The organism is Streptomyces sp. RPA4-2, from assembly GCF_012273515.2.
Taxonomy (GTDB): domain Bacteria; phylum Actinomycetota; class Actinomycetes; order Streptomycetales; family Streptomycetaceae; genus Streptomyces; species Streptomyces kaempferi.
This window is the reverse complement of the sequence record NZ_CP050975.2, coordinates 5,957,494-6,013,805: the sequence shown is the minus strand read 5'-3', so window position 1 is coordinate 6,013,805 and position 56,312 is coordinate 5,957,494. Positions and strand designations below refer to the sequence as shown.

The 56,312-nt window shown below is 70.5% G+C and carries 52 protein-coding genes, 2 tRNA genes and 1 riboswitch (1 of these 55 running past the window's edge); of the genes, 22 read left to right on the top strand and 32 right to left on the bottom strand.

Annotated elements, in window-relative coordinates:
* The first annotated feature begins 244 nt into the window (after positions 1–244).
* From HEP85_RS26440 to HEP85_RS26405, 8 genes are all read left to right on the top strand, one after another.
* A complete protein-coding gene (locus HEP85_RS26440) occupies positions 245–1,009 on the top strand; it encodes a GntR family transcriptional regulator (protein WP_148010391.1) in 765 nt (254 codons plus the stop codon).
* A 308-nt stretch (positions 1,010–1,317) separates the two neighbouring features.
* A complete protein-coding gene (locus tag HEP85_RS26435) occupies positions 1,318–1,599 on the top strand; it encodes a DUF3311 domain-containing protein (RefSeq protein WP_168530154.1) in 282 nt (93 codons plus the stop codon).
* Entirely contained in the window at positions 1,596–3,206 is a 1,611-nt protein-coding gene (mctP, locus tag HEP85_RS26430; RefSeq protein WP_168530153.1) for a monocarboxylate uptake permease MctP, read from the top strand. Before HEP85_RS26435 ends, mctP begins: the two co-directional genes overlap by 4 nt.
* Positions 3,207–3,340: 134 nt before the next feature.
* Positions 3,341–3,859 (top strand): GNAT family N-acetyltransferase, encoded by a 519-nt coding sequence (locus tag HEP85_RS26425; RefSeq protein WP_168530152.1) that lies wholly within the window; start codon positions 3,341–3,343, stop codon positions 3,857–3,859.
* A gap of 32 nt (positions 3,860–3,891) precedes the next feature.
* Positions 3,892–4,047, top strand: a riboswitch (cobalamin riboswitch).
* Between the two features lie 178 nt (positions 4,048–4,225).
* Positions 4,226–6,592, top strand: a complete 2,367-nt coding sequence (locus HEP85_RS26420) for a ribonucleoside-diphosphate reductase subunit alpha (protein WP_168534039.1) — start codon at positions 4,226–4,228, stop codon at positions 6,590–6,592.
* Positions 6,592–7,605 carry a ribonucleotide-diphosphate reductase subunit beta gene (locus HEP85_RS26415; protein WP_168530151.1) on the top strand — a complete coding sequence of 338 codons (1,014 nt, stop codon included), beginning with the start codon at positions 6,592–6,594 and terminating at the stop codon, positions 7,603–7,605. The genes HEP85_RS26420 and HEP85_RS26415 overlap by 1 nt, the downstream gene beginning before the upstream one ends.
* Positions 7,606–7,976: 371 nt before the next feature.
* Positions 7,977–10,058 carry a putative Ig domain-containing protein gene (locus tag HEP85_RS26410; RefSeq protein WP_168530150.1) on the top strand — a complete coding sequence of 694 codons (2,082 nt, stop codon included), beginning with the start codon at positions 7,977–7,979 and terminating at the stop codon, positions 10,056–10,058.
* A 101-nt stretch (positions 10,059–10,159) separates the two neighbouring features.
* A complete protein-coding gene (locus tag HEP85_RS26405; protein WP_211118071.1) occupies positions 10,160–10,627 on the top strand; it encodes a hypothetical protein in 468 nt (155 codons plus the stop codon).
* Here HEP85_RS26405 and HEP85_RS26400 read toward each other — a convergent pair.
* Positions 10,602–10,742: a hypothetical protein gene (locus HEP85_RS26400; RefSeq protein ID WP_168530149.1), complete on the bottom strand. Its 141-nt coding sequence runs from the start codon at positions 10,740–10,742 to the stop codon at positions 10,602–10,604. The genes HEP85_RS26405 and HEP85_RS26400 overlap by 26 nt on opposite strands.
* A 94-nt stretch (positions 10,743–10,836) precedes the next feature.
* Here HEP85_RS26400 and HEP85_RS26395 point away from each other — a divergent pair, with 94 nt between their 5' ends.
* Positions 10,837–11,799, top strand: a complete 963-nt coding sequence (locus tag HEP85_RS26395) for a GlxA family transcriptional regulator (RefSeq protein ID WP_168530148.1) — start codon at positions 10,837–10,839, stop codon at positions 11,797–11,799.
* Positions 11,800–11,835: 36 nt separating this feature from the next.
* Here the strand turns inward: HEP85_RS26395 and HEP85_RS26390 are convergent, their stop codons facing one another.
* The 10 genes from HEP85_RS26390 to HEP85_RS26345 form a co-directional block, all read right to left on the bottom strand.
* Positions 11,836–13,206 (bottom strand): cytochrome P450, encoded by a 1,371-nt coding sequence (locus HEP85_RS26390; protein WP_168530147.1) that lies wholly within the window; start codon positions 13,204–13,206, stop codon positions 11,836–11,838.
* Positions 13,203–14,288, bottom strand: coding sequence for an epi-isozizaene synthase (gene cyc1 / locus HEP85_RS26385; protein ID WP_211118250.1), 1,086 nt, complete (start codon positions 14,286–14,288; stop codon positions 13,203–13,205). The genes HEP85_RS26390 and cyc1 overlap by 4 nt, the downstream gene beginning before the upstream one ends.
* A gap of 328 nt (positions 14,289–14,616) precedes the next feature.
* Positions 14,617–15,267, bottom strand: a complete 651-nt coding sequence (gene def, locus HEP85_RS26380) for a peptide deformylase (protein WP_168530146.1) — start codon at positions 15,265–15,267, stop codon at positions 14,617–14,619.
* Positions 15,268–15,368: 101 nt separating this feature from the next.
* Positions 15,369–16,349: a hypothetical protein gene (locus HEP85_RS26375; protein ID WP_329290299.1), complete on the bottom strand. Its 981-nt coding sequence runs from the start codon at positions 16,347–16,349 to the stop codon at positions 15,369–15,371.
* 153 nt (positions 16,350–16,502) lie between these two features.
* Positions 16,503–17,834 carry an HD domain-containing protein gene (locus tag HEP85_RS26370; RefSeq protein ID WP_329290297.1) on the bottom strand — a complete coding sequence of 444 codons (1,332 nt, stop codon included), beginning with the start codon at positions 17,832–17,834 and terminating at the stop codon, positions 16,503–16,505.
* A complete protein-coding gene (locus HEP85_RS26365; RefSeq protein ID WP_369657846.1) occupies positions 17,831–19,201 on the bottom strand; it encodes an HD-GYP domain-containing protein in 1,371 nt (456 codons plus the stop codon). The genes HEP85_RS26370 and HEP85_RS26365 overlap by 4 nt, the downstream gene beginning before the upstream one ends.
* Positions 19,202–19,424: 223 nt before the next feature.
* Positions 19,425–19,727, bottom strand: a complete 303-nt coding sequence (rsrA, locus tag HEP85_RS26360; RefSeq protein WP_148010381.1) for a mycothiol system anti-sigma-R factor — start codon at positions 19,725–19,727, stop codon at positions 19,425–19,427.
* Positions 19,724–20,407, bottom strand: coding sequence for an RNA polymerase sigma factor SigR (sigR, locus tag HEP85_RS26355; RefSeq protein ID WP_153288710.1), 684 nt, complete (start codon positions 20,405–20,407; stop codon positions 19,724–19,726). Before sigR ends, rsrA begins: the two co-directional genes overlap by 4 nt.
* A 307-nt stretch (positions 20,408–20,714) precedes the next feature.
* Positions 20,715–21,353, bottom strand: a complete 639-nt coding sequence (locus tag HEP85_RS26350) for an alpha/beta family hydrolase (RefSeq protein WP_329295045.1) — start codon at positions 21,351–21,353, stop codon at positions 20,715–20,717.
* A 52-nt stretch (positions 21,354–21,405) separates the two neighbouring features.
* The gene (locus tag HEP85_RS26345; protein ID WP_168530145.1) at positions 21,406–22,221 is read right to left on the bottom strand and encodes an SOS response-associated peptidase; all 816 of its coding nucleotides are present in this window, start codon (positions 22,219–22,221) and stop codon (positions 21,406–21,408) included.
* A gap of 50 nt (positions 22,222–22,271) precedes the next feature.
* Here HEP85_RS26345 and HEP85_RS26340 point away from each other — a divergent pair, with 50 nt between their 5' ends.
* The 4 genes from HEP85_RS26340 to HEP85_RS26325 all read left to right on the top strand — a co-directional run bounded on the left by HEP85_RS26340 (position 22,272) and on the right by HEP85_RS26325 (position 26,279).
* Positions 22,272–22,994 (top strand): M50 family metallopeptidase, encoded by a 723-nt coding sequence (locus HEP85_RS26340; protein ID WP_168530144.1) that lies wholly within the window; start codon positions 22,272–22,274, stop codon positions 22,992–22,994.
* A gap of 395 nt (positions 22,995–23,389) precedes the next feature.
* Positions 23,390–24,748, top strand: coding sequence for a 3-phosphoshikimate 1-carboxyvinyltransferase (aroA, locus tag HEP85_RS26335; protein ID WP_168530143.1), 1,359 nt, complete (start codon positions 23,390–23,392; stop codon positions 24,746–24,748).
* 16 nt (positions 24,749–24,764) lie between these two features.
* Positions 24,765–25,775 carry a ribosome small subunit-dependent GTPase A gene (gene rsgA / locus HEP85_RS26330; RefSeq protein WP_168530142.1) on the top strand — a complete coding sequence of 337 codons (1,011 nt, stop codon included), beginning with the start codon at positions 24,765–24,767 and terminating at the stop codon, positions 25,773–25,775.
* Positions 25,776–25,955: 180 nt separating this feature from the next.
* A complete protein-coding gene (locus tag HEP85_RS26325; protein ID WP_168530141.1) occupies positions 25,956–26,279 on the top strand; it encodes a multidrug efflux SMR transporter in 324 nt (107 codons plus the stop codon).
* Positions 26,280–26,345: 66 nt separating this feature from the next.
* On the opposite strand, the gene HEP85_RS26320 is transcribed toward HEP85_RS26325, so the two are convergent.
* Complete coding sequence (locus HEP85_RS26320; protein WP_329290290.1) at positions 26,346–26,954, bottom strand: TetR/AcrR family transcriptional regulator; 609 nt, start codon at positions 26,952–26,954, stop codon at positions 26,346–26,348.
* Between the two features lie 331 nt (positions 26,955–27,285).
* Here HEP85_RS26320 and hisN point away from each other — a divergent pair, with 331 nt between their 5' ends.
* Together hisN and HEP85_RS26310 are read left to right on the top strand one after the other, a co-directional pair.
* Positions 27,286–28,086 (top strand): histidinol-phosphatase, encoded by an 801-nt coding sequence (hisN, locus tag HEP85_RS26315; protein WP_168530140.1) that lies wholly within the window; start codon positions 27,286–27,288, stop codon positions 28,084–28,086.
* 250 nt (positions 28,087–28,336) lie between these two features.
* Entirely contained in the window at positions 28,337–28,729 is a 393-nt protein-coding gene (locus HEP85_RS26310) for a cyclic nucleotide-binding/CBS domain-containing protein (RefSeq protein ID WP_168530139.1), read from the top strand.
* 90 nt (positions 28,730–28,819) lie between these two features.
* On the opposite strand, the gene HEP85_RS26305 is transcribed toward HEP85_RS26310, so the two are convergent.
* Positions 28,820–30,292, bottom strand: coding sequence for a catalase (locus tag HEP85_RS26305; protein WP_168530138.1), 1,473 nt, complete (start codon positions 30,290–30,292; stop codon positions 28,820–28,822).
* Positions 30,293–30,418: 126 nt separating this feature from the next.
* Here HEP85_RS26305 and HEP85_RS26300 point away from each other — a divergent pair, with 126 nt between their 5' ends.
* Complete coding sequence (locus HEP85_RS26300; RefSeq protein WP_168530137.1) at positions 30,419–30,835, top strand: Fur family transcriptional regulator; 417 nt, start codon at positions 30,419–30,421, stop codon at positions 30,833–30,835.
* 122 nt (positions 30,836–30,957) lie between these two features.
* Here the strand turns inward: HEP85_RS26300 and HEP85_RS26295 are convergent.
* The 4 genes from HEP85_RS26295 to HEP85_RS26280 form a co-directional block, all read right to left on the bottom strand.
* A tRNA-Met gene (locus tag HEP85_RS26295) sits at positions 30,958–31,031 on the bottom strand.
* A gap of 229 nt (positions 31,032–31,260) precedes the next feature.
* Positions 31,261–33,093 carry a sel1 repeat family protein gene (locus tag HEP85_RS26290; protein WP_329290285.1) on the bottom strand — a complete coding sequence of 611 codons (1,833 nt, stop codon included), beginning with the start codon at positions 33,091–33,093 and terminating at the stop codon, positions 31,261–31,263.
* A gap of 293 nt (positions 33,094–33,386) precedes the next feature.
* Positions 33,387–33,460 (bottom strand) — tRNA-Met (locus HEP85_RS26285).
* Positions 33,461–33,502: 42 nt separating this feature from the next.
* The gene (locus tag HEP85_RS26280; RefSeq protein ID WP_168534029.1) at positions 33,503–36,466 is read right to left on the bottom strand and encodes a UPF0182 family protein; all 2,964 of its coding nucleotides are present in this window, start codon (positions 36,464–36,466) and stop codon (positions 33,503–33,505) included.
* Between the two features lie 163 nt (positions 36,467–36,629).
* On the opposite strand from HEP85_RS26280, the gene HEP85_RS26275 reads away from it, so the two are divergent.
* Entirely contained in the window at positions 36,630–37,172 is a 543-nt protein-coding gene (locus HEP85_RS26275; protein WP_168530136.1) for a PPA1309 family protein, read from the top strand.
* A gap of 34 nt (positions 37,173–37,206) precedes the next feature.
* On the opposite strand, the gene HEP85_RS26270 is transcribed toward HEP85_RS26275, so the two are convergent.
* The 4 genes from HEP85_RS26270 to HEP85_RS26255 all read right to left on the bottom strand — a co-directional run bounded on the left by HEP85_RS26270 (position 37,207) and on the right by HEP85_RS26255 (position 40,564).
* Complete coding sequence (locus HEP85_RS26270; RefSeq protein ID WP_168530135.1) at positions 37,207–38,301, bottom strand: PDZ domain-containing protein; 1,095 nt, start codon at positions 38,299–38,301, stop codon at positions 37,207–37,209.
* Between the two features lie 86 nt (positions 38,302–38,387).
* Positions 38,388–38,594 carry a hypothetical protein gene (locus HEP85_RS26265; RefSeq protein ID WP_168530134.1) on the bottom strand — a complete coding sequence of 69 codons (207 nt, stop codon included), beginning with the start codon at positions 38,592–38,594 and terminating at the stop codon, positions 38,388–38,390.
* Between the two features lie 173 nt (positions 38,595–38,767).
* A complete protein-coding gene (locus HEP85_RS26260) occupies positions 38,768–39,229 on the bottom strand; it encodes a molybdenum cofactor biosynthesis protein MoaE (RefSeq protein WP_168530133.1) in 462 nt (153 codons plus the stop codon).
* A gap of 219 nt (positions 39,230–39,448) precedes the next feature.
* The gene (locus tag HEP85_RS26255) at positions 39,449–40,564 is read right to left on the bottom strand and encodes an SDR family oxidoreductase (protein WP_168530132.1); all 1,116 of its coding nucleotides are present in this window, start codon (positions 40,562–40,564) and stop codon (positions 39,449–39,451) included.
* A gap of 192 nt (positions 40,565–40,756) precedes the next feature.
* Here HEP85_RS26255 and HEP85_RS26250 point away from each other — a divergent pair, with 192 nt between their 5' ends.
* On the top strand, positions 40,757–42,241 hold the full coding sequence (locus HEP85_RS26250) for a zinc-dependent metalloprotease (protein WP_168530131.1): 1,485 nt from the start codon (positions 40,757–40,759) through the stop codon (positions 42,239–42,241).
* Entirely contained in the window at positions 42,238–42,765 is a 528-nt protein-coding gene (locus tag HEP85_RS26245) for an NUDIX hydrolase (RefSeq protein ID WP_168530130.1), read from the top strand. Before HEP85_RS26250 ends, HEP85_RS26245 begins: the two co-directional genes overlap by 4 nt.
* Positions 42,766–42,851: 86 nt before the next feature.
* Here HEP85_RS26245 and HEP85_RS26240 read toward each other — a convergent pair whose 3' ends face one another.
* The 4 genes from HEP85_RS26240 to HEP85_RS26225 form a co-directional block, all read right to left on the bottom strand.
* On the bottom strand, positions 42,852–43,607 hold the full coding sequence (locus HEP85_RS26240) for an AIM24 family protein (RefSeq protein WP_168530129.1): 756 nt from the start codon (positions 43,605–43,607) through the stop codon (positions 42,852–42,854).
* 16 nt (positions 43,608–43,623) lie between these two features.
* On the bottom strand, positions 43,624–44,304 hold the full coding sequence (locus tag HEP85_RS26235) for an AIM24 family protein (RefSeq protein ID WP_153288730.1): 681 nt from the start codon (positions 44,302–44,304) through the stop codon (positions 43,624–43,626).
* Positions 44,305–44,315: 11 nt separating this feature from the next.
* Positions 44,316–45,944, bottom strand: a complete 1,629-nt coding sequence (locus tag HEP85_RS26230; protein ID WP_369657845.1) for a TerD family protein — start codon at positions 45,942–45,944, stop codon at positions 44,316–44,318.
* Positions 45,945–46,079: 135 nt separating this feature from the next.
* Entirely contained in the window at positions 46,080–46,676 is a 597-nt protein-coding gene (locus HEP85_RS26225; protein WP_168530127.1) for a M48 family metallopeptidase, read from the bottom strand.
* A gap of 217 nt (positions 46,677–46,893) precedes the next feature.
* On the opposite strand from HEP85_RS26225, the gene HEP85_RS26220 reads away from it, so the two are divergent.
* The gene (locus tag HEP85_RS26220) at positions 46,894–48,075 is read left to right on the top strand and encodes a TOMM precursor leader peptide-binding protein (RefSeq protein ID WP_369657844.1); all 1,182 of its coding nucleotides are present in this window, start codon (positions 46,894–46,896) and stop codon (positions 48,073–48,075) included.
* Positions 48,068–49,432, top strand: a complete 1,365-nt coding sequence (locus HEP85_RS26215) for an AarF/ABC1/UbiB kinase family protein (RefSeq protein ID WP_168530126.1) — start codon at positions 48,068–48,070, stop codon at positions 49,430–49,432. The genes HEP85_RS26220 and HEP85_RS26215 overlap by 8 nt, the downstream gene beginning before the upstream one ends.
* Positions 49,433–49,525: 93 nt before the next feature.
* Here the strand turns inward: HEP85_RS26215 and HEP85_RS26210 are convergent, their stop codons facing one another.
* The 5 genes from HEP85_RS26210 to HEP85_RS26190 form a co-directional block, all read right to left on the bottom strand.
* Entirely contained in the window at positions 49,526–49,750 is a 225-nt protein-coding gene (locus HEP85_RS26210) for a hypothetical protein (RefSeq protein WP_168524954.1), read from the bottom strand.
* A 117-nt stretch (positions 49,751–49,867) separates the two neighbouring features.
* Positions 49,868–50,191 carry a hypothetical protein gene (locus tag HEP85_RS26205; protein ID WP_168530125.1) on the bottom strand — a complete coding sequence of 108 codons (324 nt, stop codon included), beginning with the start codon at positions 50,189–50,191 and terminating at the stop codon, positions 49,868–49,870.
* Entirely contained in the window at positions 50,188–50,556 is a 369-nt protein-coding gene (locus HEP85_RS26200) for a WhiB family transcriptional regulator (protein ID WP_030668930.1), read from the bottom strand. Before HEP85_RS26200 ends, HEP85_RS26205 begins: the two co-directional genes overlap by 4 nt.
* 174 nt (positions 50,557–50,730) lie before the next feature.
* Positions 50,731–51,054, bottom strand: coding sequence for a hypothetical protein (locus HEP85_RS26195; RefSeq protein WP_168530124.1), 324 nt, complete (start codon positions 51,052–51,054; stop codon positions 50,731–50,733).
* A gap of 164 nt (positions 51,055–51,218) precedes the next feature.
* Entirely contained in the window at positions 51,219–53,414 is a 2,196-nt protein-coding gene (locus HEP85_RS26190) for an ATP-dependent DNA helicase UvrD2 (protein ID WP_168530123.1), read from the bottom strand.
* Between the two features lie 196 nt (positions 53,415–53,610).
* Between HEP85_RS26190 and HEP85_RS26185 the strand changes: the two genes are divergently transcribed.
* Positions 53,611–53,868, top strand: a complete 258-nt coding sequence (locus tag HEP85_RS26185; RefSeq protein WP_168530122.1) for a mycoredoxin — start codon at positions 53,611–53,613, stop codon at positions 53,866–53,868.
* Positions 53,869–54,114: 246 nt separating this feature from the next.
* Here HEP85_RS26185 and nudC read toward each other — a convergent pair whose 3' ends face one another.
* Both nudC and HEP85_RS26175 read right to left on the bottom strand, forming a co-directional pair.
* Positions 54,115–55,056, bottom strand: coding sequence for an NAD(+) diphosphatase (gene nudC / locus HEP85_RS26180; RefSeq protein ID WP_211118070.1), 942 nt, complete (start codon positions 55,054–55,056; stop codon positions 54,115–54,117).
* Positions 55,057–55,185: 129 nt separating this feature from the next.
* A protein-coding gene (locus HEP85_RS26175) for a dipeptidase (protein WP_168530120.1) crosses the window boundary here: on the bottom strand, positions 55,186–56,312 show its 3' portion. Its footprint extends 286 nt past the window's final position; 1,127 of the gene's 1,413 nt are visible here — the last part of the coding sequence; its start codon lies off the right edge, out of view; its stop codon occupies positions 55,186–55,188.

Below are 56,312 nucleotides of genomic sequence, written 5' to 3'. Positions count from 1 at the left end.
CCCGGCCGACCGTCCGTTATGGGACCTACATATGCAAGGACCTTTAAGTAGGTAAGCGGCATAAACGGCAGGGCTGTTCAGGAACCCCGCGCGCACGATGGACTAGACCAACAGGTACGCCGACGGTATATAGAGGGGATCACGGAGCGTGCGGGAGACACTCGCACGCGAAGCCGTGCCACGATGTGACCCGTGACCGGCGGGATGCCGGTCGCTTCGGCACCCGGAGCCGGGAAGGCAGAGCATGAGCACCGACGTCAGCAGTGCGGAGAACGAGGGTGGGGCCCCCATCCGTACCGCGCGCGTGCCCAAGTACTACCGCCTCAAGAAGCACCTGCTCGACATGACGGACACTCTGCCGCCCGGCACACCGGTGCCGCCCGAACGCACCCTCGCCGCCGAGTTCGACACCTCGCGCACGACCGTGCGCCAGGCCCTCCAGGAACTCGTCGTCGAGGGCCGGCTCGAACGCATCCAGGGCAAGGGCACCTTCGTCGCCAAGCCCAAGGTCTCCCAGGCGCTCCAGCTCACCTCGTACACCGAGGACATGCGCGCCCAGGGCCTGGAACCCACCTCCCAGCTCCTGGACATCGGCTACATCACCGCCGACGAGACCCTCGCGGAACTGCTCGACATCTCGGCCGGCGGCCGGGTGCTGCGCATCGAGCGGCTGCGCCTGGCCAGCGGCGAGCCGATGGCCATCGAGACGACCCATCTGTCCGCGAAGCGCTTCCCCGCCCTGCGCCGGTCGCTCGTCAAGTACACCTCGCTCTACACCGCGCTCGCCGAGGTGTACGACGTCCACCTCGCGGAGGCCGAGGAGACCATCGAGACCTCGCTGGCCACCCCGCGCGAGGCCGGACTGCTCGGCACGGACGTCGGTCTGCCCATGCTGATGCTGTCCCGGCACTCGATCGACCGGCAGGGCGAACCGGTGGAGTGGGTGCGCTCGGTGTACCGGGGCGACCGCTACAAGTTCGTGGCCAGGCTCAAGCGCCCGCAGGACTGAAACACCGGTGTCCCCGAGGTCCGGGGTGACCGGCGGTCCCCCGCGGGCCCCCCGGTACCACTTCGCGTTCACGTTCGAGGCACGGTCCCGGCCGGGGCGCGGCGGGACCGGTGCGCGACGCGGCCGGCCCCGCTCCGGGCGGTCGGGGCAACGCGCTGCCCGGTAAGGGAGTTCACCGGCCGGCCCGCCCGCGCTCCCGCACACCAACCCTCCACATCCACCGCCGGGGAGGGGGTTCCATAAAGCGGAACGGTCGCCTAGATTTCCTGCGCATTGCACAGGTGACCAGCGAGGGGACGGAGCCACCCATGTCAGACGTGCCGGAAGCGAAACCACCGGTGGTGACACCGGTCCGGGTGGTGACACCGCTCCGCGTGGTGATCGCCCTCTGCCTGATCGCCCCGTCCGTGGCCATGCTGTGGGTCGGTTCGTACGCGAAGGTCGACCCGGCCTTCATCGGCATCCCTTTCTTCTACTGGTACCAGATGCTGTGGGTGCTTCTCTCGACCGCGCTCACCGTGACCGCGTACCAGCTGTGGCAGCGTGACCAGCGCGCCCGCGCCACCACGAAGGGCGGTACCGACGCATGAACGACGGCGTGAACGGCGTGGCACTCGCCGTCTTCATCATCTTCTTCGTGGCCGTCACGGTCATGGGCTTCCTGGCCGCGCGCTGGCGCAAGGCCGACAACGAGCAGAGCCTCGACGAATGGGGCCTGGGCGGGCGGTCGTTCGGCACCTGGGTCACCTGGTTCCTGCTCGGCGGCGACCTCTACACGGCGTACACCTTCGTCGCCGTACCGGCCGCGATCTACGCGGCGGGCGCGGCCGGCTTCTTCGCCGTGCCGTACACGATCCTGGTCTACCCGCTGGTCTTCACGTTCCTGCCCCGCCTGTGGTCCGTCTCGCACAAGCACGGCTATGTGACGACGTCGGACTTCGTGCGCGGCCGCTTCGGCTCCAAGGGCCTGTCCCTCGCCGTCGCCGTCACCGGCATCCTCGCGACCATGCCGTACATCGCGCTCCAACTGGTGGGCATCCAGGCCGTGCTGGACGTCATGGGCGTCGGCGGCGGCGAGAACACGAACTGGTTCGTCAAGGACCTCCCGCTCCTCATCGCCTTCGGCGTACTGGCCGCGTACACCTACTCCTCGGGCCTGCGCGCCCCCGCCCTGATCGCGTTCGTGAAGGACACCCTGATCTACATCGTGATCGCGGTGGCCATCATCTACATCCCGATCAAGCTGGGCGGCTTCGACGAGATCTTCCACTCGGCGAGCGAGAAGTACGCCGCGGCCGGCGCGGGCGGGATCGTACCGGCCCAGGCAGGGCAGTGGACCTACGCCACCCTGGCACTCGGCTCCGCGCTCGCCCTGTTCATGTACCCGCACTCGATCACCGCGACGCTGTCCAGCCGCAGCCGTGAGGTGATCCGGCGCAACACCACGATCCTGCCGCTCTACTCCCTGATGCTGGGCCTGCTCGCCCTGCTCGGCTTCATGGCGATCGCGGCCGGGGTGAAGGTCACCAACGGCCAGCTCGCCATCCCGCAGCTCTTCGAGGACATGTTCCCGGACTGGTTCGCGGGTGTGGCCTTCGCCGCGATCGGCATCGGAGCCCTCGTCCCCGCGGCCATCATGTCCATCGCGGCCGCGAACCTCTTCACCCGCAACATCTACAGGGACTTCATCAATCCGGACGCGACCCCGCAGCAGGAGACGAAGGTCTCCAAGCTGGTCTCGCTCCTGGTGAAGGTGGGCGCGCTGGTCTTCGTCCTGACGATGGACAAGACGGTCGCCATCAACTTCCAGCTCCTGGGCGGCATCTGGATCCTGCAGACCTTCCCGGCCCTGGTCGGCGGTCTGTTCACGCGCTGGTTCCACCGCTGGGCGCTGCTCGGCGGCTGGGCGGTCGGCATGCTCTACGGCACGCTCGCCGCCTACGGGGTCGCCTCACCGACGCAAGCGCACTTCGGCGGCAGCTCGAAGGAGATCCCGGGGATCGGGGAGATCGGCTACATCGGTCTGACGGCGTTCGTCATGAACGTGGTGGTCTCCGTCGTCCTCACCTTCGCCCTGCGGGCGTTCAAGGCGCCCGACGGCGTGGACGAGACGTCACCGGCGGACTACACGGCGGACGCGGGCGACCCGGGAGTCCAGGTCGAACTGCCCCCGGCCACCGCGGAGGCGGGCCACTAGGCGCCTTGCGAAAGTCCCGCCCGCTCCCACGGGCGGGCACCGCCGGGCGCGGTCCGGGACAGCGGTACCAGGGAGCGGGCCGCCGGAGAGAGATCCGGCGGCCCGCCGCCGTGCGTCCGGGGCACACTCCCGGCATGGACATCGTCATCAGGCCCGCGCGGCCGGAGGAGTACCCCTGCGTCGGCGAGATCACCGTGCGGGCCTATCTCGGGGACGGGCTGCTCGACTTCGGGGAGGGCGACCCGTATCTCGGAGAGCTGCGGGACGTCGCGAAGCGGGCCGCCGCGGCCGAGGTGCTCGTCGCGGTCGAGGGGGAACAGGTCCTCGGCGGCGTGACCTTCGTCCCCCGGGGCGGCCCCATGGCCGACATCGCACGGCCCGGCGAGGCCGAGATCCGGATGCTCGCCGTCGCGCGCGAGGCCCGCGGCCGGGGTGCGGGCGCGGCCCTCGTGGGCGCCTGCGTCGACCGCGCACGGGCCACCGGGGGCTGTGCGCGCGTGGTGCTGTCCACCCAGCGCACCATGCGCACCGCCCACCGCCTCTACGAACGCCTCGGCTTCACCCGCGCCCCGGAGCGCGACTGGAACCCGGTTCCGCACCTCGACGACGTCTTCCTCCTCACCTACGAGTTGACCCTCAGGCACACTCCGTAGCGCCCTCCGAAGCCGACACGGCACAACATGTGGGGGTGCTTCCTCAGCCCGGCACTAGATGTATGCTCATGCTCGCTGTCGTCGCAGGGGAATCCGGTGCGAATCCGGAACTGTCCCGCAACGGTGTACTTGTGCGCATTCGCGCACGGGCTTCAGTCCGAGGACCTGCCGACAGCGTGCCCCGGCCAGCCGGCCCGGGCGCCGACGACGTCCGGGCCTCGTGGAATGGGCCGGTGGACGCACGCGTACCCGTAACCGAGTCGCGTGTCCCGCTGCCCTCCGCCAGGCCCCGTGCCGAGCGAGGGAGAGCCCCAAGTGACCATCGCGCCAGCCGACCCGGTTTCAGTTTCCGCCCAGCAGGCCCCGGTGGAAGCGGAGTCCGCGCAGCGGGCCCCGGTGGAGACGGACGGTCCCGGTACCACGCTGCTGCGTACCCTGACCGACTTCACCGCCGACCTCCCCGGCGCCGACCCCGGCCGGGTCGCCGCCGCCGCGCTGCGCGGCCGGTCCACGCACGCGGACGACGCGGAACTGCGCGAGCTGGCCACCGAGGCGGCCGCCGGCCTCATCTCCGAGGACCCCGTGTACTCGCGGCTGGCCGCCAGGCTGCTGACGGTCGGCATCGCCGAGGAGGCCGCCTCGCAGGGCGTCACGACGTTCTCCGAGTCCATCACCACGGGCCGGCGCGAGGGTCTGATCGCCGACCGCACGGCGGACTTCGTCGACCTTCACGCGGCCCGCCTGGACGCGCTGATCGACACCGCGGGCGACGACCGCTTCGGCTACTTCGGCCTGCGCACCCTGCACAGCCGCTACCTGCTCCGGCACCCGATCACCCGCAAGGTCGTCGAGACCCCCCAGCACTTCATGCTCCGGGTGGCGTCCGGCCTGGCGGAGGACGACACGGCCCGGTCCGTCGACGAAGTGGCCGCGCTCTACGGCCTGATGAGCCGGCTGGACTACCTCCCCTCCTCCCCCACGCTCTTCAACTCCGGTACGCGGCACCCCCAGATGTCGTCCTGCTACCTCCTCGACTCCCCGCTGGACGAGCTGGACTCCATCTACGACCGCTACCACCAGGTCGCGCGCCTGTCGAAGCACGCGGGCGGTATCGGGCTGTCCTACTCCCGCATCCGCTCCCGCGGTTCACTGATCCGCGGCACGAACGGGCACTCCAACGGCATCGTCCCGTTCCTGAAGACCCTCGACGCCTCGGTCGCCGCGGTGAACCAGGGCGGCCGGCGCAAGGGCGCCGCCGCGGTCTACCTGGAGACCTGGCACTCCGACATCGAGGAGTTCCTGGAGCTGCGTGACAACACCGGCGAGGACGCCCGCCGTACGCACAACCTGAACCTCGCGCACTGGATCCCGGACGAGTTCATGCGCCGGGTCGACGCCGACGCGCAGTGGTCCCTCTTCTCCCCCTCCGACGTGCCCGGACTGGTCGACCTGTGGGGCGCCGAGTTCGACGCGGCGTACCGTGCGGCGGAGGCGAAGGGCCTGGCGAAGAAGACCATCCCGGCCCGCGACCTCTACGGCCGCATGATGCGCACCCTGGCGCAGACCGGCAACGGCTGGATGACCTTCAAGGACGCCGCCAACCGCACGGCCAACCAGACGGCGGAGCCGGGCCACACCGTGCACTCCTCGAACCTGTGCACCGAGATCCTGGAGGTCACGGACGACGGGGAGACGGCCGTCTGCAACCTCGGCTCGGTCAACCTCGGCGCGTTCGTCGACACGACGACCGGCGATCTCGACTGGGAGCGTCTGGACGAGACGGTCCGCACCGCCGTCACCTTCCTCGACCGCGTCGTCGACATCAACTTCTACCCGACCGAGCAGGCGGGCCGGTCGAACGCCAAGTGGCGCCCCGTCGGCCTCGGCGCGATGGGCCTCCAGGACGTCTTCTTCAAGCTGCGTCTGCCCTTCGACTCGCCCGCCGCCCGCGCGCTCTCCACCCGTATCGCCGAGCGCATCATGCTCGCCGCCTACGAGGCCTCCGCCGACCTCGCCGAGCGCAACGGCCCGCTGCCGGCCTGGGAGAAGACCCGTACCGCCCGCGGTGTGCTGCACCCCGACCACTTCGACGTCGAGCTGAACTGGCCGGAGCGCTGGGCGGCGCTGCGGGAGCGCATCGCCGCGGTCGGCATGCGCAACTCGCTGCTGCTCGCCATCGCGCCCACCGCGACGATCGCGTCCATCGCGGGCGTGTACGAGTGCATCGAGCCGCAGGTCTCGAACCTCTTCAAGCGCGAGACGCTGTCCGGTGAGTTCCTCCAGGTCAACTCCTACCTTGTGGCCGAGCTGAAGAAGCTCGGGGTGTGGGACGCGCAGACCCGGGAGGCGCTGCGCGAGGCGAACGGCTCGGTGCAGGGCTTCACCTGGGTGCCGCAGGACGTCCGCGACCTGTACCGCACGGCGTGGGAGATCCCGCAGCGCGGCCTCATCGACATGGCCGCGGCCCGTACCCCGTTCCTGGACCAGGCCCAGTCGCTGAACCTCTTCCTGGAGACGCCGACCATCGGCAAGCTCTCCTCGATGTACGCGTACGCCTGGAAGTCGGGCCTGAAGACGACGTACTACCTGCGCTCGCGCCCGGCGACCCGCATCGCCCGTGCCGCCCAGGCGCAGGCCCAGCCCGAGAAGACCATCCCCCTCCAGCAGGTCGCCGACCCCGACGCCGTCGCCTGCTCCCTGGAGAACCCCGAGTCCTGCGAGGCCTGTCAGTAATGAGCTCCACCGAGAAGAACCTGCTCGACCCGGGCTTCGAACTCACCCTGCGTCCCATGCGCTACCCGGACTTCTACGAGCGCTACCGGGACGCCATCAAGAACACCTGGACCGTCGAGGAGGTCGACCTCCACTCGGACGTCGCCGACCTGGCGAAGCTGTCGCAGGGCGAGCAGCACATGATCGGCCGGCTGGTCGCGTTCTTCGCGACGGGCGACTCGATCGTGGCGAACAACCTCGTCCTGACGCTGTACAAGCACATCAACTCCCCCGAGGCGCGCCTGTATCTCTCGCGCCAGCTGTTCGAGGAGGCCGTGCACGTCCAGTTCTATCTGACCCTGCTGGACACCTATCTGCCCGACCCGCAGGACAGGACGGCGGCCTTCGCGGCCGTCGAGAACATCCCCTCCATCCGGGAGAAGGCCGAGTTCTGCTTCAAGTGGATGGACTCGGTGGAGAAGCTGGACCGCCTGGAGACCAAGGCCGACCGGCGCCGCTTCCTGCTGAACCTCATCTGCTTCGCCGCGTGCATCGAGGGTCTCTTCTTCTACGGAGCCTTCGCCTACGTCTACTGGTTCCGCAGCCGGGGTCTGCTGCACGGTCTGGCGACGGGCACCAACTGGGTGTTCCGCGACGAGACGATGCACATGTCCTTCGCCTTCGAGGTGGTCGACACCGTCCGCAAGGAGGAGCCCGAGCTCTTCGACGACCAGCTTCAGCAGCAGGTCACCGACATGCTGCGGGAAGCCGTGGAGGCCGAGCTGCAGTTCGGGCGCGACCTGTGCGGTGAAGGCCTGCCGGGCATGAACACCGAGTCGATGCGCCAGTACCTGGAGTGCGTCGCCGACCAGCGTCTCCAGCGTCTCGGCTTCGCCCCGGTCTACGGCTCCGAGAACCCCTTCTCGTTCATGGAGCTTCAGGGCGTCCAGGAACTGACCAACTTCTTCGAGCGCCGTCCCTCGGCGTACCAGGTCGCCGTGGAGGGCTCGGTCGGCTTCGACGAGGAGTTCTGACCGTCCCGGAACGGGTCTGCGGGTGACGAGGCCGGGTCGCGCACGCGGCCCGGCTTCGTCACGTCCACCCCCAGCCACGCCAATCCCCGTTCCAATCCCCGCCTATGGAGCGGCAAAGTTCTTCGGGCGTGACTGTTCGTGTGCCGTCCGTCCCGGTTACGTTCTGGCCGTCCCGCCGTGCCACGCATCGTGGCATCCCAGGACGTCAATGTGTCATGCCCACGACAAAGCTCCGCGTTCACCACGCTACGCGCGTCACGGGCCCGCACCTCAGTGCAGCGCCGAGAACCCCACTTCCGGCTGTGGAACCGCGTACGGCCCCACCCGGGCCCGCGCGGCACCGGCCTCAAACCGATGGAGGCAGCACTCCCATGAGTGAGACACGCTCCAGCAGGCCCGCCCGGCGGTTGCGAAGACTCCTGACCGCCGCCGCCCCCGCCCTCGCCCTCACCGTCGCCGGTCTCATGGCGGCCCCGGCCGCCGGCGCCCAGACCGCGCCCGCCACCGGACACACCTCTCGCGTGACCCAGAACGCGAAGGCCCTGACCGCCCCGGCCGCCCAGGCCGTCCACGCGACGGGCAGGGCCGGCCAGAAGGTGCCGACCACCCGTCTGTGCGGCGCCCCGACGCCCGGTCACGCGGCCTGCTTCGCCCAGCGCCGCACCGACATCAAGCAGAAGCTCGCCGCGGCGGTCTCCTCGGATGCCGCCGCCGCGGTGTCCGGCCTCAGCCCGGCCAACCTGCACAGCGCCTACAACCTGCCCTCGACCGGCGGTTCGGGCCTGACGGTCGCCGTGGTCGACGCCTACAACGACCCCAACGCCGAGTCGGACCTCGCCACCTACCGCTCGCAGTTCGGCCTGTCGGCCTGCACCAAGGCCAACGGCTGCTTCAAGCAGGTCAGCCAGACCGGCTCGACCACCTCGCTGCCGACGAACGACAGCGGCTGGGCGGGCGAGGAAGCGCTCGACATCGACATGGTCAGCGCGGTCTGCCCGAACTGCAACATCGTTCTCGTGGAAGCCACTTCACCCACCGACGCCAACCTCGGCACCGCCGAGAACGAGGCCGTCACGCTGGGCGCGAAGTTCGTCTCCAACAGCTGGGGCGGCGCCGAGTCGTCCTCCCAGACCGGCGAGGACACCTCGTACTTCAAGCACCCGGGCGTCGCCATCACCGTCTCCTCCGGTGACGAGGCCTACGGCGCCGAGTACCCGGCCACCTCCCAGTACGTGACCGCCGTCGGCGGCACCGCGCTGTCCACGTCCTCCGGTACCCGCGGCTGGACCGAGTCCGTGTGGAAGACCAGCAGCACCGAGGGCACCGGCTCCGGCTGCTCCGCCTACGACCCCAAGCCGTCCTGGCAGACCGACACCGGCTGCGCCAAGCGCATGGAGTCCGACGTCTCCGCGGTCGCCGACCCCGCCACCGGCGTGGCCGTCTACGACACCTACGGCGGCTCCGGCTGGGCGGTCTACGGCGGTACGAGCGCCTCGGCGCCGATCATCGCGGGCGTGTACGCGCTGGCCGGCACCCCGGGCAGCGGCGACTACCCGGCGAAGTACCCCTACTCCCACACCTCGAACCTGTACGACGTGACCAGCGGCAACAACGGCTCGTGCTCCCCGTCCTACTTCTGCACCGCGGGCACCGGCTACGACGGACCGACCGGCTGGGGCACCCCCAACGGCACGGCGGCCTTCACCTCGGGCACCGGTACGGGCAACACCGTGACCGTCACCAACCCGGGCAACCGGTCCACCGCGACGGGCAGTTCGGTGAGTCTGCAGATCGCGGCCAGTGACAGCGCGGGCGCGGCCCTCACGTACAGCGCGACCGGGCTGCCGACGGGACTGTCCATCAACGCCTCGACCGGACTGATCTCCGGCACGGCGAGCACCGCGGGCACCTACGCGGTCACCGTCACGGCGAAGGACGGCACGGGCGCCTCAGGTTCGGCCTCGTTCACCTGGACCGTGAGCACCTCCGGCGGCGGCACCTGCACCTCGGCGCAGCTGCTCGGCAACCCGGGCTTCGAGTCCGGCAGCACCTCGTGGACCGCGTCGAGCGGCGTCATCACGACCGACACCGGTGAGGCGGCGCACGGCGGCTCCTACAAGGCCTGGCTCGACGGCTACGGCTCCACCCACACCGACACCGTCTCCCAGTCGGTGACGATCCCCGCCGGCTGCAAGGCCAGCTTCACCTTCTACCTGCACATCGACACCGCGGAGACCACCACCACCAGCGCCTACGACAAGCTGACGGTCACCGCCGGATCGACCACCCTGGCCACCTACTCCAACCTCAACAAGGCCACCGGGTACGCCCAGAAGACCTTCGACCTGTCCTCGTTCGCCGGCTCCACCGTCACCCTGAAGTTCAGCGGCGTGGAGGACTCCTCGCTCCAGACCAGCTTCGTCCTCGACGACACCGCCGTCACGACCAGCTGAGCAGCGCGGGACCCCGGCCGCCGTCGCGGCCGGGGTCCCGCCCGTCCGGTGGGGATCCTGATACGCGGGTGACACGTCCAAGCGGCAAGGAGGTCACCCCCATGCGCCCTATGAACCCCCATCCGGTCCACGCCCTCGCCGCCCTCGCCGCCCTGACGCTGCTGCTCGCGGGCTGCGGCACACAGGGCGGCGGCGACGCGGGAGGCGGCGCCACCGTGTCGCCGTCCCCCACGAAGCACCCCCAGGACTGTGGCACGCCGCCCGCGGAGCTCGACGCCGCGGACGCCGGCCGTACGTACTGCCTCGCCACGGGCGGGGAACTCCGCCTCTCCCTGGACGGCACCGCCGCCCGGCCCTGGACGCCCGTCAAGGCCGACGGCAACGGTCTGGAGGCCACCAACAGCGGGATCGTCCTCCAGGCGGGCGACGCCTCGGCCGCCTTCCGGGCGGTCTCGGCGGGGACCGTACGCCTCACCTCGTCCCGCCCGCTGTGCGCCACCGAGCCGCACCGGATGTCGTGCAAGGGCCTCCAGGAGTGGACGGTCACCGTGCGAGTGACGAAGCCCTGATCTGACGGTCCACGCGTCGCTCGTGCACGAGCCCGATGAGTGACGGCAGCGCCACCACACCGAGGACGGCGAGGACGAGAAGCATTCCGACGAGGTTGTCCATGAATGTGTTCATGGACAGTACTGTCGCGCCGATCACTCCTTACCGTCAGTGGCAGCACTGCCGTGCACCCTCGAATTCCTGCCAACTCCGAGGCACACTGGACGGCATGCTGAAGAACGTGGCCGCCGTGCTGCTCGACGGAGTGCATCCCTTCGAACTCGGCGTGGTCTGCGAGGTGTTCGGGATCGACCGCAGCGACGACGGGCTGCCCGTGTACGACTTCGCGGTCGCCTCCGCCGAGGGCCCGACGCTGAACACGCACGCGGGGTTCTCGCTCCACACGGAGCACGGTCTGGAGCGGCTGGAGACGGCCGACCTGATCGCCCTGCCGGCCGGGAACGCCTACGCCTCCCGCTCCTACCCGCCCGAACTGCTCGCCGCGCTGCGCCGCGCGGTCGACCGCGGCGCCCGGGTGCTCAGCGTCTGCTCCGGCGTCTTCGTACTCGGCGCGGCCGGACTGCTGGACGGGCGGCGCTGCGCCGTGCACTGGCACCACGCGGACGAACTCGCCCGGCAGTACCCCCGCACGACCGTCGAGCCGGACGTGCTGTACGTGGACGCGGACCCGGTGATCACCTCGGCCGGGACCGCCGCGGGCATCGACGCCTGCCTCCACATCGTGCGCAAGGAACAGGGCCCGGAGGTCGCCAACGCCATCGCCCGGCGCATGGTGGTGCCCCCGCACCGGGACGGCGGCCAGGCCCAGTACATCGAACGCCCGCTGCCCCGCTCCACCTGTGACACGGTCGGCGAGGTGCTGGTGTGGATGGAGCGCCACCTCGACGAGGACGTGACCGTCGAACAGCTCGCGGCCCGCGCCCATATGTCCCCGCGCACCTTCGCGCGCCGCTTCCAGCAGGAGACCGGCACCACGCCGTACCGCTGGATCCTGCGCCAGCGGGTGCTGCTGGCCCAGGAGTTGCTGGAAGCGACGGACGAGACGATGGACGCGATCGCGGGCCGCACCGGGTTCGGCACCGCGGCCGCGCTGCGCCACCAGTTCGTACGGAGCCTGGGGACGACCCCGCAGGCGTACCGGCGCACGTTCAGGGGCCCGCGGGCCGCCTGACCACGCACCGGTACGGACGCGGGCCGTCACGCACGGTCAGCGCGGCACGGCCCTCAGCAGCAGCCGGTGCGGCCGCAGCGTGATGCCGACGCGGGTCGCGTCGTCCGACTCCGACACCTTCTCCAGGCGCCAACGGGACGCCACCGTCGCCGTGATCAGGCTGAGCTGCGCCATCGAGAAGTGGTCGCTGGGGCACTTCCGGTTGCCCACGCTGAAGGGGCTCATGGCGTACTTCGGCACGTCCTTCGCGCGTTCCGGAAGCCAGCGGTCGGGGTCGAAATCCAGATGCCCGTCGTACGACCGCGGATCACGCTGGATCGCGTACGGGCTGTAGACGATGTCGGCACCGGCCGGAATCCGATAGCCGCCGAGCTCCGTTTCGGTCACCGCGCGCCGCGTCAGAATCCATACCGCGGGGCGCAGCCGCATCGCTTCTACGACGACATTGTTCGTGTGCGACAGCTTCCGGACGTCGTCGAATGCGACGGGCCGGTCCCCGGCGACGGATTCGACCTCCTCGGCCACCCGGGCGGCGTGTTCCGGGTGTTCCACGAGGACTTGCAGCAGCCACATGATCGTGGACGCGACGGTTTCGCTGCCGGGGGTGAGTATCGCCACGACTTGGTCGTGGATCTCCTGTTCCCCTATCGGCTCACCGTTCTCGTTCTTCGCTTCCAGCAAGGCCGTCAGCAAATCGTCCGGCTTTTGACCAGATGCGCGGCGTTCGGCGATGATCTCGTCGACCAGGACATGCAAATCGGCCAATGCGCGGTCGAATTTGCGGTTGGCCGGAAGCGGTAGCCGATAGAGCGGGCCCGCCGGGATCACCATGCGCCGGTACATACCGCGGAAGACGGTGGCGAGCGCGACGCTGAGCCGCTCGGCGCGCTCGTCCATGTACTCCCCCCGCAGCAGGCAGCGGGCCGCGATGCGCACGGCGACGCGGAACGACTCCGAGGTGCAGTCGACGGCCTGCCCCGACCCCATGCGCTCCGCGAGGGCCCGTGCCTCCTCCTCCATGACCGGCCCGTACTCGGGGATGATGTCGAGCCGGAACGCGGGCTGTATGGTGCGCCGCTGACGGCGGTGCCGGGGCCCGTTGGCGGTCGCGACGCCCTCCTTGCCGAGCAGGCCTTCCAGGGACTCCCAGAGCGGTCCGTCGATCTTGAAGTCGGGGCTCAGCGCCATCGCTCCGGTGAGGGCGGGCGAGGTGAGCGCGTACACCGTCTTGGGGCCCAGCCTGAGCCGGACGACCTCGCCGTGCTCACGCAGCCGGGAGAAGAGGCCCAGCGGGTCGCGGACCAGTTGCCAGCCGTGGCCGAGGACGGGGACACCGCCTCCGGCGAGGGGCGGGGCGGGCAGCTCCGGCGCCTCGGGGTGCGCGGGCCTTACGGACTCGACGGTCATGACTCACCTGCCGCTTCGTTGTTGACGTACGGGGGTGTGGAGCGGTCGTCCCAGCTGTCGACGGTGTACCGGCCGGACTCGTGGTGGAACCAGTACACGGAGCTGAACCAGTTCCGCATATTGCCGAGGCAGGACTTCACCGCGTCGCTCAGTTCCTTTCCGCGCACGGAGCCGTCCGCGAGCGAGTCGGCGAACTCGTCGAGTTCCTCTTCCGCCTCGAGGAATTCGGTGACGCATTCCTCGACTCGCTGCCGCATGTCCGTGACGGCGCCCTCGAGAGTCAGCCCCTCGTGATGAATGAGACTGATTCCGAGATTGTGCACCTCGTCGCCCGCTATTTCCTTCGGGAGCGAACAGAGATCGTTGTACCAGGCGGCGAATTCCTGACTCAGCAGGGCCGCCCGCCGATATACGGAACTGTTCCGCACGGCGGCGGGCAGTTCATAGCCCGCGCTCGTCTCCAGGAGATCGGTCCAGATCCAGTGGGCGAAGGTGAGCCGCCGGAGCTGGAGATATTCCTCGACCGTGGGAACGGTTCCGGAGGTACGGTTCCTGAATTCCCGGTCGTATGCCTCGATCACCGCGTGGAAGTGCCGTGCGAAGCGCGCGTTCCACTTCTCGCCCAGGAACGAGTACAGCCGCACCACGCTGTCCGCGAACCCCGCGACCAGGGGATCCGGGTGATACAGGTGTTCCCGGGGGGAGTCGAGCGCCTCATGGAGCTGGAACCTGAGCCTCCGCCAGGCCGCCGGCCTGCCGTGGACGACGTCCCGGTCGTGCCGGTCGTCCCAGACGAAGAACCACGCGCTGTAGTCCGCTATCGCCTGCATGACCTCGTCGGGCGCGCCAATGTAGTAGCCCGCCATCAAGTCCGTATAGCAAAGGCCGTCGGCATATTCCTGGACCTTGTCGGCAGGCATGAGCCGTTTTTCCCGGAGCCACGAACGTGTGTTCTCCTGGAGCCTGGGCCAATACGGATGCAGGTGACGGGGAAACTCGGCCTCGATCACCGGGAGTGAGAGCGCCGGTGGAACCGCGACCGCGGTCGGTGTCGATGAAGTGCCGTGTGAGAAAGCATGCACGAACAAACCCCTCTCAGCCGCCAGTTGCGCTACGCCCCTCTCGTCGTGCCGGGCGTGCGCCGTTGCGTATCCCCGCACTTCCCATTCAGCACCACAACTGACTGTTCTGGGAATGGATTTGCTCCACTCACTACCGGAGAGTGCCGAGAATCCCCCCTTGTGTGACTGGATATGGATCATTAGAGGAGCGCAGGGGATCGAACGTGCGACGCACATACGAACGGCGCCTGGTCAGGGAGCTCCCCGACCAGGCGCCGTTCGCGTGGAACCCACGGAAGATCGCGGGCCCCGTCTGTCGTTTTCTGTCTCAGCCGTTCACGGCCGCGGCTCAGTCGTTCGCGACGATCGGGTAACGCGGCTCGTTCTCGGACATCTGCCGCAGCGCGTCCTTGCGTTCACGCTTGGAGAGCCGGTCGATGTAGAGGTAGCCGTAGAGGTGGTCGGTCTCGTGCTGGAGGCAGCGCGCGAAGTAGCCGGTGCCCCGCACCTTGACCGGGTTGCCCTTCTCGTCCTGCCCGGTGACCTCGGCGTAGTCCGGGCGGGCCAGCGGCGCGTAGGCGGTCGGCACGGACAGGCAGCCCTCGTTGCTCTCGTCCAACTGACGCCGGTCGGCGGGCAGGTCGACGAGGACGGGGTTGCAGACGACCCCGACGTGCCGCGTGCCCTCGTCGTCCTGGCAGTCGTACACGAAGACCTTCAGGTCGACGCCGATCTGGTTGGCGGCCAGGCCCACGCCCTCGGCGGTGCGCTGGCTGGCGAACATGTCGGCGACCAGCCGGCCGAGCTCGTCGTCGAACTCCGTGACGTCCTCGCACTCCTTGTGGAGCACCGGGTTGCCGACGACCGTGATCGGCCGCGAGGTGCCGGGCTCGCGGTAGGCCGCCTCACGCTCCTCGCAGTCCTCGGTGTCGATGACGAAACCCTCGTCGTCCACGGGGAGCACGCCCGCGTGCTGCTGTTCGGTGTCCTGCTGCGCCATGACCGACGTACGCCTTCCTGGAATCCATGAGAGTGCTGCGGCGTACAGCCTACGGGGCCGCGCGCACCCCTCGGCAGGCGTCCGCGCCCGGCGGAACCCGGCTAGCAGACCTCTTCGAGGTCCCGCCAGTCCCGGGAGTCGGGGCTGTCGGCGACCCAGCCGTCGAGCAGTCCGCGCACCAGCGAGGCCGGTGCCGCGAGCCCGCACTCCCGCTCGGGCACCCACAGCTGCCCGTCGGTGCGGTGGCCGAGCGGGCCCGGGTGACCGGGCTCACTGTGGTCGTGCGGGTCGAGATGCTCGCCGTCGCCCTCGTCGGACGGCATCCGGGACTCGGAGCACATCCGGCACAGCAGCCGTACGGAGGACGACCAGTCCTCGGCGGCGAAGCCGGCGTCGGCCGCGAGCTGCTCCAGGGCGTCCCGGTCCTCCTCGGTGGCCGCCTCCAGCAGGACGACCCAGGTGGGCACCGGGGACGGAGCCCACAGCTCGATCTCGTCGAAGACGGGGTAGGCGTGCCCGACGACGGTGGTCCGCTCGCCGTGCGGCACTCCGTCGTGCAGGACGACCTCGCCCCAGCGCCGCCCGGAGGACGGAAGCGGAATGGACAGGACCTCGATCCGGGCCGGATCGAGCCTGCGGCCCCACACGACCTCGGCCTCGCCCTCCGGCGACAGCCGTACCGCCGCGCTGCCGAGGTCCATGCCGGCCGGCTCGCCGGAGACGGCGGCTCCGCCGGGCACCCGCAGCCCGTACGCCTGCCAGGCGCGGCGGGCCAGCGGCCAGTCCTGCAGGGCGGTGGCGGCGATGCCGACGTTCCACCAGTCGGGGGCGCCCGCCTCCCGGTCCAGGAGCGCGACGGCCCGCAGACCGGCCGCCCTGGCCTGCTCCCAGTCGTGCCGGAACTTGTGCAGCAGAGCCAGGTTGAACCAGGACTCGGACAGCCACGGCTCCAGGTCCGCGGCGCGTGTCAGCAGCGCTCCCGCGTCCTCGTACCGGCCGTCACCGATCAGCGTGAACGCACGGTCGGTGGCCTGCCGCCATGAGGCGGAGGGCCGGTGTCGTCCCTTGCCGAAGATCCTCACGATTCCCGCCTGCCAGTTCCTTGCGATTCCCGCCTGCCGGTCGCTCGAAGAGTCCCTTGAAGACAGTGCGGCCACGGGCTGGCCCGTGCCCCCGAACACCCTCTTCCTCGCATCCAACCACGTACCGTCGGACGCCCGCTCATTACCCATGGGTTACCCAGCCTGGGGCAGGGTAAGGCTGCCCCGCAACAGGACCCTGGCCAGCGACTCCACGACTTCGGGCTGATGGTCGCGGGCCGTGGCCAGCCGCAGCTTCTCCAGGGCGGTCAGGGGCCCTCCCGGCCCTGCTTCCCTGGCCAGCTCCTCGTAAGCGTTCACCGTGCGGACGATCCGCGCGCTCACCGGCTGCTCCCGGTAGGGGTCGGCCTGCCGCTCCACCACCACCGCGACCTCGGCGTCCACCCCGGTCTGGCGTACGACCGCGCCGCCGAGGAGGGCGATACGGCGCTGTTCCTCGGCGGAGAGCGCGGAGGTCGCGCCGGCCGGGACCGGGTCGACGAGGCTGAGCTGTCCGATGTCGTGCATCAGGGCCGCGTACTCCAGAACGGTCAGATCGGGCTCGGAGAGTCCCAGCTCACGCCCGACGGCACGGCTGAGCGCGGCCACTCTGCGGGCGTGCCCCGCCGGGGTGTAGCCGGCGATCTCGGTCGCCCGCGCGAGAGAGGCGATGGTCTGCCGGTAGGTGACCCGCACGGCCGCGTACCGCCGGAAGGACAGCTGGGTCAGGAGTAGCGGAAGCGAGAACACGGGCAGCGCCCACAGCCCCACCACCGCCACCGCGAGCGACATCACGGCCCCGGTCGCGCAGACCGCGGACCCGATGCCGAGGGTGGCCCGCAACTCGTCCCGCAGCAGCGGACCGAAGGGCCAGCGGGTCCGGGAGCGCGCCATCGCGGCCGCGAGCACCGCGTCGCACAGCGCGGTCAGCACCAGCAGCGCGACCAGCAGCAGGGCGTACGAGGGGCCGGCCCAGCCCATCAACCTCCCCCGGTTGTAGAGGGGTTGGAAGCAGATCGCCGCGAAGCCGACGGTCAGGACGCGCCGGGTGAGGTGGTCGAGGGTCGGGCCGCCGCCGCGGGCGACGTGCGGGACGCAGCCCAGCAGCGCGGCGGCGCTCACGACGGCCACGACCTGGAGCGCGCCGTGCCGGCTGGGGTGCCCCGCCTGCTCGCCCAGCAGCGCGTAGGCCAGCGCGCCCGCGGCTCCGAGGGGAGCGGACTCCCGGTCCTCGGTGCCGCTCCAGCGGGTGAGTTCCCCCACGGCGACGAGGACGCCGAAGGCGAGGGCCGTCCCGCGTTCGTCGATACCGCTCCAGAGCGTGACGGCGAGGGCGACGACGCCGAGCAGGGCGGCACCGGTGCGCGCGAGGGTGCCGAAGGTGTCGGAGCGCGGGCCGGTGCGGGTGTGGCCGGCCGGGAACCGGGCGGACCCCGCGTGCTCCTCGTGCCGGCGCGAACCGGAGGCGCTCCGCTCCGCCGGGTTCATGGGCTTCTCCGGCCCGCGCTGTCGGCGGGACGGGTGTCCGTCGGACGGGGGACGGACGACGCAGTCCGGTCGTCGCCCGCGGTCACCGCGGGGTGCCAGCCGTGCCGGTCCAGGGCCCGCACCAGGGCGCGCACCATCCCGGGGTCGAACTGCGCCCCGGCGCAGCGCTCCAGTTCCGCCAGCGCGGCGGGCACCGGGCGGGCCCTGCGGTAGGACCGGGTCGACGTCATCGCGTCGAAGGCGTCGGCCACGGCCACCACCCGGGCGAACTCCGGGATCTGCCCTCCGACCAGCCCGTACGGGTAGCCGCTCCCGTCGAGCCGCTCGTGGTGGTGCAGGATCGCCGAACGGGCCTCCCCGAGGAAGCCGATCCCGCGCACCATCTCGTGGCCGTACTCGGGATGCAGTTCGATGATCCGCCGTTCGTCCGGCGTGAGCGGACCGTCCTTGCGCAGCAGCCGGGTGGGTACGCCGAGTTTGCCGACGTCGTGCAGGATCCCCGCGAATCGCAGCACCTCGACCCGCTCGTCGTCCATGCCGAGTTCGCGCGCGATCATCATGGAGGCCTGTCCGACCCGCTCGCTGTGTCCGCGGGTGTACCCGTCCTTGATGTCGACGGCCTGCACGAGAGCCCGGATGGTGGCCTGGTGGGCGGCCCGCTCCCGGTGGTACTGGGCGAACACCCAGCACGAGACGTACATCGGCAGCAGCACGAGCAGCGCGGCGACCGGCCCGTACGGGCTGCGCCACAGGACCGCCATCATCAGCCCGGCGAGTCCGTGCGCGGCGACGGAGGCGAGGGAGCGGGAGAAGAGGCCGCGCCAGGCGCCGCGCACCGGTACCCGTTCGGCCAGGGCCAGGATCCCGCCGTCGAGGACGGTCAGTACCAGACAGAAGGTGAGCACCGCGGCCCCGGCGGGGACGAGCGCGTACGGGAAGCGGGGCGCGACGACCGCGTCCCGGCCGTCCAGCGCCCAGTGCACCCGGGAGGCCGCCCAGACGGCGACGGCGAGCTGGGCGGCGCGCCAGGTCCGGCGGAGTCCGCGCGGGCGCTGCTCCACCCGGGAGAGCAGCGCCCCCGGCAGTGCGACGAGCGCGGCGGCGGGCGGCGGCAGCAGAAAGGCGGCGGCGAGCAGCACGGGGAGGAAGGTGCCCAGGCCTTGCGGCGCGTGGCGCCCGGCGGCACGGGTGGCGGCGCTTCCGGGGCCGTGCGGCAGGGTGATCCGCTCGCATCCCGCGTAGAGCGCGGCGAGCAGCGCGACGGCCCACCAGGGGGTGCGAACGCCCGGCAGGGGAGCGAGGCAGACGAGGGCGGCGAGGACGACACAGGCCACGTACACCCGGGCCCCTGCCGGAATCGTCCGCATCTCGTCGTCCCTCCCCCGCTCAGGTTCCGGAGCCTAGGGGCGCGGCGCGGGGGCGGGGGCGGCAACGGCCGAATCCGCGGGCTCGAAGCCCGCGGATTCGCACGTTCGGGTGATAACCGGACGATCCCCCCAAGGTGTCCCCTGCTTCCAAGGTGTCCCCTGTTTCCCGGGGCGAGGACACCCGGCGGGGTCAGGACCCTGGAGGTTCAGGACGCCCGGAGGTTCAGGACTCCTGCGGTGTCGCGCTGACGTCGTGCTCCGGCACCGTCTGTCCCGAGCGGATCAGGTCGATACGGCCCATGACCTTCGCCCGCAGGTCGGTCGGTACGTCGTCCTGCCCGCAGCACCGCTTGACCAGCTTCTTCACGGCCTGCTCCAGGCCGTACTTCTCGAGACACGGAGAGCACTCCTCGAAGTGCACCTCGAACTTGGTGCAGTCCGCGTCCGGCATCTCATGGTCGAGGAACTCGTAAAGATGATCGAGTACCTCACTGCAATCTGTCTCGTGCGGCTCTCCGCAGCTCATGAGCCCGAGCCTTTCGCTTCGTTCGACTCTCCGGCGCCGGCCGGGACCAGGCCACGGTCACGGGCGTAGTCCTCGAGCATGCCGCGCAGTTGACGACGGCCCCGGTGCAGCCGGGACATCACCGTGCCGATGGGTGTCCCCATGATGTCCGCGATCTCCTTGTACGCAAAGCCCTCGACGTCCGCGAGATACACGGCGATGCGGAATTCCTCGGGAATCGCCTGCAGCGCTTCCTTGACGTCCGAGTCGGGCAGGTGGTCCAGCGCCTGCGACTCGGCCGAGCGCAGACCGGTCGACATGTGCGACTCGGCACGCGCGAGCTGCCAGTCCTCGATCTCCTCGGCCGCGCTGCGCTGGGGTTCGCGCTGCTTCTTGCGGTACGAGTTGATGAAGGTGTTGGTGAGGATGCGGTAGAGCCAAGCCTTCAGGTTGGTGCCTTCACGGAACTGGTGGAAGGACGCGTACGCCTTCGCGTACGTCTCCTGCACCAGGTCCTCGGCGTCGGCCGGGTTCCGCGTCATGCGCAGGGCGGCCGAGTACATCTGGTCGAGGAATTCGAGTGCGTCCCGCTCGAAGCGCGCGGTGCGCTCGGCGGTCGATTCCGCACCCGTGCCCTGGCCCTCGGGCTGCTCCGCCTGGCCGTGTTCGGTCCCTGCGTCGGTCCCAGTGACCGGACCCACCTCCTCCAGCGATGTGGTGGAACCGAAACCGGTCCCACTCGAATCGGAGGATAGACGAACATCCACACCCGCCGCCGCCCGAACGGGAGCGGCCTTCGACGCGTGCAGCACCGTCCAGTCCAGCTCAGCGCTGCTGCGACTCGGGCAGATGGTCGAACCCATGCGGCGGACTTCCTCTCGTTCGAACGGTTCAGCACGGTGTGCTTCCTGCTCGCGACAACAGCCGACCGCCGCGCGGCATTCCCAGCGATTCCGTGCGTGACACGTGAGTGACGCGCCCCACCCCCACGGCGGTGACGGGCCCCTGCTACGGCAGCGACGCGCTCCATCGCACGACACCGTCGGTGACGATCCTCACGGCCTCGTCCTGGTCGAGCGGCGCCCGCCGGGGGACCGCGAAGCCATGATCGCCGTACGGCACCTCGACCAGCTCGTACGAGCCCTCCGGGAACTCCTCCGGTCTCCCGAAGGGGTCGTTGCCGCCCTGCACGACGAGGGTGGGCACCCCGGAGCCGAGGAGTTCCCCGGCGCGGGACTTCTCGGGCCGGCCCGGCGGGTGCAACGGGAAGCTGAGCGCGAGGACGGCGGCGGCGCCGAGCTCCGTCGCCGTGCGGCAGGCGACGCGGGCCCCGGCGCTGCGGCCGCCCGCGATCACGGGAAGCCCGGACTTCGCGACCGCGGGCCACAGGCCCCGCCATCCCGCGTCCAGCGTCTTCGGCGCGGGCGCCAGTTTCTTCCCGGCCACCCGCCAGGGCTGCTCCACGAGGGCGACGCTCACCCCGTGGGCGGGCAGCACCCGCGCCAGCGCCCGCAGGTCCCGGGCCTCGATGCCGCCGCCCGCTCCGTGGCTCACGGCGAGCACGAGCCGGGCCCGCTCCGCGCGGTGCCAGGTGAGGCGGGCGGTACCGGCATCCGTCTCGATGATCTGTGTCACATCGCCCGTCAGGCCGGAGTCGTCAGAGTCTGTGGAGTTCGTGGAGTCCGTGGAGTCCGTCACGTCAGAAGAGTGTGCCCTCTTCGGGCCCCTCCAGCTCCTTCAGCAGCTCCGGACCGTTGTTGCGGACGCTGCTGACGGCGGTGGAGACGGGGTAGGCACGCATCAGCCCGATGGGCGGCGGGGTGAGCAGCGTGCGCAGTTCGTCGACATCGGTGCGGGCCGGGTCGAGCCAGACGTCCCAGCGGTCCGGGGTGAGCATCAGGGGCATCCGGGGGTGGATGTCGGCCAGGGTCCGCGGGCCCTCGGCCGGGGCCGCCGCGAGCGGCGCCGTCTCGGCCTCGGTGGTGATGACGGAGCAGGTCGCCCACCAGGCCAGCGGGTGCTCGTCGGGGAGCGTCCGGTCCCGCCAGAACTCGTACAGGCCGGCCATCGCGAAGACCGAGCCGTCGGCGGGGAGTACGAAGTACGGCTGTTTGCGCGGCCGCTTCTTCCTGCCCTCGACCTCCAGATCGCGTTCGGCGGCTCCGGTGACCCACTCGTAGTAGCCGTCGGCGGGCACGATGCAGCGCCGGGTGGCGAAGGCGCGGCGGTACGAGGGCTTCTCGTGGACGGTCTCCGCCCGCGCGTTGATCATCCGGGCGCCGCCCTCGGGTGTCTTGGCCCAGGACGGGACGAGTCCCCATTTCAGCCGGCGCAGCTGGCGAACCGGCCTCGGGCTCTCCGCGTCCTTGAGAGGGCGGTCCAGGACGGCGTAGACCTCCTTCGTCGGGGCCACGTTGTAGTCGGGCGCCAGGGCCTCCTCCGAGTCCCACTTCTCGATCTCAAAGACTCCTGCGAGATCCTCGGGCCCACGACTGGCTGCATACCGTCCGCACATACGTGCAACACTGCCAGATTCCGCGACACCTGAGGGAGCTCCCGCAGACAATGGACAGCACCGCATCCACCTCGCTGGCCTCGCTCTGGGACCAGGTCGCCGGCACCCAGCCGGACCCCGATCTGTGGGTGGTGATAGCCACCCTGGTCGCGGCCCTCGCCGTGATCGTCCCGCAGGGCGTCTGGCGCGTCTCCCGCAACACCATCACCATCGCGCACGAGGGCGGTCACGGGCTGGTCGCCCTGCTCACCGGGCGCAGCCTCAGCGGGATCAGGCTGCACTCCGACACCAGCGGTCTCACCGTCAGCCGCGGCAGGCCCACCGGCCTCGGCATGATCCTCACCGCCGCCGCGGGCTACACCGCCCCTCCGCTGCTCGGCCTCGGCGGCGCCGCGCTGCTCGGCGCGGGCCGCATCACGCTGCTGCTGTGGCTGGCCACGGCTCTGCTGGTGGCGATGCTGGTGATGATCCGCAACGCGTACGGCGTGCTCACCGTGGTCCTCACCGGCGGCCTGTTCCTGCTGGTGTCCTGGCTCGCCGGACCCCAGGTGCAGGCGGCGTTCGCGTACGCCGTGGTGTGGTTCCTGCTGCTCGGCGGTGTCAGGCCGGGCTTCGAGCTCCAGGCCAAGCGCCGTCGCGGCGGCGCCCGCGACTCGGACGCCGACCAGCTCGCCCGCCTCACCCACGTACCGGCCGGCGTCTGGCTCTTCCTCTTCCACGCGGTGTCCCTGTGCTCCCTGCTGGCCGGCGCCCACTGGCTCCTACCACTCTGACCCAACGCGGACAGTCCCCGACGGGAACGCGGAGAACTACTCGCCCGCCCCCAGGCAACGGGCACACCGGAAACCACACGCCCGACCCCACGCGCCCCGGAAGGGGCGCGGGGAACAACGCGCTCACCCACGCACACACGCCCCGAACGAGACGCGGGGAACAACGCGCCCAACCCCACGCACACCCGCCCCGGAAGGGGCGCGGGGAACTGCGCGCCCAGCCCCCACCCACCCGCACCCGACAGCTTTCCCGCGCCCACCCCTTCCCCCTCACCCACGCCACCACTCCCCTGACCTCCCCTCACCCCCTCCCTCACCCAGCGGAGCGTTTTCGTTCAGGTTCCGCCACTTTTGATCAAGATCTCCGCCCACCCCCAGCCACTAAAGTGGGGCCCATGACCGCGAACCCCGCCCACACCGCCCTCTGGCCCGCCCCGCACGCGAGCGGAGCCGTCGACGCGACGGTCCACGTGCCCGGGTCGAAGTCGGTCACCAACCGCGCTCTCGTCCTCGCCGCACTCGCCTCGGAGCCGGGCTGGCTGCGCCGCCCGCTGCGCTCCCGCGACACACTGCTGATGGCGGGCGCGCTGCGCGCGATGGGCGTCGGTGTCGAGGAGACGGTGGCGTCCAGTTCCACGGTCGCGGCGGGCCCGGACGCCTCCGGCGAGGCCTGGCGGATCATCCCTTCGGGCCTGCGCGGCCCGGCCACGGTGGACGTCGGCAACGCCGGCACCGTGATGCGCTTCCTGCCGCCGGTGGCCGCGCTCGCCGACGGCCCCATCCGCTTCGACGGCGACGCGCGGTCCTACGAGCGTCCGCTGAACGGTGTGATCGACGCGCTGCGCCTGCTCGGCGCCCGCATCGACGACGAGGGCCGCGGCGCGCTGCCGCTGACGGTGCACGGCGGGGGCGCCCTGGACGGCGGCCCGGTGGAGATCGACGCGTCCTCCTCGTCGCAGTTCGTCTCGGCCCTGCTGCTCTCAGGACCCCGTTTCAACCAAGGTGTCGAGGTCCGTCACATCGGCTCGACGCTCCCCTCCATGCCGCACATCCGGATGACGGTCGACATGCTGCGCGCGGTCGGCGCCCAGGTGGACACCCCGGAGTCGGGCGGCGAGCCCAACGTCTGGCGCGTCACCCCGGGCGCGCTGCTCGGCCGGGACCTGATCATCGAGCCGGATCTGTCGAACGCGCAGCCGTTCCTCGCGGCGGCCCTGGTGACGGGCGGCACCGTCGTCGTACCCGACTGGCCTGCGCGCACCACCCAGCCCGGTGACCGGCTGCGGGAGATCTTCACCGAAATGGGTGGCTCCTGCGAACTGACCGACAGGGGACTGGAGTTCACTGGTTCGGGTGCGATCCACGGGATCGATGTGGACCTGGGCGAGGTCGGCGAGCTGACCCCGGGCATCGCGGCCGTCGCCGCACTCGCGGACTCCCCCTCCACCCTGCGCGGCGTGTCCCACCTGCGGCTGCACGAGACGGACCGGCTGGCCGCGCTCACCAAGGAGATCAACGAACTCGGCGGTGACGTCACCGAGACCGCCGACGGGCTGCACATCCGCCCGCGCAGGCTGCACGGCGGCGTCTTCCACACGTACGACGACCACCGGATGGCCACCGCCGGCGCGATCATCGGGCTGGCCGTGGAGGGCGTGCAGATCGAGAACGTGGCGACCACGGCGAAGACGCTGCCGGACTTCCCCGACCTGTGGGCCGCAATGCTCGGGAACCCCGGAACGCTCGGGAACTGACGGGCGGATCTGGATCATGCGCCGTTACGGCAAGAACACCGACGAGGACGACATCCGCCAGCGGCCGAACCGCAAGGGCAACCGGCCGCGTACACACATCCGCCCCAAGCACGAGGACGCGGCGGAGGGCATGGTCCTCACCGTCGACCGGGGGCGCCTGACCTGCCTCGTCGAGGACCGTACGGTCATGGCGATGAAGGCCCGCGAACTGGGCCGCAAGGCCGCGATCGTCGGCGACCGCGTCGCCCTCGTCGGGGACCTGTCCGGCGCGAAGGACACCCTCGCCCGCATCGTCCGGATCGAGCCGCGGACCTCGGTGCTGCGCCGGACCGCCGACGACGACGATCCGTACGAGCGCGTGGTGGTCGCCAACGCCGACCAACTCGCCATCGTCACGGCCCTCGCCGACCCCGAGCCGCGCCCGCGGCTGATCGACCGCTGCCTGGTCGCGGCGTACGACGCCGGCCTGGAGCCGCTGCTGGTGCTGACCAAGTCCGACCTCGCTCCGCCCGACGAACTCCTCGAGATGTATGGGTCGTTGGGCGTGCCCTACGTCGTGACCAGCCGCGAGGAGTTGGAGAGCGGCACGGCGGTGGAGCGGGTGCGCAAGCAACTCGACGGCAAGATCACGGCGTTCGTCGGGCACTCCGGCGTCGGCAAGACGACCCTCGTCAACGCGCTGGTCTCGCTGGAACGGCGGCGCAGCACCGGCCATGTCAACGCGGTGACGGGGCGTGGACGCCACACCACGACCTCGGCGCGCGCGATTCCGCTGCCGGGCAGCGAGGGCTGGGTCATCGACACCCCCGGCGTCCGCTCCTTCGGCCTGCACCACGTGGACCCGTCCCGGGTCATCCACGCCTTCCCCGACCTCGAACCCGGCACCGAGGGCTGTCCGCGCGCGTGCAGTCACGACGAACCGGACTGCGCCCTTGACCAGTGGGTGGCCGACGGTCACGCGGACCCGGCCCGGCTCTACTCGCTGCGCCGGCTGCTGGCGACGCGCGAACGCACGGAAGGCGACTGATCCCGGTACGCCCATGAGTGTCCCCCCGTACGGGACGATCGAGGTTCCCTTCGTGACCTCCGCGTTGTTTGCGTCCGCGGCAGCCCGGTAAATGCATAATCGCACCCAGCGCCCTCGGGGACCGCTGGCCTGATCCGAGCCAGACGGAGCAGTCGACGTGCGGACGCGGGAGGACAAGACATGGCGTGGCTGCTGGTCGTTGTGGCAGGAGTGCTCGAAACCGGTTTCGCCGTCTGTCTGAAGCTCTCGCACGGCTTCACCAGACTCTGGCCGACCGTCGCCTTCTGCGTCTTCGCCCTGGGCAGCTTCGGCCTGCTGACCCTCTCCCTCAAGAAGCTCGACGTCGGCCCGGCGTACGCGGTGTGGACGGGCATCGGCGCGGCGGGCACGGCGATCTACGGAATGATCTTCCTCGGCGACCTGGTGTCGACCCTGAAGATCGTCTCGATCAGCTTCGTCATCTTCGGCGTCATCGGCCTCCAACTCTCGGGATCGGCCCACTGAACCGGCCGGCGGCGACACCGGGCACGCGTCACCCTTCACCGGCCACCGGCCACCCGTGATGGCGTGTCACCGCCATTGCCGGGGCAACGCGCCGCGCACCAGATCCGTCATCCCGCCCTCCCCCGGCGGAGCCGCCACGCACGACAGCGCCAACCGCGTCACCAGCTCGCAGGGCCCGGCCAGTTCGACGGCGTCGGCCCGGGTCGCGCCGGGACCGGCGAGCGCGGCGACGGCCCGGTCCCTCACGAGGGCCACGAAGTCGGCCGGCGACGGCAGCGGCCCGTCCGCCCGCCGCTGCGCGGGCACCGCGGACGAGGACGGCACCGCCGAGAGCGTCGGCGAGGGCAGCCGCTCGCTCCAGCAGCCGGTGAGCATGGCCCGTACCAGCGCGTTGCCGCGTGCCGCCGTCATGGTCCACTCGGCGGTCGCGACCAGCCGTTCGCGCGCGTCCGCGTGTGCGGCGAGCGCGCGTTCGACGCCGGCGAGATAGCCGTCGGCCTCCCGCCGCACGAGCGCTCGTGCGAGCCCTTCCTTGCTGCCGAACTCGTTGTAGAGCGTCTGACGGGACACTCCGGCCACGGCCGCGACGTCGACCATCCGCACCGTGGACCACGGCCGACGGGCGAGCGCCGTGTGAGCGGCGTCCAGAAGCGATTCCCGCGCTGCAGGCATCATTCGCCTCCCTGGGGCGAGCGGGCGGCACTGCAGCTCAGATTTGACGCGTGCACGGGCACTGTCAAGGGTTCGCGGCGGCGCCGAGGGGCGTACGCGAGCCGTCGCGCGCCGCGATGATCACCCGACCGTACGGCCGCGTCGGTCACCCCGTCCCCGACAGCCGCCCGCCCGCGATCACCCGGCACGGCGACTGTCCGCACGACGGTCACCCGGCAGCGCGGCGACCGCCGCCCGGCCCGTTCTTCCCCGGGTCTGTTCTCCTGGTTTGTTCCCCGGGTTTGTTCCCCGGGCCGTATGGCTGTGGCCCGAGGGACCCATATACGGTGCAGTCATGCCCGACTACCGCGATGACCTGCGCCTGGCCCATGTCCTGGCGGACGCCGCCGACGCCGCGACGATGGACCGGTTCAAGGCGCTCGACCTGAAGGTCGAGACCAAGCCGGACATGACGCCGGTGAGCGAGGCGGACAAGGCCGCCGAGGAGCTCATCCGCGGTCATCTCCAGCGGGCACGGCCGCGCGACGCGGTCCTCGGCGAGGAGTACGGCATCGAGGGCACGGGCCCGCGCCGCTGGGTGATCGACCCGATCGACGGCACCAAGAACTACGTCCGGGGCGTCCCCGTCTGGGCCACGCTGATCTCCCTGATGGAAGCGGTCGAGGGCGGTTACCAGCCGGTCGTCGGCGTCGTCTCCGCGCCGGCGCTCGGCCGCCGCTGGTGGGCGGCGAAGGGCCACGGCGCGTTCACCGGCCGCAGCCTCTCCTCGGCTTCGCGCCTGCACGTCTCCCAGGTCTCGCGGATGGCCGACGCCTCCTTCGCGTACTCCTCGCTGTCCGGCTGGGAGGACCAGGGCCGCCTGGACGGATTCCTGGACCTGACGAAGGCCGTCTGGCGCACCCGCGGATACGGCGACTTCTGGCCGTACATGATGGTCGCGGAGGGCTCGGTGGACATCTGCGCCGAGCCGGAGCTGTCCCTCTGGGACATGGCGGCGAACGCGATCGTGGTGACCGAGGCGGGCGGCACCTTCACCGGCCTCGACGGCCGTCCGGGCCCGCACGGCGGCAACGCGGCCGCTTCGAACGGCATCCTCCACGACGAGATGCTGGGGTATCTGAATCAGCGCTACTGAGTTCGGGGTAGCCGGGGTACCGGAACCGGCGCTACAGGGGGCCGGGGTACCCGAACCGGCGCTGCTGAAGGGGATTCCTGGGCACCCCGGGGTGACCTGAGGCTTCTGAGTAACCCCTGGGCGCCCCCGATCTCACGGCACGCGCCCCCTTGTTGACCGTCCCTTTAACTGCGACTCTGAGAGTCCCCCCACTTGTGAACTTGTGAATCCGCTCGCAAGCTCGACGGATTCGTAGGAGGTGGCTCCTTCCATGCTCGTCCGCGACGCCATGAGCACGGTGGTCCTCACCATCGGCCCGGCACACACCCTCCGCCAGGCGGCCCGTCTGATGTCCGCTCGCCGCGTCGGCGCGGCCGTCGTCCTCGACGAGGACGCCGGCGGCGTCGGCATCCTCACCGAGCGTGACATCCTCAACTCGCTCGCCCTCGGCCAGGACCCCGACGCCGAGACCGCCGACACCCACACCACCACCGAGGTCGTCTTCGCCGCCCCGGTCTGGACCCTGGAGGAGGCCGCGGCGGCGATGTCGCACGGCGGCTTCCGCCATCTGATCGTGCTCGACGGCAGCGGCCCCGTCGGCATCGTCTCGGTGCGCGACATCATCCGCTGCTGGGCACCGGTCCGGCAGCGCGTGCCGGCCTGAGCGGATCCCGCACCCACACCGACGGGCCGGACCCCCTCGGCGCGAGGAGGTCCGGCCCGCCGTCGACGACAAGCGATCCAGTGCTGGTGATCAGCCGCGCAGGGCCTGGACCGCGGCCTCCAGCCGCTTGCCGAAGTCTCCGTCGGCCTGACGGAAGTTGGCGATCGCACGCTCGGCGATCTCGTCACGGGACACCTTGGAAATGAAGCCCGCCAGGTTCTCGATCAGACGGCCCCGCTCGTCCTCGGACATCAGCCGGTAGAGGTCACCGGCCTGTACGAAGTCGGTGTCCTCGGAGTGGACCGGGGCCTCATGGCTGCCGGTGCCCGCGGTGAAGCCCGCGGTCGGCTGCCACAGCGGGCGGTCCGTCTGGAACGGGCCGCCGAAGCTGTTCGGCTCGTAGTTCTTGGCACCCCCGTGCCGGCCGTCGTACAGGGAGCCGTCACGGGAGTGGGTACGCGCCTCGGTGGCGCGCGGACGGTTCACCGGCAGGTGGTCGGCGTTGACGCCGACGCGGTAGCGGTGCGCGTCACCGTAGGCGAAGAGGCGCCCCTGGAGCATCTTGTCCGGCGAGGGACCGATGCCCGGCACGAAGTGCGCGGGCGAGAAGATCGACTGCTCCACCTCGGCGAAGACGTTCTCCGGGTTGCGGTTGAGTTCCAGCCTGCCGATCTCGATCGGCGGGTAGTCCTCGTGCGGCCACACCTTGGTGAGGTCGAACGGGTTGAAGCGGTAGTCCGCCGCCTCGTCCGCCGGCATGACCTGGATCTGCACGGTCCAGGACGGGAAGTCGCCGCGCTCGATGGCCTCGCGCAGGTCGCGCTGGTGGGAGTCGGGGTCGACGCCGGAGAGACGGACGGCCTCCTCGGTGGTCAAGTTCTTGATGCCCTGGTCGGTCTTGAAGTGGTACTTGACCCAGAAGACCTCGCCGGCCTCGTTGTTCCACTGGTACGTGTGCGAGCCGTACCCGTTGAGGTGGCGGTAGGAGGCCGGGATGCCGCGGTCACCGAAGAGCCAGGTCACCTGGTGGGTGGACTCGGGGGACAGCCCCCAGAAGTCCCACACGTTGTCGGCCTCCTGCGAACCGGTGTACGGGTCGCGCTTCTGCGTGTGGATGAAGTCGGGGAACTTGATGGCGTCCTTGATGAAGAACACCGGGGTGTTGTTGCCGACGAGGTCGTAGTTGCCCTCTTCGGTGTAGAACTTCAGCGCGAAGCCGCGGGGGTCACGGACCGCGTCCGCGGAGCCGAGGTTTCCGGCCACCGTCGAGAAGCGCAGAAACGTCTCGGTCTGCTTGCCGACCTCGGAGAGGAACTTCGCGCGTGTCCACCGCGACACGTCACGGGTGAGCGTGAAGGTGCCGTACGCGGCGGCGCCACGGGCGTGCACGACACGCTCCGGGATGCGCTCGCGGTTGAAGTGGGCGAGCTTCTCCAGCAGCAGCTGGTCCTGGACGAGCACAGGGCCACCGACGCCCGCGGTCTCGCTGTTCTGGTTGTCGGCCACCGGCGCGCCGGCCTCCGTCGTAAGCGGTCCCTGCGTCACGTGCGCCTCCTGCGTCATTCCTGCCCGGACCTGTTCCCCGGCCACTAACGAGCCCGATCCTACAATGGACAATGTCTAAGTCAAACAGCCTTCCAAAATCACACTCGTTCCCGATCTGGTACGCCTGCTGTTAGGGTTATTCGCATGAGTGACCTGTTGGAACGCCTGCGCGGACGCGGCTGGCGCATGACCGCACAGCGGCGTGTCGTGGCCGAGGTGCTCGACGGCGATCACGTCCACCTGACGGCCGACGAGGTGCACGCGCGCGCCGTCGCCAAGCTGCCGGAGATCTCCCGGGCGACCGTCTACAACACGCTGGGTGAGCTGGTCTCGCTCGGCGAGGTGCTGGAAGTCGCCACGAACAAGCGCGCGAAGCGCTACGACCCGAACGCGCACCGTCCGCACCACCATCTGGTCTGCGCCCGGTGCGGTGCGATCCGCGACGTCCACCCGGGCGGCAACCCGCTGGCGGACCTTCCGGACTCGGAGCGCTTCGGCTTCGCGGTCTCGAACGTCGAGGTGACGTACCGCGGCGTGTGCCCGAACTGCGCGGCGGCCTGACGACCGCACACCACGCTCACCGAAGCCTCGGCCCTCAAGGGGAAGCCGGGGCTTTTCAGTGTCGTGCGCCCCCGGAAAACACCTAGGGCCCGGATCCGAAGATCCGGGCCCTGGGCCTTGAGTAGCGGGGACAGGATTTGAACCTGCGACCTCTGGGTTATGAGCCCAGCGAGCTACCGAGCTGCTCCACCCCGCGTCGTTGAACTGAACGTTACGTCACCTGGGTGGACCAGCGCAAATCCCTTTCTCCGGCGTCTCCAGCGGGGCCGGCACCATCAGCCCGTCCGGCGTTCGAGGACGAGGCCCTCCAGGCCGATACGGGGGTCTGGGCGCGGAGCCCCCGGACACAGACGTGCCTGACGGGTGGCACCCCTTGACACGGCCAGGGGTCTACGGACGGCGCCCCCTGGTACCGCCGGGACGGCTCACGCCGACAACTCCTCCCGCAACGCGTCCCGCAACCGCGCCGCCCGCTCCGACACCTCCGCCGGCCCCAGCGAAACCGCCCGGTCCGCCCACCGCTGCCCCTCGGCCAGCTCCCCCCGCCGCGCGCAGACGAGGGCGAGCCGCAACGCCGCCCGCCCGTGCCCCGCGTCCGCCGCACGGGCCCACCACAGCGCCGCCTCCGGCTCGCTCCCCTCCCGGGCGAGCAGCAGCCCGAGATTGAACGCCCCGTTCCGTGACCCGGCCTCCGCGGCCTCGCGGTACCAGCGCGCCGCGTCGACCACGTCCCCGCGCGCCGCCGCGAGCATGCCCACCCGCACCTGCGCCCGCCGGTGGCCCTGGGACGCCGCCCGCTCGTACCACTCCTCGCACTCGCTCTTCTCGTGTGCGGGCTCCCCCAGCTCGTGCGCCGGCGCGGGTGGCCGCCGTGCGTCGAGCACCGAGGCCAGCCGGTACGCGGCCTCGGCGCTGCCGCCTCCCGCCGCGCGGCGCAGATGCCGCTCCGCCGTGCCTTCGTCCCCGTCCCGCAGCCGTGCGATGCCGACCTGGAGCGCGGCCTCCGTGTGCCCGTCGGCGGCGGCACGCTCGTACCACCGCAGCGCCGCGGCGTCGTCGGCCGCGGTGCCCCGTCCGGCGTGCAGGATCCCGAGATTGAACGCGGCGTCGACGCTGCCGGCCTCCGCCGCCTTGGAGAACCACGGCTCGGCGCCGGCCGCGTCCCCGACCTGGAGCAGCAGGACAGCCAGGGCGTTCGCCGCCTCCCGGTGGCCGGCGTACGCGGCCTGCCGGTACCACTGCTCGGCCTGCGCGGTCCGTCCCTGCTCGGCGCAGAGCAGCGCGAGGTTGTAGGCGCCGTTGGTGTCGCCCGCGTCCATCGCGGCCCGGTACCACCGCTCGGCGGTCTGGGTCTCGCCCCGCTCGGCGTGCAGCGCGCCGAGCGCGTTCGCGGCGTTGCCGTCGCCCTCCTGCGCGGCGCGCAGCCACCACACGGCGGCGCTCTCGGTGTCGCCGGCGTCGCGCAGCAGGAATCCGAGCGCGCAGGCGGCCCGCGCCTCGCCGTCCTTGGCGGACGTCAGGTACCAGCGGCCGGCCTCCTTGAGCTCGCCGCGCTTCTCCAGGATGGCCCCGAGGTGCAGCGCGGCCCGCCGGTGCCCACGCGCGGCGGCCTGCCGGTACCACTGCTCGGCCTCTTCACCCGCGGCCCCGATGACGCCCATCACACCGATGACACCGTTGTCGGAGCCCCTTTCGCCCGCGTCCACGGCCTTGCGGTCGAGCGTGCGTGCGAGGCGGTACGCGGCCTCACGGTGCCCGCGCTCGGCGGCCGCCCGCATCCACTGCTCGGCGCCGACGTCACCACGGTGCTCCAGCAGGTCGGCGAGCGCGTACGCCCCGAGGGCATGGCCCTGCTCGGCGGACTGGCGCAGCCAGTACTCGGCGGCGGGTTCGTCGCCCCGCTCGCGGTGGTAGCGGCCGAGGGCGTGCGCGGCGGCGGCGGAACCCGCGACGGCGGCGATCCGCCACCATCCCGCGGCGTCGTCGGTGTATCCGCGCTGGTGCAGGAGGACACCCAGGTTGTTGGCGGCCGCACGGTCGCCCGCGGCGGTGGCGGCGCGCAGCTGGGGCTCGGCCGCGTCGAGATCGCCGCGGCGCAGCAGCATCGCTCCGAGGACGCTCATCGCCTCGACGTCGCCGGATTCGGCGGCGAGCCGCTGACGTGCCTCTTCTGCCGCCTCGCCGGTTTCGTCCCGGTCCGAAGGCTGCACAAAACGCCCTGTCTCCAACAGAGTTGCCTTGTCCCCCATAACGTCCATCGTCGCACCACCTGCAACCTGGCCACACCTGGTATACCGCAGTCAGTGAGGTCACTTCAGCGTTTTGTCGACATGCCCACAGAGAGACAAGTGAAACACAAAATCCCCAAATCCCCACGGATGGCGCAGCCTTCGCGCGTGTCGCCGAGCGGCGCCGGTACGCACTCCGCGTACCGGCGGCAGGCCGCCCGCACGCGCACCCGTGCGGGCGCGGCGGCGCCCAGGGGCGCGACGTACGGAACCGCACATGACGAAGGCCCGGATCCGTGAGGATCCGGGCCTTCGCCTTTCAGTAGCGGGGACAGGATTTGAACCTGCGACCTCTGGGTTATGAGCCCAGCGAGCTACCGAGCTGCTCCACCCCGCGCCGTTGTGTTGCAACCGTACCACGGCGCGGAGGGGACTCCGTTCAGCTGCTTCCGGAGCTCCCGTCGCTGCTGGGAGTGCCACTCGGGCTGCCGCTCGGGCTGCCGTTCTTGTCGCTGCCCTTGTCGCCGCTCTTGCTGCCGCCGCTGGGCTTGCCGGCCGCGCTCTGGGCGTCCTCAGCCCGCTTCAGAGCGTCCTGAAGGTCCTTCTGCGCCTGACCGTACGCCGTCCAGTCGCCCTTCTTGAGGGCTTCCTGGCCCTGGGTGAAGGCCTTCTGGGCGTCCTCGAGCGCCTGCTGGACCGTGGGGTTGCTCGATGTCGGTGGCTTCGTGGTGCCCGTGTCGCCCGGTGGGGTGGTCGTGACGTCCGCCCCGAACACCTTGTTGAGGGCCTGGTCGAGCGTGTCCTCGAAGGCGGTGTTGCCTCCGTAGGTCACCAGCACCTTGCGCAGCAGTGGGTACTTGAGTCCACCACCCCGTACGTAGACGGGCTCCACGTAGAGCAGTCCTCCGTCGAGCGGAATCGTCAGCAGGTTTCCGTACTCGACCTCCGAGGCGCCGCCGCTGAGAAGTCTGATGGACTCGGCGATGGTCTGTTCGGAGTTGAACTGGCTCTGGACCTGTTTGGGTCCGTCGACGGGTTCGCTCGTCGGCAGTTTCAGGATTCTGATCTTGCCGTAGTCGCTGGTGCCCGCTTCGGCGTTGACCGACATGAAGGCGCTCAGGTTGTCCCGGCCGTTCGGCGTGAACGTCGTCGTCAGCGAGAACGCCTGTGCCTGCTGGTCGGGCATCTTCATGCTCAGGTAGTACGGCGGCACCGCGTTGCCCGACTTGTTGCTCGGGTCGTCGGGGACCTGCCACACCTCGCTGCCGCTGAGGAACGTCTGCGCGTCCTTCACGTGGTAGCGGGTGAGCAGTTCGCGCTGGACCTTGAACAGGTCCTGCGGGTACCGGAGATGGGCCATCAGCGAGGGCGAGATGTCCTTCTTCGACTTCACCGTGTGCGGGAACGCCTTCATCCAGGTCTTGAGGACCGGGTCCTTGGTGTCCCACTGGTAGAGCTTGACGTCACCGGTGTACGCGTCGACGGTCGCCTTCACCGAGTTGCGGATGTAGTTGACCCGGTTCTGCTGGGCCACCACCGCGCGCTGGTTGTTGGTCGCCGTGAGCGAGTCGGCCGTCGTGTCACCGAGGGTGGTGCGGGAGGCGTACGGATAGCCGTTGGTCGTGGTGTACGCGTCGACGATCCACTGGATCCTGCCGTCGACCACGGCCGGGTAGGCGTCGCCGTCGATGGTCAGCCAGGGCGCCACCGCCTCGACGCGGTCCTTGGGGGTGCGGTTGTAGAGGATCCGGGATCCCTCGCCGATCGCGCCGGAGTAGAGGATCTGCGGCTCACCGAACGCCACCGCGTACGCGGCCCGGTTGACCGGGCTGGAGAGGCTGACGCCGCTGCCGCCCTTGTAGCTGGTCGTCTTCTCCCCGCTGTCGTCGGAGTAGTCGATCTCCTTCTGGGGACCGCCGACGATGGAGTACTGGGTGGTCTTCTCGCCGTAGTAGACGCGCTGCTCGTACGTCCCGAGGTCGCCCTTGGACGGCAGGTCGGACTCGGTGAAGACCGGCCGGCCGCCGGCGGTCGCCGTGGTGCCCTTGGCGGCGACCACGCCGTAGCCGTGCGTGTAGCGGAAGTGGTCGTTGATCCAGTTGTTCTTCGGGATGCCGTTGAGGTTCAGCTCACGCAGCCCGATGACCGTGTCCTGGTCCTTGCCGTCCTTGGTGTAGCGGTCGACGTCCAGGTTGGTCGGGAACGCGTAGTAGTTCCTCATCTGCTGCAGCTGCTGGAACGTCGGGGAGACGATGTTCGGGTCCATGATCCGGATGCTCGCCGTGGAGTCGGCGTCATCGCGCAGCTTGGTCTTGTCCTTGGTGTCGCTCGTGCCCGCGTACTCCGAGACCTGAGTGCCGTCGATGCCGTAGGCCTCGCGCGTCGCCTTCAGGTTCTTCTCGACGTACGGCGCTTCCTTGGCCTGCTCGTTCGGCTGGACCTGGAACTTCTGGACGATCGCCGGGTACAGGCCGCCGATGAGGATCGCGGAGAGCACCATCAGGCCGAAGCCGATCACGGGCAGCTGCCAGGTGCGCCGCCACAGGGTGGCGAAGAACAGCAGTGCGCAGATGACGGCGATGCAGAAGAGGATCGTCTTGGCGGGCAGATAGGCGTTGGCGTCGACGTACCTGAGGCCGGTCCAGTTCCCGGTCGCCTTGAAGTCGCTGGACTTCACGGCGAGTCCGTACCGGTCGAGCCAGTAGGCGACCGCCTTCAGCGCGACGAAGACGCCGAGGAGCACCGAGAGGTGGCCGGTGGCCGCCGCCGTGGCGCGCGCCCCCGGGCTGGTGATCCGCAGCCCTCCGTAGAGGTAGTGCGTGAGCGCGGCGGCGATCAGCGACAGCACGGCGGCGGCGAAGCCGAAACCGAGGAGGAACCGGTACCAGGGCAGGTCGAAGGCGTAGAAGGAGACGTCGAGGTGGAACTGGGGGTCCTTCTGGTCGAAGGGGACTCCGTTCACCCACATCAGCCAGGTGCGCCACTGGCCGGACGCGGACGCGCCCGCGATCAGCCCCACCAGGGCGGTGATGCCGAACAGCAGCCACCTCTTGTACGGCGCGATGCCCATCCGGTAGCGGTCGAGGCTCTGCTGCTCCATCGACATGGCGCTCAGTGGCGGCCGCAGCCGGTGTGCCAGCCAGATGTTCACCCCCACCGCGGCCGCCATGAGCAGGCCGAAGACGAAGAAGAGTCCGATCTTGGTCCACAGGGTCGTCGTGAAGACGGACGAGTAGTGGACCGACCGGTACCAGAGCCAGTCCGTCCAGAACCCCGCGAACATGACGAAGGCCATGGCCAGCACGGCCAGCACGCCCAATGTCATGAGCAGGGTCCGGACACGCCGGGAGGGGCGGCCCACTCTCATCCGTGGCCCCGTCGGGCCTCCGCCGCGGTCCGGCATCTGGAAAGCCAAGGTGCGCACCTCGAAGTCGCTGTTGATCCGTCAGGCCCCCGTGAACGCGGACCATCCATCAGGCTCCGTGATCGTGGAGCCTCACCTATGCAACTTACTCACGCTTTACTCGGTTCCCGCTTCCGGGTACTAACGAGGCAGGATTGTGACCATGTCCAACACTCCCATGGCAGCGAGCCCGCTCACCCGGGCCGTACTCGAGATCGACGAGTACGCCTCAGGCCTCGGCTGGGACCAGCCCGCTCGCCTCTTCGCCCTCGTAGACACCGCACGACTGCGCACCCAGGAACCAGGCCTCGCGGCCCAGCTCGGTCTGCAGGACGAGACCGAGAGCACCGCTCTCACCCCCGTCGAGCAGGACGAGATCCCTGCCGGCAAGCCGCTGGACGAGTTCCTCGGCACCATCGCCTGGCCCGACGCCGTGGTCGGCTGCGCGCTGACCGTGGAGCGGCTGATGCTGCCGCCGTCCGCGGAGGCCTCCGTTCCGGAGGGGCTGAGCGATAAGAAGCTCGCGAAGTGGGTCGCCGAGCACCCGGACCGTCAGGAGGTCCGCATGACGGTCGGCGTCCTGCGCGACGGGACGCGCGACTCGGCGCTGCGGCTGCGTGAGAAGGACGCGCCGACGGAGGTGCTGACGGGGTCGGGCCTGGTGCCGGGGCTCGCCGAGGCGTTGTCGGCGACGTTCGCGGAGTAACCCCGGGCCTGTGTGACGGTGCGGATCGCCCGGTCTACTTGGCCGTGCACTTCGGCAGGTCGGCCGTCCTGCCGGACCTGATGTCCTTGAGGGCGCTCATCGCGTCGTCGATGGTGTTGACCTTGACGAGCGTGAGCCCCTCGGGGGTGTCCTTGGCGGCGGCCGCGCAGTTGTCCTTGGGCGTCAGGAAGTACTGGGCGCCCTTCTCGCGCGCGCCGACCGTCTTCATCTCGATGCCGCCGATCGGGCCGACGGTGCCGCCGTCGTCGATGGTGCCGGTTCCCGCCACGAACTTGCCGCCGGTGAGGTTGTCCGGGGTCAGCTTGTCCACGATGCCGAGCGCGAACATCAGGCCGGCGCTCGGTCCGCCGACGTCGGCGAGCTTGATGTCGATGTCGAACGGGAAGGTGTGGTCCGTTCCGGCCGAGATGCCGACGATGGCGCGGGCGGCGCCGCGGTCGGCGGACTTCGCCGTGGTGATCGTGACGTCGTGGGTCTCGGTCGCCGTCCTGTTCGCCTTCTCCGCGGCGGCCTGCTCCTTGAAGGGCACGACCGTGAAGACGACCTTCTCGCCTGGCTTGTGGCGGGTGACCAGCTTCGCGACGTCGTCGGGCGCCTTGACCGCCGTACCCTCGACCTTCTTGATCACGTCACCGGCGTGCAGGCGTCCCTCGGCCGGCGAGCCCTTGACGACCGTGGAGACGATCACCCAGGACTTCACCGGGATGTTCAGCTCCTTCAGGGCCGCCACCTTGGCGCTCTCCTGGGACTGACTGAACTCCTCGGCGTTCTCCTGGGTCGACTGCTCCTCGGTCTTGCCGTCGGGGTACAGCGTGTCGTGCGGGACGATCTTGTTGTCGTGCGCCAGCCAGCCGTAGACGGCCTCGACGAGGTTCATCCGGTAGTCCGCGCTGGTCACCCGGACGGTGGTCATGTTCAGGTGCCCGGTGGTCGCGTATGTCTTGCGCCCGGAGATCTGCAGCACCGGCTCGCCGTCGTGATCGCCCAGTGTGTTCACCGTCGGTCCCGGTGACATCTCCGAGTACGGCACGGTGATGAACACTCCCGCGCACAGGAGCGCGATCAGGATCAGAGTGGAGGCGAGCATCGTCGCGGTGCGGCGTGGCATGTGTCGACAGTACGGGACGGTGCTGTCAGCGCACCGTCGGGGCCGCCCGTACGGGGCCCTCGGCCGCGTACGGGGCGCCGTGCCCCTCAGACCGCGTCGGAGGGGGACTTCTCCAGCGTGTCGGACCGTGCCGGGACGGCCTCGGACCGCTCCATGGCCGCACGGAAGCGGGCGTAGCCCTCGAGCTCGACGCCGTCTCCGGCCGTCTTGCGATTCCGGCCGGCCCAACTTCCCCACAGTCCGGCACCGATCGCGGCCATAAGCGGAATCAGCAACCAGGCGAGCGACGCCATGCCGACCTCCCAACCCCAACGAGCGACCGCAACTGACTGATCAGCAGATTAACCATTCGCAGTGCTAACGCTCACGCCAGGGGGTCGGTTACGCAACCCGAGCACGGGCGGCGGACCGGTGTGCTCCCTCCGTGGGCGCGTCGGGGCTTCGTCCCTGCTCCGGGCCGTGTTCCTCAGCAGGCGCCGACCCACTCCTCCGTGCCGTCGGAGAACGTCTGGTGCTTCCAGATGGGCACCTCGTGCTTGAGGTCGTCGATCAGTCTGCGGCACGCCGCGAAGGCCTCGCCGCGGTGCGGGCACGACACGGCGACGACGACCGCGAGATCCCCGACGGCCAGGTCTCCGACGCGGTGCACGGCGGCCAGGGCCCGTACCGGGTACTCGGCGGCCACCTTCTCGGCGATCCTGCGGATCTCCGCCTCGGCGCTGGGGTGGCTCGAGTACCCCAGTCCGGCGACGTCGGCACCGCCGTCGTGGTCGCGCACGGTCCCCACGAACAGGGCGGTCCCTCCGGCGGCGTCGTCACCGACGGCCCGGAAGACCTCGTCCAGGGACAGCGGTTCGTCCCGGACCGCCACCAGCCGAATGGGATCCTGCGCGGCCCGCTCTCCGGGGTGTTCAAAGGAAGGTGCCATGCGCCCATCGTGCCGCACCCCCACGGCACCGAGGAATACACGTTTCCCCCGGCTCCGGCGCGAGCCCCTTTGGAGCGTCCTACAGGGTGGGGCCTCCTACGGGCCTCCTACGGGGCGGCGCGGACGGGCCCGGCCGGCGGATCCCGTCACGCGCGCCCGGGGCGCGGCCCCCAGGGGCCTGTCCTGCCGTCCTGCCACCCTGCCGTTCTGCCGCCCTGTTCAGATCCTGCGCCGGGCCTTCCGCGCCCGGCGCACGATCGCCGCCGTACCGAGCAACGCCACCGTCGCTCCCGCGGCTCCCGCGGCCGTCGCGTCCTTGCGGCCCAGCCGCCGCCCGGCCACCGTGTGCCGACCCGCGACCTCCTCCAGCAGCTCCGCGAGAACCTCCTCGTTGGTCCATCGCGGCCGCCACCCGGCGTCGTGCAGCCGGCTGCCGCTCACCACCCAGGGGTACATCGTGTACGCCAGGTCCCCGGCCGGTGACGGGGTGAGCCCGATCCGGTGCAGCCGGGCCGCCGCCCCGAGGGCCACGGCGGACGGCAGCTCCATCCGCCGGATCCCGCTCAGCTCCTCGACCTCTTCCTGCTCCAGCCACCCGTCGCACCCGACGGCCAGCTCCCCGTCGACCTTCTCCAGGACGGCGTGTTCCAGAGCACTGCACAAATCCTCGACGTGGCAGAACTGCCAGGCGGGCCGGGACCCGGCCACCACAAGGAGCCGTGGCGACTCGAAATACCTGGTCAGCGCGGTGTCGGAGCCACCACCGACCAGCACCCCGGGGCGCACGACGGTGACATTGAGCCCGGGGTGCGCGCGAGGCGCCCGTCGCGCCAGCCGCTCGATCTCCAGGAGGTCGCCGACCCCGGTGGCCTCGGCGGTCGCCCGCAGCTCGGCGTCCTCGGAGAGCGGCAGCTCGTTGTCCGGCAGCGCCCCGTAGACCATCGCGGAGGTGCACAGCACGACCCGGTGCACCCCGGCCGCCGCCGCGGCCGTGAGCACGGTCTGCGTCCCCCGGACGTTGTACGCCGTACGGGCGGCCGCGTCCGTCTCCAGGTCGAGGTCGAGTGCGAGATGCACCACGACGTCCGCACCGCGCAGCTTCTCCGCGATCGCCGGGTCCCGCACGTCGAGGATGTACCACTGGGCGGCCGCGCACTCGCCCCGGCGCTCGTCTATGGCGATGACCTGCTTGATCTCCTCACTGGCGGCGAGCCGCTCGGTGAGCATCGCACCCACGCCGGACGCGGCTCCGGTGACCGCGACGACGGGCCCGCGCGGGAGCGGGCTGGTTGAGTGGTTTCGCGCTGCGCGAACCTGTGGATCTGGGGAACTCACCGGGCGTCTCCAGCGGTTGTCTTCAGTAACGGACGCGCGTGACGCGTCCGTACCAGGTGACATCCATCCTGCCGCAGGCCAAGAGTCGGCGAAGCACCGAGGCCCGATCGGGTTGTGGTGTCTAGGCTGGGTGGTGTTGTCGGGCAGCCGCCGTCGGAACGAACCGGCGGCCCTAACCAGCCGAGGAACCCCGTGAGTGACACCCCATTCGGATTCGGCCTTCCGCCGGAGGAGCCGGAGAACGGCGACGAGGGCAAGAAGAAGGACCAGGAGAGCGGTGGTGGTCAGGGACCGTTCGGTTTCGGGCTGCCCGGAGCCGGCGGTTTCGGCGCCGACAATCCGCTCGCAGCCATGTTCGGGTCCATGAACCCCAACGACCTGGGCGCCGCGTTCCAGCAGCTGGGCCAGATGCTCTCGTACGAGGGCGGCCCGGTGAACTGGGACATGGCCAAGCAGATCGCCCGCCAGACGGTCTCCCAGGGCACCTCCGACGGCACCAAGGACGCGAGTGTCGGTCCCGCCGAGCGCACCGCGGTCCAGGAGGCCGTCCGTCTGGCCGATCTGTGGCTCGACGACGCGACCTCCCTGCCGTCCGGCGCCGGCTCCGCCGTGGCCTGGAGCCGCGCGGAGTGGGTCGAGGCGACGCTGCCGGTGTGGAAGGAGCTCGTGGACCCGGTCGCCGAGCGGGTCGGCGCGGCCATGGGGGACGTCCTGCCGGAGGAGATGCAGGCCATGGCGGGCCCGCTCATCGGCATGATGCGTTCCATGGGCGGAGCGATGTTCGGCACGCAGATCGGGCAGGCCGTCGGCGTGCTCGCGGGGGAGGTCGTCGGTTCCACCGATATCGGCCTGCCGCTCGGCCCGGCCGGCAAGGCCGCGCTGCTGCCGCTGAACATCGCGTCGTTCGGCAAGGACCTCGGCATCGCCGAGGACGAGGTGCGGCTCTATCTCGCTCTGCGTGAGGCCGCTCACCAGCGGCTCTTCGCGCACGTGCCGTGGCTGCGCTCGCACCTCTTCGGGGCCGTCGAGGGCTACGCCCGCGGGATCAAGGTCGACACGGCCAAGCTGGAGGACGTGGTCGGCCAGCTCGACCCGCAGAACCCGGAGCAGTTGCAGGACGCCCTCCAGCAGGGCATGTTCCAGCCGGAGGACACGCCGGAGCAGAAGGCCGCGCTGGCCCGTCTGGAGACGGCGCTCGCACTCGTCGAGGGCTGGGTGGACGCGGTCGTGCACGCGGCCGCGAAGCCGCGCCTGACGTCCGCGGACGCGCTGCGTGAGACGCTGCGCCGCCGCCGGGCGACGGGCGGCCCCGCGGAGCAGACCTTCGCCACGCTCATCGGCCTGGAGCTGCGCCCGCGCCGGCTGCGGGACGCCTCGCGTCTGTGGGCCTCGCTCACCGACGCGCGTGGTGTCGACGGCCGGGACGGTCTGTGGGCCCACCCGGACATGCTGCCGACCGCGTCCGACCTGGACGACCCGGACGGCTTCGTGCACCGCGAGCAGCTGGACTTCTCCGAGCTCGACAAGATGCTCGGCGAGGCGGCGAGCGGTTCCGCCGAACGGCCGAACCTGACGAAGGACGACAGCGGGGCCGACCAGGGCCACGCGGACGACGAGGACGGCAAGGGCGACAGGGACACGGGCAAGAGCGACGGCAAGGGCGACGGCGCCGAGTGACCCTCCACGACGACGCGGTCCTCGTACTGAAGGGGTACGAGGGCCAGGAAGAGCTGCGGCAGGGCTATCTGGACCACCTGTCCGCGCACCCCGACGGCATGTGGAAGTCCTGCTCGGCGGGCCATGTCACGGCGAGTGCGCTGGTCGTGGACCCCGAGGGCGGCCGCGTGCTGCTGACGCTGCACCGCAAGCTGCGGATGTGGCTGCAGATGGGCGGCCACTGCGAGCCGGGTGACCCGTCGCTGGCCTCGGCCGCGCTGCGCGAGGGGGCCGAGGAGTCGGGCATCGAGGGTCTGACGCTGCTGCCGGGCGGCCCCGTGCGCCTGGACCGGCACGCCATCCCGGCGCCGTGCAACTGGCATCTGGACGTCCAGTACGCCGCGCTCGCCCCGGCCGGATCCGTGGCGGCGATCAGCGACGAGTCCCTCGACCTGTGCTGGTTCGGCTACGACGAGGTCGCGGAGGTGGCGGACGTGTCGGTCGTGCGCCTGCTGGAGGCGACCCGCGCGAGGCTCTCCGCCTGAGTGCCGCGGCCCTCCGCCCGAGACGCGCGTAAGGGGCGACCGCCCTGGCGGTCGCCCCTTACCGTTGTTCCTGGCCTGCCCGTCGCTCAGCTCCAGACGTTGCCCTGGTTCTGCGCGTGGGCGCCCTGCTGTCCCATGCCGTACTGGGCACGCAGTCCCTGGCCGATCACCGCGTTCTGCGGCGGCAGCAGTTCGCTGGGCTGGACGAGCGCGTACCCCTGGCCCATGAAGCTGAGTTCCCAGCCCTCACCCGTGTTGCCGCGCCGCCGCCACACCCCGGAGGAGTGCGTCTGCGCCTGCATCTGCACCCGCAGGCCGGTGGACCACGCGACGATCGCGTCGGCGTCGCAGTTGACGTACTTGTCGGGCGTGACCTGCATCATCAGCGGCGCCCCCGAGGTCATCAGGGCGACCTTGCCGCGTCCGGTGATGTTGAGCTGGTACTTGCCGGACCCGGAGATGCCGTACTGGCTGTCCACGGCGATGACCTCGTGGTGCAGCGCGGAGTCCATGGCCAGCACGTAGCTGCTGTCGACGGTCAGACCGTCCTGGTCCACGTCGACCACGTGTACGTGCTGGGCGAGGTTCGCGAGGTAGACCGTCCCCTGCCCGTGGCAGCGCATCAGGTCCAGGCCCTCACCGGTGTACGCACGCGCGCGGTGCTGGCTGTTGTTCTGGTACTCGGCGTCGAACTCGACGAGCCCCTGGTAGGCGACCATCGTGCCCTTGCGGGCCAGGATGTCGTCGTGGCCCTCCATGACGACCCGCAGCATCTGCGAGTTCTGCAGGCTGTAGCGCTCCTGGGTCTGCTGTTCGTTGTAGCCGAAAAGCGGGCTCTGCATGATGTCCTGCTCCCCCTCAGCCCCGGATCCGGAGGCGGTCGGTGCTGTCCTCGCTGGGCTGGACGACGACGATGCCCTGCCCGGAGAACGCCATCTGGTACGCCTCGCCGCTGCCGCGGCCGATCAGCGACTGTGCCTTGAAACTGCGCTTGCCCTTCACCTTGAGGTTCGGGGACCAGGCGACCAGCGCGTCCGGATCGACGTACGTCTCGTCCTCGCCGCCACCGCAGTCGACCACGATCGGCTCGCCCCGGGAGGTCAGCGCGACCCAGCCCTGGCCGGAGATCTTGGTGTTCCACAGGCCCTGTCCGGCGAACTTGGCGAGCCCCTTGACGCGCTCGACGCCCCAGGTGAGGTGCGCGTCGAAGGCGAGCAGGTTGGTGGCGTTCACGGAGATCGCGTCCCCGTTGAGGTTGATGACGACGACGTTCGCCCCGTAGTCCGCGAGATAGAGCAGACCGTCGCCGTGGCACCTCATGAGGGGTGCGCCCTCACCCGTCATCCAGTCCCGGGCGATCTGCCGTACCGCGGGCGGGTTGGGCTCGTACTGGACGAAGCCCTCGTAGGCGACCATCGAGCCCACGCGCGCGAAGAGGTCGCTTCCGGTCTGCATGGCGACCTTCAGCATGTGATTGCCGTGGTTCTCCATGCGCGCGGTGACGGGTGCCGGGGCGTAGCCCGTGAGTGGCTGGTTCATGACGGGCTCCCTCAGACCTCGTACGGCTGGACGACGATGAAATTGCCGGGCGCGCCGCGGAACTGGAGGTTCACGCTCTCCCCGGTGTCGCCCGGGTAGGCGTTGCGCCGCATCCGCACCTGGCTGGAGACGACCACCTGGGAGGCCGCCGACCAGGCGACGACGGCGTTGCAGTCGGCGAACGTCGTCGGTGTCACGGGCAGCACGACAGGCGCGCCGTGCGTCTTGACCACGACCGTGCCGGTCCCCTGGAACTGCATGGTGAACAGCGCGCCCCCGGGGATGCCGTGACCCTCGATCCTGCGCACCTCGTACTGGAGCGTCTCGTCGAAGGCGAGGACGTTCTCGGAGGACACGCAGATCGCGTCACCCTGGAGTTCGATGGGGTGCACATGGGTGGCGTTCTCGGCGAGGAACACCTGACCGCGGCCCGAGCAGCGCATCAGCTGCATCTCCTGCCCGGTCGCGTTGCCCACGATCCGCCCGGCGAAGCCGGCGCCCTTGTAGCTGAAGTCGACCTTGCCCTGGTAGAGCACCATGCTGCCCTGGCGGGCCAGCACCGGCTGGTCCCCGATGCCGAGGTCGACCCGGATGAGCTTCTTGTTCTGCTGCGTCCACCGCTGCCCGGTGGGCGTCTCCTTGAACGCCCCCAGCGCGGCGAGCACACCGGCCCCGCCCTGCGGAGCACCTTGGGGAACACCGTACGGGGAGGGCGCGCCCGGCTGCCCCGGGAACTGCCCCGGGACCTGGCCGTACGACGGCTGCTGCCCGTAACCGGGAAGAGCCGGCGGGGCCTGCTGGCCGTAACCGGGAGGCGCGGACGGTGCCTGCTGGCCGTAACCGGGAGGCATGGGGGCGCTCTGCCCGGGAGGCTGCTGCCCGTAACCCGGCGGCGGCACGGCGGCGCCCGGCGGGCTGTGCAGCGGCGCGATGATGGTCGGCGCGGCGTGCACCGAGGGCGCGGACGGGGCGGGCGGCGGCGCGAACCCCTGCGCCGCGGGAGCCGGAGCCGGAGCGGCCGGGGCTCCGAACGCGGGTGCCGCGGTCACCTGGGTGGGCGGCGAGAACGAGGGCGCCCCACCGCCCTGCGGCTGCTGCGCGGCGGGCTCCTCGTCGGCGACCTCGCCGCCGAAGTTCTTCAGCAGCGCGTCGAGGCCGCCGTCGAAACCCTGTCCCACGGCGGCGAACCGCCAGACGTCCTTCAGATAGAAGTCGCCCAGCATCACGGCACGCTCGGTGGAGAACTCCGCTCCGCTGAACGAGTAGCGGGCCACCTCCGCGCCACCCGCGACGACACGGAGATACCCGGGGGCGATCTGGGACATCTGTCCGGCGCCGTCGATCGTCGCCGTGAACGACAGCTTCTGGATCTGCGCCGGGATCCGGTCGAGGGTGACGCGGAACGACTCCGTGTCACCCGACTGGGCGCCAAGGAGCTGGACGGATTCCTCGGGGGTCTTCGGCTGGTTGAAGAAGACGAAGTACCGGTCGTCCGAAAGCCGTTCGTCGGCGTCCAGACCGAAGCAACTGATGTCGAAGGTCAGTCCGGGGCCGGTGATCTGCACACCCACGTACAGATCGGTGCCCGCGGTGAGGTCACTGATTCTGGCCTTGTGGCCGCGTTGGAATTCCCTGGCCATGCGTAACGACCGTCCCCCATCCCGAATGCGATTGCGTCGCGTCAGGCTAACGGGAAACCCCGGAAGTGAACGCAGCCGGTACAGACCCGGTACACAATCACCCCCCGCCCGGGACGGACCGCGCCCGCCCGCCCGCTATTCGTCGCGGCCGACGGGCGGATGGGGCAGCCGGGCGGCCGCGACCACCCCCTCGAGGTAGCCGCGCGCCCGCTCCGTCCGCGGATACGCCTCCAGCAGCCGCCAGAAGCGCGGACCGTGCCCGGGCACCAGAAGATGCGCGAGTTCGTGGACGAGGACGTAGTCGACGACGTACTCGGGCATGCCCTGCAACCGGTGCGAAAGACGGATACTGCCCTCCGCCGGGGTGCAGGAGCCCCACCGCGTGTTCTGATTGGTCACCCAGCGGACCGAGGTGGGCCGGGCCCGCCCTTCGAAGTACTGGTCCGACAGACGCGCGGCACGCTCGGTCAGCTCGGCGTCACCGAGCACCCGTTTGCTCTCCTGGGCGGCCAGCTTGTCGAGCATGACGGTCACCCAGCGCTGTTCCTCCGCCTCGGACATCCGGGCGGGGATGAGCACGACAGTGCGATCGCCCTCGCGGTACGCGGAGACCGTCCTGCGCCGTCGCGCACTCCTGCGAACCTCGATCGCGCTCGCCCCCGAGCCGCTTGGCGGCAGGCTCGTCGTGCTGCGCTGTGGTTTTCCGGCGCGGTGCAGTGGGTCGGCGGGCACGCCCCGACGTTACCCGCTGCACGTGGGAGAAGTCCCGTCCACAGGACGGTTCGGTGTCGATCCGCACCCTGCACGCTCGATTTATCCGACCAACACCACAGCCTGTGGACAACTTTCCGCACCCTCCCCCCGCCCCCGGGCATCCTGGCATCCGAGCGGCGGCCCCGACAGGGCCCCGCCGGCACACGGGGATGCTCCATGGATACGGGGGTCGGTCATGCATCCGATGGTGAAACCCGCGCTGCGGCGCGGCTGGCGGGACCTCAACACCGTCCAGTTCGGCATGGCACCCGCGCACGCGATGGTGCTGGGCCCGGTGGACACGGCGACAGGCAGTTTCCTCGACCTGCTCGACGGAACCCGCTCACTCCCCCTCCTGCGCGAGGAAGGACGCGGGATGGGCCTGCCCGACGGCCATGTCGACGCACTCGTGGAACGGCTGGCCCGCTCCGGACTCCTCGACGACGCCACGGGCGGCGGCCCGGCCGCGGACACCCTGCGCGCGAAGAAGCCGGTCCTCGACCGGCTGCGCCCCGACCTCGCGGCCCTCTCCCTCGTCGCCCCGGCACCGGGCGACGCCCTCGCGCACCTGGCCGCCCGCCGCTCCCTGCGGGTACAGGTGCGCGGCGCCGGCCGGGTCGGAGTCACCCTCGCGGCGCTGCTGGCCGGCGCGGGCGTGGGCCGGATCGAGGTGCGCGACGTGGGCCGGGTGGAACCGTGGGACGTGGCACCCGGCGGGCTGCCGGCGGATTCCATCGGAGAGCGCCGCGAGGAAGCCGCCCGGCGGGCGGTGCGCCGAGCCGCGCCGGACCGCCCGCCCCGGCCCGCCGACGAGGGCGAGGAACCCGGACTCTCCCTGGTGATCATCACGCCGAGGGACGGCCTGTCCGTGCACGCCCCCGATCCCACCGCCGCCGAACCCCTGATCGCCTCCGGCACACCCCATCTGTACGCGGGAGTCGTGGAAGGAACAGGAGTCGTCGGCCCATTGGTCCTGCCCGGCGACACCGGCTGCGCGGGCTGCCTCGACCGGAGCCGCGCCGACCGGGACCCGACCTGGCCACGCCTGATCGCCCAGTGGCGCTCCGGCACCTCACGCCACGTACCGGCATGCGACCTCACCATGGCGACCGGCATCGCCGGCCTCGCCGCCGCGCACGCGCTCGCCTTCCTCGACGGCCGGTCACCCTCCAGCGCCGGAGCCCGCTGGGAGACCTCCGCTCCGGCGCTCCACTGGCACGCGAAACCGGTGTGGCCACACCCCGATTGCCCGTGCGGCGCCACGGAGAAAAGTAAGAAGGGGGAACGCGCCGCCGAAGCCGAGGACCCGCACGAGACAATGGCGGTGCAACAGCCGCATGCGGCACGGCTGTCTGGGACTTGGAGGGCTCATGTCTGATCTTCCCCGGAAGGCGGTCACCCGAACCGCCAAACTCGCCGCGCTACCGCTCGGCTACGCCGGGCGAGCGACCTGGGGCCTGGGCAAGCGGATAGGCGGGAAGTCGGCGGAGATCGTGGGCCGCGAGCTCCAGCAGCGCACGGCCGAACAGCTCTTCAAGGTGCTCGGTGAGCTGAAGGGCGGTGCGATGAAGTTCGGGCAGGCACTGTCCGTCTTCGAATCGGCACTGCCCGAGGAGGTCGCGGGCCCGTACCGCGCGGCGCTCACGAAGCTCCAGGAAGCGGCACCGCCGATGCCGACCCGCACCGTGCACTCCGTTCTCCGGGAGCGGCTCGGCGAGGACTGGTCCGAGCTGTTCCTCGAATTCGAGGACAAGCCCTCCGCGGCCGCCTCGATCGGCCAGGTGCACCGGGCGGTGTGGCACGACGGCCGCGAGGTCGCCGTCAAGGTGCAGTACCCCGGAGCGGGCGAGGCCCTGCTCTCCGATCTCACCCAGCTCAGCCGATTCGCCCGGCTGCTGGGCCCGCTCATCCCCGGCATGGACATCAAGCCGCTCATCACGGAACTCCGCGACCGGGTCTCCGAGGAACTCGACTACGCACTGGAGGCACAGGCCCAGGAAGCCCACGCGACGGAATTCTCGGGCGACCCCGACGTCCTGGTACCGGCGGTGGTCCACCAGTGCGACCAGATCCTGGTCACCGAATGGATCGACGGAACACCCCTGTCGGAGGTGATCTCCGACGGTACCCAGGAGCAGCGGGACCGCGCGGGGCAACTGCTGGCGCGCTTCCTCTTCTCCGGCCCCGCCCGCACCGGACTGCTGCACGCCGACCCCCACCCGGGCAACTTCCGGCTCCTGCCGGACGAGAAGAGCGGCTGGCGCCTCGGCGTCCTGGACTTCGGCACGGTCGACCGTCTCCCCGGCGGTCTGCCCTCGCCGATCGGCGAGTCCCTCCGCATGACCCTCGACGGAGACGCGGAGGCGGTCTACGACCTGCTGCGCGAGGAGGGCTTCGTCAAGGAGTCGATAGAGCTCGAACCCGACGCGGTCCTCGACTACCTCCTGCCGATCATCGAACCGGCGCAGGTCGACGAGTTCACCTTCACCCGGGGCTGGATGCGCAGCCAGGCCGCCCGGGTGGCCGATCCCCGCTCCCCCGCCCACCAGTTGGGCAGGCTCCTCAACCTGCCACCGTCGTACCTGCTGATCCACCGTGTGACGTTGAGCACCATCGGCGTCCTGTGCCAGCTGGGCGCGACGGTCCGGCTCCGCGACGAACTGGAGGAGTGGCTGCCCGGGTTCGTCCCGACCGAAGAACTGACGGACGAGGAGGACTCAGCGGCTGAGGCGTGAGTTCGGGCTGCCTTCGGGCGGCTGTGGGGGGTGGGCGGGGAGGGAGGGAGGGAGGGGAGGCCCCCAAGAAGAAGACCCGGAGCAAGCCCCGCCCTACCACCAAGCCGAATCCAGCCGTCCCTCGATCGCCCGCAGGTGTGCCCGGGCACAGTTGTCGCAGAAGTAGTGGCGGCTGCCGTTCTCGACGGAGCAGGTCCAGGTCGGCTGGGGGCCGTCCGCCGGGGTGCCGCAGCGGGCGCACGCGATGCGCTGGGCCTGGGCCGTGTCGGGCCGCTCGGTGGTGCCGCTGCTGTCACTGTCCCCGGGAAGACTCGTCACCCGCCGACGATAGCGCCGGGGGCGGGTGTTCGCCCGGTACAACGCACCGCGGGGGCCGGTCCGGACGGACCGACCCCCGCGGTGTGTCTGTGTATGTCTGCGACTGCCTTCGGCTGCTTACTGCATGACCGCCATGGCCAGCGCACGCCGGGCACGCATGGAGGCGCGCTCGGCCCGGCGCTGCATCCGGCGGGCGGTGACCAGGCGCACGGCCCGGCGCTCCCGCTCAGCCTCTTGCAGTCGCTCGTGCATATGCGCACGAGCCAGGGCTTCTGGAATGAGTTGCATCTCTCGGGTCCTGTTCTCACGCGAGTCGTTCGCGCCGGTGGTGGTGAAGTCTGGACTGACGGAGCCGGTGGGCTCGCTCGCGGACGGCTTCATCGGGGCCTGTTTCTTGGGGTCGTGCGTCAGGGGGCGGTCGATCGTTCCTGCAATGTTCATGCCGTGACCGGGTTCTTGCGCGGACGGCCACGGGGCCGCTTGCGGGCTACGACAACACCCTGGACGAACAGCTCGCCGCCCCAGACACCCCAGGGCTCACGCCGCTCCTTGGCGCCGGCGAGGCAGGCCTCGACCAACGGGCAGGTACGGCAGAGGGACTTGGCGTACTCGACGTCGGCCGGCGACTCGGCGAAGAAGACCTCCGGGTCGTAGGAACGGCAGGGGACGGGTACGCCGAGGTTCTCGATGGCGTCGTCGAGCGCGGTGAGCGCAGTGAGCGGGATCAAGGTGGAGTCCTCCGTGAGGCCGGGCGGGGGGATCGTTTCGGAAGGCGGTACGGACGGGGCGTGCGCTTCGAGTTGCACGGTTGGTCTTCCTCGTCTGGTCGTGCCGGCCGGTTGGCCGGTTGGCGGCTGGTACCGGGTTCTTTTCTTGTCCCGAGGCCCCTTCGCTCTGCTGTCCCCGGTCGGGGACAAACAGAAGGGCCGCGGATCCCGGGTGGGGTTCCGCGGCCCTGAAGGCGCCGGCCTGATCGAGGATCAGGCTGGATCACTCCAGGGTTCAGGCCCACGGAAGGCCCACATCGTGTGGTGCTGCTGCGTCTGCTTCAGGGATCCGGCACCGGTTGCCGCAAAGGCATAGGCACGGGCCTCTGCCACTACTGCCGCTTCCAGTGCCTGGATCGGTCGCTCATTGCGCTCACGGATGGGAAGACCCGCGAGGGACAGGGAGGACGCCGGCCGGACGGCAGAGATGCCGGGCAGACCGGTGCCCAGGTTCGAGACGCCGAGCAGGCACGTGGAGACGACCGAGGGATCGGTCATTTTGACGGTGGTGCTGGAGCTGGTGTTGATGCTGATCACTGGAATCGCCTCCTCTCGGCGTCTTGGGGGACTGGGGGTGAGCCAGTCCGACGGCTATTAAGTACAGCACGGAACCAGGGCTTCGGAGAAGCCCGCCGCTTCCGTGCTAAGAACCTATGGGGATTGCCGGGGCATGCGCAAACTATTTTTTCGACGAGTTTGAATCAGTCGTCGCGCTTGCCCTCGCCAGGCTCCTGGCCTGCGCAGATGGCCAGTACGTCGGCTCCGAAGCGGTTGAGCTTGCGTACTCCGACTCCGGGGATCCGCGCGAGCTCTCCCTCGTCGCCGGGAACGGTCTCGGCGATGGCCATGAGTGTCTTGTCGGTGAAGACGCAGAACGCGGGCTGGCCGCTGCGCTGCGCCTGTACCGTCCGCCACTCGCGCAGCCGTTCGTAGAGGCCCTCGTCCATGTCGGAGGGGCAGTCCTCGCAGCGCATCAGTTTCATCTCGCCGGCGTCGGTCAGCGTGCGGCCGCAGACGCGGCAGCGGGCCGGGGTTCGGCTCGTCCGTCGTACGACGGTGCCTCCGCTGCTTCCGATGCCTCGCTCGACGCCTCCAGGGCCGCCGCCGCTCGTGCGGCCCGCGGTGGTGACGGAGCCGGGGCGTAGTCCGTCGAGGAAGCGGCTGGGCCGGCGGCCCGCTCTGCCGCCGGGTGAGCGGGACAGGGCCCAGGAGACACAGAGGTGTTCTCTGGCGCGGGTGACGCCGACGTAGAGGAGGCGGCGTTCCTCTTCGATCTGCTCGTCGGTCTTTGCGTAGGTGATCGGCATCATGCCCTCGGCGACGCCGACGAGGAAGACGACGTCCCACTCCAGTCCTTTGGCGGAGTGCAGGGAGGCGAGGGTGACGCCCTGCACGGTCGGGGCGTGCTGTGCGCCGGCGCGCTCGTCGAGTTCGGCGACCAGGTCGCCGAGGGTGGCGTCCTGCTTGGCGGCGGCGAAGTCCTGGGCGAGGTGGACGAGGGCGGCCAGTGATTCCCAGCGCTCCCTGACCGCGCCGGAGCCGGCGGGGGGCTGGCCGGTCCAGCCTTCGCCGGACAGCACGGCGCGGACCTGGGAGGGCAGGTCGACGACGTCGTCGAGAAGGGAGTCGTTGGCTCCGAATCGGGCGGCCGCGCGGAGGGCTGCTCCGGCTTTGCGCACTTCGGGGCGGTCGAAGAACCGCTCGGCGCCGCGCAGCTGGTAGGGCACTCCGGCGTCGGCGAGTGCCTGCTCGTAGATCTCGGACTGGGAGTTCGTACGGAAGAGGACGGCGATCTCGCCTGCGGGGATGCCGGAGGCGATGAGGTCGCGGATGCGGCGGGCGGCGCCTTCCGCCTCGGCGGGTTCGTCGGTGTATTCGGCGTAGACGGGTTCGGGGCCGGGGGCGCGCTGGGAGATCAGTTCCAGGCGGTGGTCGGCGGCGCGGCCGCGGGCCTGTGAGAGCAGGCCGTTGGCGAGGTGGACGACCTGGGGTGAGGAGCGGTAGTCGCGGACGAGTTTGACGACGGTGGCCGCGGGGTGGCGGGTGCGGAAGTCGAGAAGGTGGTCGGGAGTTGCACCGGTGAACGAGTAGATCGTCTGGCTGGCGTCGCCGACGACGCAGAGGCTGTCGCGTTCGCCGAGCCACAGTTCGAGGAGGCGTTGCTGGAGGGGGCTGACGTCCTGGTACTCGTCGACGACGAAGTGCTGGTACTGGGAGCGGACCTGGTCGGCGATGTCTCGGCGGTCCTGGAGGATGCCGACGGTGAGCAGCAGGACGTCCTCGAAGTCGATGAGTGATCGGTCGCGTTTGACGTCTTCGTAGGTGGCGTACAGCTGGGCGATCTCCGCGGGGTCGCGGGGGGATTCGCGGCCGGTCTTGGCGGCGGCGGCCGCGTAGTCGGAGGGGACGGTCTGGGTGACCTTGGACCATTCGATCTCGGCGGTGACGTCGCGGAGCTCGCCGCGGTCGAGGCGGACGCGGCAGGCGGCGGCCGCGTCGGCGACGAGCTGGATCTTGCGGTCGATGAGTCGGGGGAGGCTGCCGCCGACCGCTTTCGGCCAGAAGTACTGGAGTTGGCGCAGGGCCGCGGAGTGGAAGGTGCGGGCCTGGACGCCGCCGGCGCCGAGCTGGCGGAGGCGGCCGCGCATCTCTCCCGCGGCGCGGTTGGTGAAAGTGACGGCGAGGACGCTGGAGGGCTGGAGGATTCCGGCGCGTACGCCGTAGGCGATGCGGTGGGTGATCGCTCGCGTCTTGCCCGTGCCGGCGCCTGCCAGCACGCACACCGGACCGTGCAGGGCGGTGGCGACTGCGCGCTGCTCGGGGTCGAGCCCGTCGAGCACCGCGTCGGCCGTGTCCGGAACCTGCGGGAAGAGGGTGGAGTGCGTTGCTGCTGTCACCCCGCCATGCTGCCAGGTCGCCGGGGGCGGGTGAGTCGGTTGTCCACAGGGAGGGTCTTGTGGTCGTACTAATGCGGCAGGCGTCGGTGGGGGGCGGTGTACGGGGCGGGGGTACCCGGGTGCGGGAATGGTGGGTGCCCGGCGTACGTTCCCCTTTGCGATGACGCACCCCCAGCAGTAAAGGAGCGCGAGAGACATGCCGGGCACTGTGACGATGTACAGCACCACGTGGTGCGGATACTGCACGCGGTTGAAGGGCCAGCTGGACCGCGAGGGCATCACGTACGAGGAGATCAACATCGAGCACGACCCGGCGTCCGCGGCGTTCGTGGAGAAGGCGAACGGCGGGAATCAGACCGTTCCTACGGTTCAGGTGGTGCCCTCCAACGGTGGGGTCGAGGTCGTGATGACCAACCCGAGCCTTGCCCAGGTGAAGCGCGCGCTCGGCGTCTGACCCGGGAGTGGACGCACGAGACCCCGCCCGGTGATCACGGGCGGGGTCTCGTCGTCGTTCGTGCTGCTCAGCAGTCCTCGATGGCATACGGCACCGCGTCGAAGTCACCGTCCAGGCCTTCGAGCATCCCCGTCAGGGTGGGGTTTGCCGCGGCGGGGCGGTTCTTGAGGTGACTCAAGAACCGCCTCCTGTGTGTGTTCTGCGTCGCACCGGTTCCGGTGGCCGGAGTGTCGCGGGGTGGTCCGGCTACGTCTCTCTGCGGGGCAGGGGCTTTCCGTACCAGAGTTCGATCAGGCGGGCGGCGATGGAGATGCCGTACGGGGGCATTACTTCGCCGGACTCGAAGGCGGTCCGCAGGTCCTCGCGGGAGAACCAGCGGGCTTCGTGGATCTCCTCGCCGTCGACGTTGATCTCGTGGGAGGTGGCGCGGGCCATGAAGCCGAGCATGAGGCTGGAGGGGAAGGGCCAGGGCTGGCTGGCGACGTACTCGACCTCGCCGACGGTGATGCCCGCTTCTTCGAAGACTTCGCGTCGCACGGACTGCTCGATGGATTCGCCGGGTTCGACGAAGCCGGCGAGTGTCGAGAAGCGGCCTTCGGGCCAGTGCACCTGGCGGCCGAGCAGGATGCGGTCCTCGTCGTCGGTGACCGCCATGATCACGGCGGGGTCGGTGCGCGGGTAGTGCTCGGCGCCGCAGGCGGGGCAGCGGCGGATGTGGCCGGCTGCCGCGATCACGGTGCGTTCGCCGCAGCGTGAGCAGAAGCGGTGCAGTCGCTGCCAGTTCTCCAGGGCGACGGCGTGCACCATGAGGCCGGCGTCGCGGGGGGAGAGCAGGAGTCCCGCCTCGCGCAGGCCCGCGGGGCGTGCTGACTGGTCGATGCGGCCGGGGAGCGCGTCCTTCTGGAGTGCGAAATAGCTCACACCGTCGTCGTCCGTGCCGAGGAAGTAGCGGTGTGCCTCGGTGAGCGGGGCCTCGAAGGAGGGGGTCATGACGAGTTCGGTGGTGCCGTCCGCGGTCTCGTCGATGAGGACCTGACCGCCGGAGACCACGAAGGCGCGGGTCGTGGGGTGGCTCCAGGCCGCCGCGAGCCAGGCCTCGTCGAGCCGGTGGTGGGCGGCCCGGTCGATGCCGCTCGGGGCGGTGAGCGAGATGGGACGGTCGGCGGTGCGGTCGGTCCAGGTGGTCACGGGTGCTTCCAACTCCCCCGGTGGAAAGGTTATTTCGGCGGGCGGTTCAGCAGGACGTACGGCGGGGCGGGTGTGTGGGGTGCTCTTCTGGGTGTGAATGGGGCTTCTTCCGGGTGTGAACGGGCTTCTTCAGTGTGCCTCGCGCCAGTTCTCGGCCAGGTCGTCCCAGAGGTGGGCGCTGGTTTCGACGCCTTTCATGAGGAGGTCGAGTTCGACCTTCTCGTTGGGGGCGTGCCAGCCGTCGGAGGGGACGGAGATGCCCAGGAAGAGCACGGGGGCGTCGAGGACTTCCTGGAGGTCGGCCGCGGGCCCCGAGCCGCCTTCGCGGGTGAAGCGGATGGGCTGTTCGAAGGCGCGGCCCATGGCTCGTACGACGGACTGCAGGGCGGGGTGGTCCAGCGGGGTGAGGCAGGGGCGGGTGGCGGCGCCGAAGGTGATCTCGTGCCGGATGCCTTCGGGGAGCTGTTCGGCGGCCCAGGCGCGTACGGCCTTCTCGATGTGGTCGGGGTCCTGGCCCGCGACCAGCCGGAAGGAGAGCTTCACCGTGGCGGAGGACGGGATGATCGTCTTGCTGCCGGGGCCCTGGTAGCCGCCGCCGATGCCGTTGACCTCGGCGGTGGGGCGGGCCCAGATGCGCTCCAGGGTGGTGTGTCCGGCCTCTCCGTGGGTGGCCGACGACTTGGCGGTGGCCAGCCAGCGTGCTTCGTCGAAGGGCAGTTCGGCGAAGAGTTCGCGCTCGCGGTCGGTGAGTTCGGTGATGCCTTCGTAGAAGCCGGGGACGGCCACGCGCGCGTGGTCGTCGTGGAGGGCGGCGACGAGGCGGGCGGCGGCGGTGGCGGGGTTGGGCACGGCGCCGCCGAAGGAGCCGGAGTGGATGTCCTGAGCGGGCCCGTGCAGCTCGATCTCGCATTCGGCGAGACCGCGCATGCCGGTGCACACGGTGGGGGTGTCCTCGGACCACATGCCGGTGTCGGAGACGATCACCGCGTCGGCGGACAGCCGGTCGGCGTGGGTTTCCACGAGGTGACGGAAGTGCGGGGAGCCGGATTCCTCCTCGCCCTCGATCAGGAGTTTGAGGTGGACGGCGGGGGTGGTGCGTCCGGTGGCGGCGAGGTGGGCGCGGACGCCGAGTGTGTGGAAGAACACCTGGCCCTTGTCGTCGGCGGCTCCGCGCGCGTGGAGGCGGTTTCCGCGGATCACCGGTTCGAAGGGGTCGGTGTCCCAGCCGTCCTCACGGGCGGCGGGCTGTACGTCGT

Bases quoted from the DNA above. Each gene is read 5' to 3' on its own strand.
- HEP85_RS26280 (WP_168534029.1), bottom strand. From the start codon at position 36,466: ATGCCGGACCGCGGCGGAGGCCCGACGGGGCCACGGATGAGAGTGGGC.
- HEP85_RS26440 (WP_148010391.1), top strand. From the start codon at position 245: ATGAGCACCGACGTCAGCAGTGCGGAGAACGAGGGTGGGGCCCCCATC.
- HEP85_RS26310 (WP_168530139.1), top strand. From the start codon at position 28,337: ATGCTCGTCCGCGACGCCATGAGCACGGTGGTCCTCACCATCGGCCCG.
- HEP85_RS26240 (WP_168530129.1), bottom strand. From the start codon at position 43,607: ATGCAGAGCCCGCTTTTCGGCTACAACGAACAGCAGACCCAGGAGCGC.
- HEP85_RS26205 (WP_168530125.1), bottom strand. From the start codon at position 50,191: ATGAACATTGCAGGAACGATCGACCGCCCCCTGACGCACGACCCCAAG.
- HEP85_RS26260 (WP_168530133.1), bottom strand. From the start codon at position 39,229: ATGGCACCTTCCTTTGAACACCCCGGAGAGCGGGCCGCGCAGGATCCC.
- HEP85_RS26300 (WP_168530137.1), top strand. From the start codon at position 30,419: ATGAGTGACCTGTTGGAACGCCTGCGCGGACGCGGCTGGCGCATGACC.
- HEP85_RS26365 (WP_369657846.1), bottom strand. From the start codon at position 19,201: ATGCGGACGATTCCGGCAGGGGCCCGGGTGTACGTGGCCTGTGTCGTC.
- HEP85_RS26235 (WP_153288730.1), bottom strand. From the start codon at position 44,304: ATGAACCAGCCACTCACGGGCTACGCCCCGGCACCCGTCACCGCGCGC.
- HEP85_RS26370 (WP_329290297.1), bottom strand. From the start codon at position 17,834: ATGAACCCGGCGGAGCGGAGCGCCTCCGGTTCGCGCCGGCACGAGGAG.
- HEP85_RS26405 (WP_211118071.1), top strand. From the start codon at position 10,160: ATGCGCCCTATGAACCCCCATCCGGTCCACGCCCTCGCCGCCCTCGCC.
- HEP85_RS26425 (WP_168530152.1), top strand. From the start codon at position 3,341: ATGGACATCGTCATCAGGCCCGCGCGGCCGGAGGAGTACCCCTGCGTC.
- HEP85_RS26340 (WP_168530144.1), top strand. From the start codon at position 22,272: ATGGACAGCACCGCATCCACCTCGCTGGCCTCGCTCTGGGACCAGGTC.
- HEP85_RS26410 (WP_168530150.1), top strand. From the start codon at position 7,977: ATGAGTGAGACACGCTCCAGCAGGCCCGCCCGGCGGTTGCGAAGACTC.
- HEP85_RS26230 (WP_369657845.1), bottom strand. From the start codon at position 45,944: ATGGCCAGGGAATTCCAACGCGGCCACAAGGCCAGAATCAGTGACCTC.
- mctP (WP_168530153.1), top strand. From the start codon at position 1,596: ATGAACGACGGCGTGAACGGCGTGGCACTCGCCGTCTTCATCATCTTC.
- HEP85_RS26345 (WP_168530145.1), bottom strand. From the start codon at position 22,221: ATGTGCGGACGGTATGCAGCCAGTCGTGGGCCCGAGGATCTCGCAGGA.
- HEP85_RS26265 (WP_168530134.1), bottom strand. From the start codon at position 38,594: ATGGCGTCGCTCGCCTGGTTGCTGATTCCGCTTATGGCCGCGATCGGT.
- HEP85_RS26390 (WP_168530147.1), bottom strand. From the start codon at position 13,206: ATGACCGTCGAGTCCGTAAGGCCCGCGCACCCCGAGGCGCCGGAGCTG.
- HEP85_RS26435 (WP_168530154.1), top strand. From the start codon at position 1,318: ATGTCAGACGTGCCGGAAGCGAAACCACCGGTGGTGACACCGGTCCGG.
- HEP85_RS26325 (WP_168530141.1), top strand. From the start codon at position 25,956: ATGGCGTGGCTGCTGGTCGTTGTGGCAGGAGTGCTCGAAACCGGTTTC.
- hisN (WP_168530140.1), top strand. From the start codon at position 27,286: ATGCCCGACTACCGCGATGACCTGCGCCTGGCCCATGTCCTGGCGGAC.
- def (WP_168530146.1), bottom strand. From the start codon at position 15,267: ATGGCGCAGCAGGACACCGAACAGCAGCACGCGGGCGTGCTCCCCGTG.
- HEP85_RS26320 (WP_329290290.1), bottom strand. From the start codon at position 26,954: ATGATGCCTGCAGCGCGGGAATCGCTTCTGGACGCCGCTCACACGGCG.
- rsrA (WP_148010381.1), bottom strand. From the start codon at position 19,727: ATGAGCTGCGGAGAGCCGCACGAGACAGATTGCAGTGAGGTACTCGAT.
- HEP85_RS26215 (WP_168530126.1), top strand. From the start codon at position 48,068: ATGTCTGATCTTCCCCGGAAGGCGGTCACCCGAACCGCCAAACTCGCC.
- HEP85_RS26185 (WP_168530122.1), top strand. From the start codon at position 53,611: ATGCCGGGCACTGTGACGATGTACAGCACCACGTGGTGCGGATACTGC.
- rsgA (WP_168530142.1), top strand. From the start codon at position 24,765: ATGCGCCGTTACGGCAAGAACACCGACGAGGACGACATCCGCCAGCGG.
- HEP85_RS26415 (WP_168530151.1), top strand. From the start codon at position 6,592: ATGAGCTCCACCGAGAAGAACCTGCTCGACCCGGGCTTCGAACTCACC.
- HEP85_RS26270 (WP_168530135.1), bottom strand. From the start codon at position 38,301: ATGCCACGCCGCACCGCGACGATGCTCGCCTCCACTCTGATCCTGATC.
- aroA (WP_168530143.1), top strand. From the start codon at position 23,390: ATGACCGCGAACCCCGCCCACACCGCCCTCTGGCCCGCCCCGCACGCG.
- HEP85_RS26290 (WP_329290285.1), bottom strand. From the start codon at position 33,093: ATGGACGTTATGGGGGACAAGGCAACTCTGTTGGAGACAGGGCGTTTT.
- HEP85_RS26400 (WP_168530149.1), bottom strand. From the start codon at position 10,742: ATGAACACATTCATGGACAACCTCGTCGGAATGCTTCTCGTCCTCGCC.
- HEP85_RS26305 (WP_168530138.1), bottom strand. From the start codon at position 30,292: ATGACGCAGGAGGCGCACGTGACGCAGGGACCGCTTACGACGGAGGCC.
- HEP85_RS26395 (WP_168530148.1), top strand. From the start codon at position 10,837: ATGCTGAAGAACGTGGCCGCCGTGCTGCTCGACGGAGTGCATCCCTTC.
- HEP85_RS26275 (WP_168530136.1), top strand. From the start codon at position 36,630: ATGTCCAACACTCCCATGGCAGCGAGCCCGCTCACCCGGGCCGTACTC.
- HEP85_RS26220 (WP_369657844.1), top strand. From the start codon at position 46,894: ATGCATCCGATGGTGAAACCCGCGCTGCGGCGCGGCTGGCGGGACCTC.